Origin of the sequence: Dokdonia ponticola, from assembly GCF_042653865.1 — a bacterium.
GTDB lineage: Bacteria > Bacteroidota > Bacteroidia > Flavobacteriales > Flavobacteriaceae > Dokdonia > Dokdonia ponticola.
Map to the genome: position 1 here is coordinate 115,343 of NZ_JBHSFV010000007.1, position 57,671 is coordinate 173,013.

46 protein-coding genes and 1 tRNA gene (2 of these 47 running past the window's edge) are annotated in these 57,671 nt (G+C 37.5%); 25 read left to right on the forward strand and 22 right to left on the reverse strand.

Annotated elements, in window-relative coordinates:
* The 3 genes from ACFO3O_RS12375 to pyrH all read right to left on the reverse strand — a co-directional run.
* Positions 1 to 1,471: the 5' portion of a DUF5686 family protein gene (locus ACFO3O_RS12375; protein ID WP_379979235.1), read on the reverse strand. 647 nt of this gene lie to the left of the window's left edge; the window shows 1,471 of its 2,118 coding nt (coding positions 1–1,471); the start codon lies at positions 1,469 to 1,471; its stop codon lies beyond the left edge, outside the window.
* An 85-nt stretch (positions 1,472 to 1,556) separates the two neighbouring features.
* Positions 1,557 to 2,114 (reverse strand): ribosome recycling factor, encoded by a 558-nt coding sequence (gene frr / locus ACFO3O_RS12380; RefSeq protein ID WP_379979237.1) that lies wholly within the window; start codon positions 2,112 to 2,114, stop codon positions 1,557 to 1,559.
* A 51-nt stretch (positions 2,115 to 2,165) separates the two neighbouring features.
* Positions 2,166 to 2,873 carry a UMP kinase gene (gene pyrH, locus ACFO3O_RS12385; protein ID WP_379979239.1) on the reverse strand — a complete coding sequence of 236 codons (708 nt, stop codon included), beginning with the start codon at positions 2,871 to 2,873 and terminating at the stop codon, positions 2,166 to 2,168.
* 257 nt (positions 2,874 to 3,130) lie between these two features.
* Between pyrH and ACFO3O_RS12390 the strand changes: the two genes are divergently transcribed.
* Positions 3,131 to 3,829 (forward strand): spondin domain-containing protein, encoded by a 699-nt coding sequence (locus ACFO3O_RS12390; protein WP_379979241.1) that lies wholly within the window; start codon positions 3,131 to 3,133, stop codon positions 3,827 to 3,829.
* A 72-nt stretch (positions 3,830 to 3,901) separates the two neighbouring features.
* Here ACFO3O_RS12390 and tsf read toward each other — a convergent pair whose 3' ends face one another.
* The 4 genes from tsf to rplM form a co-directional block, all read right to left on the reverse strand.
* Entirely contained in the window at positions 3,902 to 4,867 is a 966-nt protein-coding gene (gene tsf / locus ACFO3O_RS12395) for a translation elongation factor Ts (RefSeq protein ID WP_379979243.1), read from the reverse strand.
* Between the two features lie 123 nt (positions 4,868 to 4,990).
* Positions 4,991 to 5,848, reverse strand: coding sequence for a 30S ribosomal protein S2 (rpsB, locus tag ACFO3O_RS12400; RefSeq protein WP_379979245.1), 858 nt, complete (start codon positions 5,846 to 5,848; stop codon positions 4,991 to 4,993).
* Between the two features lie 245 nt (positions 5,849 to 6,093).
* Complete coding sequence (gene rpsI / locus ACFO3O_RS12405; RefSeq protein ID WP_299678141.1) at positions 6,094 to 6,480, reverse strand: 30S ribosomal protein S9; 387 nt, start codon at positions 6,478 to 6,480, stop codon at positions 6,094 to 6,096.
* Positions 6,480 to 6,935, reverse strand: coding sequence for a 50S ribosomal protein L13 (rplM, locus tag ACFO3O_RS12410; RefSeq protein ID WP_379979247.1), 456 nt, complete (start codon positions 6,933 to 6,935; stop codon positions 6,480 to 6,482). The genes rpsI and rplM overlap by 1 nt, the downstream gene beginning before the upstream one ends.
* Before the next feature lie 318 nt (positions 6,936 to 7,253).
* Between rplM and ACFO3O_RS12415 the strand changes: the two genes are divergently transcribed.
* Positions 7,254 to 9,959: a DUF5916 domain-containing protein gene (locus ACFO3O_RS12415; protein WP_379979249.1), complete on the forward strand. Its 2,706-nt coding sequence runs from the start codon at positions 7,254 to 7,256 to the stop codon at positions 9,957 to 9,959.
* A gap of 150 nt (positions 9,960 to 10,109) precedes the next feature.
* Here ACFO3O_RS12415 and ACFO3O_RS12420 read toward each other — a convergent pair whose 3' ends face one another.
* Complete coding sequence (locus tag ACFO3O_RS12420) at positions 10,110 to 10,916, reverse strand: TerC family protein (RefSeq protein WP_379979251.1); 807 nt, start codon at positions 10,914 to 10,916, stop codon at positions 10,110 to 10,112.
* A gap of 440 nt (positions 10,917 to 11,356) precedes the next feature.
* Between ACFO3O_RS12420 and ACFO3O_RS12425 the strand changes: the two genes are divergently transcribed.
* The 3 genes from ACFO3O_RS12425 (at position 11,357) to ACFO3O_RS12435 (ending at position 14,017) form a co-directional block, all read left to right on the forward strand.
* Positions 11,357 to 12,709, forward strand: a complete 1,353-nt coding sequence (locus ACFO3O_RS12425) for a DUF4412 domain-containing protein (protein WP_379979253.1) — start codon at positions 11,357 to 11,359, stop codon at positions 12,707 to 12,709.
* Between the two features lie 76 nt (positions 12,710 to 12,785).
* The gene (locus ACFO3O_RS12430) at positions 12,786 to 13,427 is read left to right on the forward strand and encodes a hypothetical protein (RefSeq protein ID WP_379979255.1); all 642 of its coding nucleotides are present in this window, start codon (positions 12,786 to 12,788) and stop codon (positions 13,425 to 13,427) included.
* 11 nt (positions 13,428 to 13,438) lie between these two features.
* Positions 13,439 to 14,017, forward strand: a complete 579-nt coding sequence (locus ACFO3O_RS12435; RefSeq protein WP_379979257.1) for a hypothetical protein — start codon at positions 13,439 to 13,441, stop codon at positions 14,015 to 14,017.
* Between the two features lie 299 nt (positions 14,018 to 14,316).
* On the opposite strand, the gene polA is transcribed toward ACFO3O_RS12435, so the two are convergent.
* Positions 14,317 to 17,160, reverse strand: a complete 2,844-nt coding sequence (polA, locus tag ACFO3O_RS12440) for a DNA polymerase I (protein ID WP_379979259.1) — start codon at positions 17,158 to 17,160, stop codon at positions 14,317 to 14,319.
* A 270-nt stretch (positions 17,161 to 17,430) separates the two neighbouring features.
* On the opposite strand from polA, the gene ACFO3O_RS12445 reads away from it, so the two are divergent.
* Positions 17,431 to 18,360, forward strand: a complete 930-nt coding sequence (locus ACFO3O_RS12445) for an isoaspartyl peptidase/L-asparaginase family protein (protein ID WP_379979261.1) — start codon at positions 17,431 to 17,433, stop codon at positions 18,358 to 18,360.
* Between the two features lie 308 nt (positions 18,361 to 18,668).
* On the opposite strand, the gene ACFO3O_RS12450 is transcribed toward ACFO3O_RS12445, so the two are convergent.
* Positions 18,669 to 19,523: a cyanophycinase gene (locus tag ACFO3O_RS12450; RefSeq protein WP_379979263.1), complete on the reverse strand. Its 855-nt coding sequence runs from the start codon at positions 19,521 to 19,523 to the stop codon at positions 18,669 to 18,671.
* A gap of 99 nt (positions 19,524 to 19,622) precedes the next feature.
* Between ACFO3O_RS12450 and cphA the strand changes: the two genes are divergently transcribed.
* Positions 19,623 to 22,259, forward strand: coding sequence for a cyanophycin synthetase (cphA, locus tag ACFO3O_RS12455; protein ID WP_379979265.1), 2,637 nt, complete (start codon positions 19,623 to 19,625; stop codon positions 22,257 to 22,259).
* 2,160 nt (positions 22,260 to 24,419) lie between these two features.
* Here the strand turns inward: cphA and ACFO3O_RS12460 are convergent.
* The 5 genes from ACFO3O_RS12460 to ACFO3O_RS12480 form a co-directional block, all read right to left on the reverse strand.
* A complete protein-coding gene (locus ACFO3O_RS12460; protein ID WP_379979267.1) occupies positions 24,420 to 25,106 on the reverse strand; it encodes a LytR/AlgR family response regulator transcription factor in 687 nt (228 codons plus the stop codon).
* A gap of 89 nt (positions 25,107 to 25,195) precedes the next feature.
* Positions 25,196 to 27,160 (reverse strand): histidine kinase dimerization/phosphoacceptor domain -containing protein, encoded by a 1,965-nt coding sequence (locus ACFO3O_RS12465; protein WP_379979269.1) that lies wholly within the window; start codon positions 27,158 to 27,160, stop codon positions 25,196 to 25,198.
* 125 nt (positions 27,161 to 27,285) lie between these two features.
* A complete protein-coding gene (locus ACFO3O_RS12470; RefSeq protein ID WP_379979271.1) occupies positions 27,286 to 28,299 on the reverse strand; it encodes an isoaspartyl peptidase/L-asparaginase family protein in 1,014 nt (337 codons plus the stop codon).
* 116 nt (positions 28,300 to 28,415) lie between these two features.
* Positions 28,416 to 29,006 (reverse strand): hypothetical protein, encoded by a 591-nt coding sequence (locus ACFO3O_RS12475; RefSeq protein ID WP_379979273.1) that lies wholly within the window; start codon positions 29,004 to 29,006, stop codon positions 28,416 to 28,418.
* Positions 29,006 to 31,993, reverse strand: coding sequence for a GH92 family glycosyl hydrolase (locus ACFO3O_RS12480; RefSeq protein WP_379979275.1), 2,988 nt, complete (start codon positions 31,991 to 31,993; stop codon positions 29,006 to 29,008). The genes ACFO3O_RS12475 and ACFO3O_RS12480 overlap by 1 nt, the downstream gene beginning before the upstream one ends.
* Before the next feature lie 124 nt (positions 31,994 to 32,117).
* Here ACFO3O_RS12480 and ACFO3O_RS12485 point away from each other — a divergent pair, with 124 nt between their 5' ends.
* The gene (locus ACFO3O_RS12485; protein WP_379979277.1) at positions 32,118 to 32,843 is read left to right on the forward strand and encodes a copper homeostasis protein CutC; all 726 of its coding nucleotides are present in this window, start codon (positions 32,118 to 32,120) and stop codon (positions 32,841 to 32,843) included.
* A gap of 29 nt (positions 32,844 to 32,872) precedes the next feature.
* On the opposite strand, the gene lepA is transcribed toward ACFO3O_RS12485, so the two are convergent.
* Positions 32,873 to 34,669, reverse strand: a complete 1,797-nt coding sequence (lepA, locus tag ACFO3O_RS12490; protein WP_379979279.1) for a translation elongation factor 4 — start codon at positions 34,667 to 34,669, stop codon at positions 32,873 to 32,875.
* A gap of 109 nt (positions 34,670 to 34,778) precedes the next feature.
* On the opposite strand from lepA, the gene ACFO3O_RS12495 reads away from it, so the two are divergent.
* Positions 34,779 to 37,229 (forward strand): outer membrane beta-barrel protein, encoded by a 2,451-nt coding sequence (locus ACFO3O_RS12495; RefSeq protein WP_379979281.1) that lies wholly within the window; start codon positions 34,779 to 34,781, stop codon positions 37,227 to 37,229.
* 14 nt (positions 37,230 to 37,243) lie between these two features.
* Here the strand turns inward: ACFO3O_RS12495 and ACFO3O_RS12500 are convergent, their stop codons facing one another.
* Positions 37,244 to 38,353, reverse strand: coding sequence for a TolB family protein (locus ACFO3O_RS12500; protein ID WP_379979283.1), 1,110 nt, complete (start codon positions 38,351 to 38,353; stop codon positions 37,244 to 37,246).
* A 45-nt stretch (positions 38,354 to 38,398) separates the two neighbouring features.
* On the opposite strand from ACFO3O_RS12500, the gene ACFO3O_RS12505 reads away from it, so the two are divergent.
* Positions 38,399 to 39,637, forward strand: a complete 1,239-nt coding sequence (locus ACFO3O_RS12505) for a M20/M25/M40 family metallo-hydrolase (RefSeq protein ID WP_379979285.1) — start codon at positions 38,399 to 38,401, stop codon at positions 39,635 to 39,637.
* 57 nt (positions 39,638 to 39,694) lie between these two features.
* Positions 39,695 to 40,690, forward strand: a complete 996-nt coding sequence (dusB, locus tag ACFO3O_RS12510; protein ID WP_379979287.1) for a tRNA dihydrouridine synthase DusB — start codon at positions 39,695 to 39,697, stop codon at positions 40,688 to 40,690.
* Between the two features lie 82 nt (positions 40,691 to 40,772).
* On the opposite strand, the gene ACFO3O_RS12515 is transcribed toward dusB, so the two are convergent.
* Entirely contained in the window at positions 40,773 to 41,984 is a 1,212-nt protein-coding gene (locus tag ACFO3O_RS12515; RefSeq protein ID WP_379979289.1) for an ABC transporter permease, read from the reverse strand.
* A complete protein-coding gene (rbfA, locus tag ACFO3O_RS12520) occupies positions 41,985 to 42,377 on the reverse strand; it encodes a 30S ribosome-binding factor RbfA (protein ID WP_379979291.1) in 393 nt (130 codons plus the stop codon).
* Positions 42,378 to 42,478: 101 nt separating this feature from the next.
* Here rbfA and mce point away from each other — a divergent pair, with 101 nt between their 5' ends.
* The 3 genes from mce (at position 42,479) to ACFO3O_RS12535 (ending at position 43,557) form a co-directional block, all read left to right on the forward strand.
* Positions 42,479 to 42,889 carry a methylmalonyl-CoA epimerase gene (gene mce / locus ACFO3O_RS12525; protein ID WP_379979293.1) on the forward strand — a complete coding sequence of 137 codons (411 nt, stop codon included), beginning with the start codon at positions 42,479 to 42,481 and terminating at the stop codon, positions 42,887 to 42,889.
* Between the two features lie 47 nt (positions 42,890 to 42,936).
* Positions 42,937 to 43,010, forward strand: a tRNA-Ile gene (locus ACFO3O_RS12530).
* A gap of 331 nt (positions 43,011 to 43,341) precedes the next feature.
* Complete coding sequence (locus ACFO3O_RS12535) at positions 43,342 to 43,557, forward strand: hypothetical protein (protein WP_379979295.1); 216 nt, start codon at positions 43,342 to 43,344, stop codon at positions 43,555 to 43,557.
* 1 nt (position 43,558) lies between these two features.
* On the opposite strand, the gene ACFO3O_RS12540 is transcribed toward ACFO3O_RS12535, so the two are convergent.
* Positions 43,559 to 44,146: a riboflavin synthase gene (locus ACFO3O_RS12540; protein WP_379979297.1), complete on the reverse strand. Its 588-nt coding sequence runs from the start codon at positions 44,144 to 44,146 to the stop codon at positions 43,559 to 43,561.
* A 61-nt stretch (positions 44,147 to 44,207) separates the two neighbouring features.
* Here ACFO3O_RS12540 and pdxA point away from each other — a divergent pair, with 61 nt between their 5' ends.
* The 6 genes from pdxA (at position 44,208) to accC (ending at position 49,291) form a co-directional block, all read left to right on the forward strand.
* Positions 44,208 to 45,287, forward strand: coding sequence for a 4-hydroxythreonine-4-phosphate dehydrogenase PdxA (gene pdxA, locus ACFO3O_RS12545; RefSeq protein ID WP_379979299.1), 1,080 nt, complete (start codon positions 44,208 to 44,210; stop codon positions 45,285 to 45,287).
* 110 nt (positions 45,288 to 45,397) lie between these two features.
* Entirely contained in the window at positions 45,398 to 45,943 is a 546-nt protein-coding gene (locus ACFO3O_RS12550) for a YceD family protein (RefSeq protein ID WP_379979526.1), read from the forward strand.
* 9 nt (positions 45,944 to 45,952) lie between these two features.
* Positions 45,953 to 46,153 carry a 50S ribosomal protein L32 gene (gene rpmF, locus ACFO3O_RS12555; RefSeq protein ID WP_379979301.1) on the forward strand — a complete coding sequence of 67 codons (201 nt, stop codon included), beginning with the start codon at positions 45,953 to 45,955 and terminating at the stop codon, positions 46,151 to 46,153.
* A gap of 168 nt (positions 46,154 to 46,321) precedes the next feature.
* Positions 46,322 to 47,317: a beta-ketoacyl-ACP synthase III gene (locus tag ACFO3O_RS12560; RefSeq protein ID WP_379979303.1), complete on the forward strand. Its 996-nt coding sequence runs from the start codon at positions 46,322 to 46,324 to the stop codon at positions 47,315 to 47,317.
* A gap of 30 nt (positions 47,318 to 47,347) precedes the next feature.
* Positions 47,348 to 47,836 (forward strand): acetyl-CoA carboxylase biotin carboxyl carrier protein, encoded by a 489-nt coding sequence (accB, locus tag ACFO3O_RS12565; RefSeq protein ID WP_379979305.1) that lies wholly within the window; start codon positions 47,348 to 47,350, stop codon positions 47,834 to 47,836.
* A gap of 102 nt (positions 47,837 to 47,938) precedes the next feature.
* Positions 47,939 to 49,291, forward strand: a complete 1,353-nt coding sequence (accC, locus tag ACFO3O_RS12570) for an acetyl-CoA carboxylase biotin carboxylase subunit (protein WP_379979307.1) — start codon at positions 47,939 to 47,941, stop codon at positions 49,289 to 49,291.
* A 93-nt stretch (positions 49,292 to 49,384) separates the two neighbouring features.
* Here the strand turns inward: accC and ACFO3O_RS12575 are convergent, their stop codons facing one another.
* Positions 49,385 to 51,019 (reverse strand): 4Fe-4S dicluster domain-containing protein, encoded by a 1,635-nt coding sequence (locus ACFO3O_RS12575; RefSeq protein WP_379979309.1) that lies wholly within the window; start codon positions 51,017 to 51,019, stop codon positions 49,385 to 49,387.
* 93 nt (positions 51,020 to 51,112) lie between these two features.
* On the reverse strand, positions 51,113 to 52,459 hold the full coding sequence (locus tag ACFO3O_RS12580; RefSeq protein WP_379979311.1) for an NAD(P)/FAD-dependent oxidoreductase: 1,347 nt from the start codon (positions 52,457 to 52,459) through the stop codon (positions 51,113 to 51,115).
* Positions 52,460 to 52,719: 260 nt separating this feature from the next.
* Between ACFO3O_RS12580 and ACFO3O_RS12585 the strand changes: the two genes are divergently transcribed.
* From ACFO3O_RS12585 to ACFO3O_RS12605, 5 genes are all read left to right on the forward strand, one after another.
* Positions 52,720 to 53,430 (forward strand): DUF547 domain-containing protein, encoded by a 711-nt coding sequence (locus tag ACFO3O_RS12585; protein WP_379979313.1) that lies wholly within the window; start codon positions 52,720 to 52,722, stop codon positions 53,428 to 53,430.
* 94 nt (positions 53,431 to 53,524) lie between these two features.
* Positions 53,525 to 54,442 carry a hypothetical protein gene (locus ACFO3O_RS12590; protein ID WP_379979315.1) on the forward strand — a complete coding sequence of 306 codons (918 nt, stop codon included), beginning with the start codon at positions 53,525 to 53,527 and terminating at the stop codon, positions 54,440 to 54,442.
* A gap of 335 nt (positions 54,443 to 54,777) precedes the next feature.
* Entirely contained in the window at positions 54,778 to 55,782 is a 1,005-nt protein-coding gene (locus tag ACFO3O_RS12595; RefSeq protein WP_379979316.1) for a glycoside hydrolase family 113, read from the forward strand.
* Positions 55,783 to 55,997: 215 nt separating this feature from the next.
* Positions 55,998 to 57,272, forward strand: a complete 1,275-nt coding sequence (locus ACFO3O_RS12600; RefSeq protein ID WP_379979318.1) for a POTRA domain-containing protein — start codon at positions 55,998 to 56,000, stop codon at positions 57,270 to 57,272.
* A 51-nt stretch (positions 57,273 to 57,323) separates the two neighbouring features.
* Positions 57,324 to 57,671 carry the beginning of a POTRA domain-containing protein gene (locus tag ACFO3O_RS12605; RefSeq protein WP_379979320.1) on the forward strand. The gene runs 903 nt beyond the window's last position, so the window shows 348 of its 1,251 coding nt (coding positions 1–348); it begins with the start codon at positions 57,324 to 57,326; its stop codon lies off the right edge, out of view.

A 57,671-nucleotide genomic window follows, 5' to 3' on the forward strand; every position in this document is an offset into this window, starting at 1 on the left:
CTGTTGCTTCTGTAATATTATAATTGCTTATTTCCTGACCATCTTTAATATAACGATAGGCTGTTGTTTGTTCTATGCGTCTATGTGCCACTTGAAATTCAGAAAGTAATTTGGGCGCGATGCGGTATTCTAGATTAGTTCGAGTAGTTCGGTGTTTGTAAAACAGGTTGATATTTACGAGCCTTGGTTCAAACAAAGAGTAAACACGTCTATCTGTGAGGTACGCATAGTTTCCTACCTCTTCCAGATCACTATTATAGGTGAGACTTATCCATGCGTCTTTTTTTTCGTTGAGAAGTACACCGCCTCCTACACCATACTTGATGTCTTTGTCTTTAAATCCATACGCTCCATAGCCTTCTATTCGAAATCTTTTGGAAAAACTTTCATTGGTTACGCCTCCAAGTCCTAATCGGAGTCCTTCAAAGTTGTTAAATTTTACAGGATAGGTGAGATCAAAGTCAAAAAAGTTGACACTGTAATACCCAATACTAAAATTGTTAATAGTCCCTAAGCGGCGTTCGATATTTTCTGCATTGACGATTCTCTCTATCTCAGAAAAACTTCGTTTATCTTTTTTTGTTAAATCTTCTTGACGATATTTTTGCCAGAAACTGATAGGTTGCTCAGTAGCTTCTGGTTGTAAATTGATAGCGTAAGGTTGGGTTTTTATTTCTTTCGCTTTAAGCGAAAAATTACTATTGCTAGTTGTAGAAACAAGATACTTTTTTGTGATCATTTCCTCTAGGTCTTCCTCCTGTAGGGTTCCTATAGAAATACGTCCTCCAAAAAACGAGAGACGTCTCTCGCTATTTCCTTTGTCAATAAAAAGAGCTCTGTTTTCGGGAAGGTATATTTGAGCTTCTTCATTGAAAATGTAGGATTGACTCAGCTTTATTTTGATGGCATCGTCTAAGCTTACGTTGACATTTTTAATAGCCAGCCTTTCTTTGTCCAATATCATGACACCTGAAAGCCCTGGAATAGCTTTAGGTCTTTTTGGGGAGAAAGAAATATGTATTTCGTTTTCTGTTGAGGAGGGTAGGAGTGTATATATGTAATTTCTGACCCCTCTTTTTGATAAAATACCAGCATATCGCGTATTGAAAATCACAAAATCTTCATCGTAAAAAGAACGCGATTGTAAGTTTACAGCAAGTACTTCATAACGTATTTTTTGAAACCCTGCTAATTGAAAACCTATGACATCTTCGGTAAAACCCTGAAAGGTAGTATAGGTGGTTTTGCTCACCTTTTCAGAGAGGTAACTGTGGGTACTTGTGTCTAGACTATCTGTGATGATTGTTTTTTCATAACTGGTAAACGTATAATTAGAAAGAACCGCCCGTGGATCATTAGTATCTCTTAAAGAAATAGCTTTTTGTATAATTTCTTCGGCAGTTTTAGAAGACTCTCTTTGCGCAAAAGAAACGGTATGTATACACAATAAAACAAAAAGTATTCTATACATAAAACAGGATATGTGAATTCAAATGTATTAAAAAAGCGACCGATAAAGGTCGCTTTTTGTATTTGTTTAACGATCGTCTCGTTCCTTAAACGGTCATAATTTCTTTTTCTTTTGTAGCAAGTGTACTATCTACTTTTTTAATATAGGCGTCTGTAAGATTTTGGACATCTATTTCTGCATTTTTTATAGCATCTTCAGAGGCGTCTTCTAGTTTTTTAAGTTCGTTGTTTGCGTTTTTTCTATCATTACGTACACCAATTCTTGCATCTTCTGCTTCAGCACGTGCTTGTTTTACTAGATCCTTACGTCTTTCTTCAGTGAGAGGTGGTACATTAATAATAATGCTTTCACCATTATTCATAGGGTTAAAACCTAAATTTGAATTGATAATGGCACGCTCTATATCTGCAATAATTGATTTTTCCCATGGTTGTATAGATATCGTTCGTCCATCAGGAGTATTCACGTTGGCTACCTGAGACAGTGGTGTAGGACTTCCATAATAATCTACCATAACCCCTTGAATCATTGCAGGGCTCGCTTTTCCAGCGCGGATAGTCAATAATCTTTTAGAAAGATGTGTGATAGCACCATCCATAGCTTCTTTAGTACTATCTAATATAAATTGAATTTCTTCATTCATAATAAAACATATTTTAAACGCAATTTAACAAAAACTGCGCCATATACTAATTTATAAGTTGACTGTCGTTCCTATTTGTTCTCCCGTGACAACTCTTAATAGGTTGCCAGGTTTATTCATGTCAAAAACAATGATAGGAAGTTCGTTTTCTTGACTCAAAGTAAATGCGGTTGTGTCCATTACTTTTAAACCTTTCCGTAATACATCGTCAAAAGAGATGTGATCATACTTTACAGCATCACTATCTTTTTCTGGATCTGCATTATAGATTCCATCAACGCGTGTTCCTTTAAGGATAACATCTGCTTCGATTTCTATGGCTCGTAAAACAGCTGCAGAATCTGTCGTGAAATAGGGATTTCCTGTTCCTCCACCAAAAATAACAACGCGTCCTTTTTCTAGATGGCGCATAGCTCTTCTTCTTATAAAAGGCTCTGCGACTTCATTTATCTTTATAGCTGTTTGCAGTCGAGTTGGTATTCCCGCATCTTCAAGAGCGTCTTGAAGTGCTAGACCATTTATTACGGTGGCGAGCATTCCCATGTGATCACTTTGTACACGATCCATTCCTTTGCTTGCGCCTGCAACTCCTCTAAAAATGTTCCCACCTCCTATTACAATAGCAATTTGGACACCAGTGTCTAAGACTTTTTTAATGTCAGCTGCATATTCAGATAGGCGTTTTGGGTCTATACCGTACTGACGATCACCCATTAAGGATTCGCCAGATAACTTAAGTAATATTCTTTTATATTTCATAGGTTGAAAAAGATTATGCAAATATAGTGCTTATACTACTTTTTTTAAGAAATTCTTTTAAGCAACATCTATATCTTATGGCGTATAGATTTATCTTTAAAAAAAAAGAAAATACCTCATTTTATGTAAACTATTATAAACTCTTACCTTTAGGGAGTGACAAGTTTATTATATTTATGTCTTAAATAGGTATGTGCCATGAGGTATGTATTATTTTCCAAAATATTTTTTAAAATTAAAAACGTATACAATCAATTATGAACAAATTATTTAAATGGAGTTGCCTTGTTGTTTTATCTTTTTTTATCAGTTGTGGAGGTGATGATGATGGAGGACCTGATCCTGATCCAACAGGACCTGGTTTACCAGAAGCTAGTGCTTCTTATAATTTAGATTTTACAACAAACTTCACAGAAGAAAACAACCCTCAGGATTTTCCTGCAAACGCTTCTTTTGGAACCATTGTAGCAATAACACACGCACCAGAAGTATCTGTATTTGCCTTAGGGCAAGCAGCGTCAGAAGGTATGGCATTATATGCTGAATCTGGAGATGTAGAAGGTCTTTCTAGTTTTATTAGTACTTCATTAGGAGAGGATGGCGATGGTCTTTTTAGCATTGTCACATCTGGTGTATCTGGTCCTCAGGCTACAACAAACACCTCTGTTAATGTAAATCTAACGCGTACTAGAATTACTTTTCTAGCAAGGTTAAATCCTAGTCCAGATTGGTTTTTAGGTGTAAGTTCTTTTAATGTAGTAGATGGAGAGACGTTAATAGATATGGAAAGCATTGAGCTACGTCCTATTGATGCTGGTGTTGTTCTTGGAAATACTTATGAGGCAAATGATGGCGAAGAGAATGCTTCGATCAGTTTGTATGACGGGGCTCCTTTTGGAAACGGAAATCCACTTACAGAGCCATTAGCAACACTTACTATAGAGAGAGTTGATTAACTATAGCTAAGTACAAAATAAAAAATGCGCTCTAGAAACAGAGCGCATTTTTTTATAGATATTTTAATCTCTTTATGCTAAAGAAACTCTTTCAAATCCTGTAACACTAAGGTTGCCCTTGCTTGCTACATAATCAGCAACGTTTACACTTTCATCCATGATGAAACGCTGATCAAGAAGACATTTTTCAAGATCAAGTGTTGTGTTGTCAGCAATATAGCGCTCTAATTTTCCAGGAACAATTTTATCCCAGATTTGCTCAGGCTTTCCTTCTGCTTTTAATTGTGCCTTAATATCATCTTCTGCCTTGGCAAGAACCTCAGGAGTTAATTGAGACATAGAGATGTATTCAGGTACGTTTTTAAGCGTTTTTCCTAAACGAGCTAATTCGATATTATCTTTTTCTATTACTGCAATTCTAGCTTCTGTTTCAGAAGCAACATAAGCAGGATCAAAATCTTTATAAGATAATGTTGTTGCACCCATAGAAGCAACCTGCATAGAGACAGATTTTGCAACTTCGGCAGATGCATCGGTAGCGGCAGACAAACCTACTAAAGCTCCAATTTTATTACCGTGAACATAAGATCCTACAAAAGGAGCTTCTAATGTTTTGAAACCTCCGATTTCAATTTTTTCACCAATAACACCTGTTTGCTCGATAAGCTTTTCTGCAACTGTCATTCCTTCAAAACTTGCAGCGAGGAACTCCTCTTTAGAGTTGGTTCCTAAAGCGATATCTCCCATTTGATTAGCTAATGCAACAAAAGCATCATTTTTTGCAACAAAATCAGTCTCACAGTTAAGTGAAATAACAACACCTCTAGTGTTATCATCGTTGATTTTTGCTACAACAGCACCTTCACTAGAATCTCTGTCGGCTCTTTTTTCAGCAATTTTTTGTCCTTTCTTACGTAGGATGGTAATTGCTTTGTCAAAATCACCTTCGGCTTCTACTAATGCTTTTTTACAATCCATCATACCGGCTCCGGTAGATTTTCTAAGCTTGTTTACGTCTGCGGCTGTAATATTTGCCATAATTATTTTCATTTTCATTTCCGAAAAAGCGGAAATCTCATTGGTTATACATTAAAAAAAGTCGCTTAATTTAATCCGTGTAAGAAAAAAACTAAACGACTTCTGTCTTTAATAAATTTCTTGTTACTCTTCTTCTTCGCTTGCAGCAGTTTCTGCTTTAGCTGGTTCAGTTTTTTCTACTGGAGCAGCAGGAGCAGCTTTTGCTTCTGTTGGAGCTGGAGTAGCTTTTGCCTTTTTAGGTGCTTTTGCCTTAGGAGCATCTGTTCCTTCAGACTGAGCATCTTTTCCGGCTTTGCGTTCTGCAAGGCCTTCTATAATAGCATCAGATACATATCCTACAATCTTGTCGATAGATTTTGAAGCATCATCATTAGATGGGATTAGATAATCAACTTGACGTGGATCAGAGTTGGTGTCTACCATCGCAAATATTGGAATGTTTAATTTTTGTGCTTCTTTAATCGCAATGTGCTCGCGCTTAATATCTACCACAAATAATGCACCTGGAAGACGTGTCATATCTGCAATAGATCCTAAGTTTTTCTCAAGCTTCTCACGAAGACGATTCATTTGTAGTTTTTCCTTCTTAGAAAGCGTATCAAAACGTCCATCTTGCTTCATGCGGTCGATGGTTTGCATTTTTTTAACAGCTTTTCTAATCGTTACAAAGTTGGTAAGCATTCCACCAGGCCATCTTTCTGTGATGTACGGCATGTTTGCTTTTGCAGCTTTGTCTGCTACGATATCTTTTGCTTGTTTCTTGGTAGCTACAAAAAGTATTTTTCTACCAGATGCTGCTATTTTTTTAAGAGCCTCAGAAGATTCTTCAATTTTTGCAGCAGTTTTGTATAAGTTAATGATGTGAATTCCATTACGCTCCATATAGATATACGGTGCCATATTTGGATCCCATCTTCTTGTGAGGTGTCCAAAGTGTACACCTGCATCAAGCAATTCTTTTACTTCTATGTTGTTTGCCATTTTTGTAATAGTTTACGTTCCGTTGGACTTAAATTAGCAACTTCGTACTCGACGAGGTTTAGATGCTAAACTAACCTTGATTTTTTTACGCCTGTCTGCCGACAAAGGCAGACTTTCGCGAAAGCGAACCAAGCCACGACAACATTGAAAATACTGAACTTGTTTCAGTATCTTGATTATTATTAATTTCAAAATTTGAATTTGTAGAGAGACGCTGAAACCAGTCCAACAAAACTCTGCAAATATTAACGCTTAGAGAACTGGAATTTCTTACGAGCTTTCTTCTGTCCGAATTTCTTACGCTCTACCATTCTTGGATCTCTAGTCAATAAACCTTCTGGTTTAAGGATGCTGCGGTTCTCTGCATCTAGCTCACACATAGCTCTAGAAAGAGCTAAGCGAATCGCCTCTGCTTGACCTGTAATACCACCTCCGTATACGTTTACTTTAATATCAAAGTTCCCATCATTTTCTGTTAAGACCAATGGTTGGTTTACTTTGTACTGTAACGTAGCGGTAGGGAAGTATGTAGCCATGTCTTTTTTGTTTACGGTAATGTTCCCTTTTCCTTCAGAAACATATACACGCGCTACAGCGGTCTTACGACGACCGATTTTGTGAATAACTTCCATTACTTAATTTCGTTAAGATTAATTGTTCTTGGCTTTTGCGCCTCTTGTCCGTGCTCTGCGCCAGAATACACCTTTAAATTGCGAAATAAAGCACTCCCTAATTTGTTTTTAGGTAACATCCCTTTTACTGCATTCTCAATGATGCGAGTAGGATCTTTATCGAAGAGTTCTGTTGCTGTAAGACTACGCTGCCCACCAGGATACCCTGTGTGACGGATGTATGATTTGTCCGTCCATTTACTTCCTGTTAAGTTGATCTTTTCTGCGTTAATGATAACTACGTTATCTCCACAATCAACGTGAGGTGTAAAGTCAGTTTTGTACTTACCGCGTAAAAACTTAGCTACGATAGATGACATACGACCTAGCGTTTGTCCGTCAGCATCTATCAAAACCCACTCCTTGTTTACGGTAGCTTTGTTTGCAGATACTGTTTTGTAACTTAATGTGTCCACACTAATTAATTTAAATTAAACATTCCAATTTTCCCGTATAAAAACGGTCTGCAAAAGTACAATTAATTATTGATTACACAAATAGCCAACTTGCAATATTTTAAGGTGTTTTTGTAAGCCCAAAAATAGGGTATATATATAGGACACGTTTTAATTCTTTTATTTTTGTCTTTATCTTCTTAATGAAGGTGATTATCTGAGCCTTATCCTAGAATTTATTTTTTATAAATGTTAAGGTATTCTTAAAAAAACAAAATACTTGTCACATCATCAACAATCACTAGTCTTTTAGGATGTCAATCAACCAACCATCAATCAATGCAATCCATCTATCAACGCGCCGTTCTTCTTTTTTTTATTATTTCTGTGTCCGCTTTCGCGAAAGCGTACTCACAAACAGACACGACAAAAACCAGCACCGTCGTTCCTAAACGCGTTTACACAACAAACCCCTACACGGGTAATGCCCCTATCATAGATGGAATAATCAACGAAGATGCATGGAATGTTGTTGAATGGGCGGGCGATTTTGTAGAAAATGAACCTGACGAGAATACCGCGCCTGCACAACAAACCAAATTTAAAATCACGTACGATCAAAAGTTTCTATACGTGGCCTGGCGTGCCTATGATACAGAGGTAGATAAGATAGAGCGCCGTATGGGGCGTCGCGATGACTTCCCAGGGGATTGGGTAGAGATTAATATAGACAGTTATAATGATGACCGGTCAGGATTTTCATTTACCATCTCTGCTTCAGGCGTAAAAGGAGATGAGTTTATTTCAAATAATGGAAATTTTGATAGCAGTTGGAATCCTATTTGGTATGCGGCAACTCATATAGATGAAGAGGGATGGACTGCCGAAGCAAAAATTCCACTGAGTCAGCTCAAATTTGGAAAATCAGAAGAGCAAATATGGGGGTTGCAAGTAAATAGATTATTTTTTAGAAACCAAGAACGTGATGTTTGGCAACGCATTCCTCAAGATGCCAACGGTTGGGTGAGTAATTTTGGAGAATTGCGGGGTCTCAAAAACATAGAACCACAAAAACAATTAGAAATACAGCCTTTCTTAGTAGCGCAGTATGATACCTTTGAGAAAGAACCAGGCAATCCTTTTAGAGATGGAGATGATTTTAGGTTAAATGGAGGGATCGATGCCAAAATTGGTATTACAAATGATCTTACGTTGGATCTTACGGTAAATCCTGATTTTGGACAAGTAGATGCAGATCCTGGTGCTATTGCTCTGGATGGCTTTGAGATTTTCTTTCAAGAGCGTAGACCGTTTTTTGTGGAGAATGCCAATATTTTTCAATTAGGACTCAATGGAAGTCAGGATAATTTGTTTTTCTCTAGGCGTATAGGGCGTAGTCCGCAAGGATTCTCAACAGCCGATCGAAGTAAAGGTGAGTTTCAGGACATTCCTATTAACTCCACCATATTGGGAGCGGCTAAATTTAGTGGAAAAACAAAAGATGGTTGGTCTATCGGAGCATTACAAAGTATTACCGCCAATGAGTTTTCAGAAATAAAATTAGATGAACGTCCAGAAATAAGAGATGGGTTGGCAGAAGAAGGAAACTTAGGAACCAATAGGAAAGAATTGGTGGAGCCTTTGACCCTTTATAGCGTGGTGCGCTTGCAAAAAGATTTGAATAATCGTAATTCTTTCGTGGGAGGGTTACTGACATATACAGACCGAACACTAGACCAAAACTTGCCATTTCTTCACGATAAAGCGCTCACTGGAGGTATAGATGCACAGCATACGTGGCAAAATCGTAATTATTTTATAGATGGTAAATTCCTTTTTAGTAATGTCACAGGATCTGAAGCAGCTATTACAAATACACAACAATCTATACAGCATTTATTTAATAGGGTAGATGCAGATCACGTCGAAGTAGATCCTACAAGAACGTCGCTTACAGGAACGGGAGGTCGTATTGCTATTGGTAAGGATGGAGGTGGTAACTGGCGTTATGGGAACAGTCTTGCCTGGCGATCTCCAGAATTAGAATTGAATGATATTGGCTTCTTACGACAAGCCGATGAAATCAGGCAAAGTGCTTGGTTACGTAGGTTATTTTTAAAACCCACCAGCTGGTATCGTCGTGCGCAGATTAATGTAAATCAATTTACCACCTTTGATTTTCAAGGAAATTACAACCGTATTCAATACGATATGCAAGCGGAGGTCAATTGGATCAACAATTGGTTTACCGAAGTAGGCTTTGGGCATAAACCGCGTATTTTTATCAATACGTTTTTGCGAGGAGGACCTCGTTGGCGTTTTAGTGATGAGAATTTTGGATTTCTTTTTAGTGGGACAGATCAACGTAAAAAGTTTTCAGCCGTATTGGGATATGTGTATTCTCAAGCGCGAGAAAGTAATTTTCAATTAAGACGATATGTGGTACGCTTTAATTGGCAACCGTTAGATGCATTGAGTCTGAATCTGTCGACAGAATACGAGTCCAATCCTAATAAAACACAATATGTGTCTCAAGCGGCCTATGTGCCTGCTGAGTTTGGAAGACGATACATTACAGGTGAAATAGATCAACAGACCTTAAGCACAACCTTACGTGTGAACTATAATATCAATCCGAATCTGACCATACAATACTACGCACAACCCTTTATTGCAAAAGGGCGCTATACAAAGTTTAATTATGCCGCCAATAGCGAGGCAGAACTTTTAAGCGATCGTGTTACATTATATAACAACAATCAAATTGATTTTCAAAATGGATCGTATGTTATAGACGAGGATGAAGATGGTACCGCTGATTATTCTTTTGGAGATCCAGATTTCAATTTTGTGCAATTTAGATCCAACTTAGTGATGCGTTGGGAATACATTCCAGGATCAGAACTATTCTTAGTTTGGTCTCAAGGAATCGAGGGAAACAGTAGTACAGATGCGAGTCTTTTTGATGCTGCAGATCAACAAATTTTGGGGCAACAAATTAGAAATACATTCTTAGTCAAGTGGACGTATCGGTTTGTTTTATAAACCATAGGTTATTAATTACATGCTAAAAGGCTATTCTAATACATCAAAAATAGCCTTTTAGTATTACCTCATAAAAGGGTTTTATTTTTAAACCGTGCTTTTATGTTTTAACGGGCTTAGTGTGAAGTTCGCTTTCGCGAAAGCAAATTATTAATGACTATCGCCTTCTTCTTTTGCTTTCAGTAAATTTTTCTGGTATCTCCCTTGCACAATATCTACAAGCACGAGTACGATGATGACAAAGTAGAAGGTGGTTTTGTTCATGTGTGTCACGGGGTTTCCAAAAAGCTCTAATTTTCCAATTTCACCACCTTCAGAGAGTAACATGACCCCTACGATCAAAAGAATGAAAAGACCTAATACTTCGTACATTCTATTTTTTTGAAGGAAGTTAGAGACCTTATCTGCCATGACAATCATAAGGATACCTCCTGCTATAATCGCGATAGACATTAAGATGACTTGTCCTTTGAAGCTTTCCATATCACTCGTGAGTGCCATAGCGCTTAGAATAGAGTCAAAAGAGAATACGAGATTCATAATTACAATCCAGAAGATGATTTTCCCTACGGATGCTTTCTTAACTTCTGTCGCCTCGTGTTCTTTGAGGAGCATCATGTGCCAAATCTCTTTAATAGCGGTGTAGATAATAAAGACACCCCCACCCAAAACAATAAGGCTGTGCACATTAAATTCAAATTCTAAAATGCCGTTGCCATGTAAAGAGATGAAAGGATTTTGGAAATACTGTATGACGGACATGAGTATAAAAAGTAATATAATACGTAATACAATAGCCATTCCTACGCCAAGTTTACGCACATAGCTTTGCTTATCTGCAGGTGCTTTTTTGGATTCTAATGAGATGTATAAAAGATTGTCAAATCCTAATACCACTTGTAATAGTACTAGCATTAATAACGTAAATAAGCTGTCTAGGGTAAAGAGTCCTTCCATAAATAGTGATGATTAGTTTTGCGTAAATATAAATAAAATGCAGCCGTTTCTACTAGTCTTGATATATTGTAAGAGTTACATGGCTATTGCTCTTTCTCTTACACTAAAAATGGATGGGTGATTTATGTGATATTTACGATTAAGAGTATTGTTCTAATTATGTGTTTTATAAGCCAGATACAATATTTACTTTCACGAAAGTATAAACCACCTACGAACCTATATTAAGTCTAGATGCTGTATTCTATAATTGTTCTCACTTTTTTAGATTAAAACAAAGTGCTACGTTGATAAAAGTTCTGTAGTCATATCGAGCCTTATTTTCATGAAATTGAGGAAAGAACTTGGATATCGCGCAAACTGGTTTAATTTTTTTTTGAAATTTCTGTTAACAATTTAAGAGTTCTAACATTAAGGAATGTAATTAAACACATCAGATCATGAAAATCACATTAAAACTAGTTATTCTTCTTTGTTTTTTAGGTCAATTTCAAACAGCAGAAGCTCAGCTTTTAAAGCGAATAAAAAAAAGCATTGAGAATAAAATTGACCCAAAAGATACAGAAGAAGAGGAAGCAGACGAGAGGGACAAAGAAGTGATATCTTCTCTAAAAGAAAAAGATTTTGGGATGATGTTAATTACGCATTCTAAAAAATTTGGTGTGGTACAAATAGATGAGCTAAGTCAAGTTAAAGTCATTAAAACAGATGATGGCTATCAGATGAATGGGAATTGGTGGTCTCACGAAGCAGATATTTATGATGGATTTAATCTCATTATTGAAACGTCAAAAAATCTAAAGCATGATGGGGATAATCGTTCAAAAAACGAACGCCAAACATTTAGCATACCCGAAGAGGCAACACTTACATTAGGATACGATCCGCAGTTGTCTTACGGAAGGAAAACAGGAAATCAATTTAGACCAGCGGTCTCTGATGATTATCAAAATTATGATGTTTCGAAAGGGGAAGTAAGTGTGGATGTTCTCACAGATGGTGCTATCCAAATTTCCTTTACAGGGAAAGCAAGCCTCCGCGAAGTTCTACGAAAAAGTAACAAGGACGGTGATTATACAGAAACCTTTTTTGAAGCTACCGTAAAAGGCGCCGTTGATGGTAACTCCCCCAAATTTATAGATAATACCACGATAAAAAAATCAGATACGACTACTCAAAACAGTAGCGAATTTGCCATCCCAAAACCTACAATTACTACGGCAACTCCAGGGATTTACGAGTTTACATTTGAAACCGTTGTAAAAGTAACCACATCAGAAGATAACCAATCGTATGAGATCTCTTATTTGCTCAATCCTAATGCCAATTACATGGGTATTAAAGCAAACATGAGTGACTATTCTGATGAGGAAGTGGGTGGAGAATCTATTGTTGTGATGGATAACGGAAATGCTCACATTTTTGCGGAAACCTCGGGCATGAAAATGCAAATATCTTCTCAAATGATGGGGAATCAACAAATGAATAATCCATCGGATCAAATGGAAAAATACGATTACTCCAAACTCACAAAAACAGGTAATACAAAAACTATCTTAGGGGCTACTTGTTATGAATACACAATGTCTGACGCGGATACAAAAATGAATTTATGGGTGGCGCCAGATGTGAATTTACCTAATTGGTTTGTGCAAAATAAAGAAGTCTTACCAGGACACATCATGGAGTACACGATTACCTCCAAAGAAGGAAGTATGAAGAGTGAAACAATCAAGATAAATGACGATATAAGCAAAGTCATCAATCCAAAGGAGTATAAAAAGATGTTCTAATTTTTACAGTAAGCAGAAGCGTGTAACGCACCATCAAATATCTAAAAACCATTTTAATCCAAATAAAAATTTAATTATGAATCTATCAAAATATCTATGCTTACTATGGGTTGCGATCTCTTTTACAGCCTGTATTGGAGATAGAAAAGCGGTCAATGTTTCAGAAATAAATGACACAGGCTTCGTTAATCAGAACTTTAAAGGCAATCTCATTCATTATTTTAAAGAGATGAGTGCCTGCGAGAATATGTCAGCTAGCGATATTGCCTCTATGTATCAAGTATCCCAAGATATGGTAGTCTTTGAGGATATTTCAAAATCAGACCGAAGAGCGCCCAATTCAGCACCTATATGTACTTTTTTCATCAAAGATGGTGAGAGTGATTTTCAGTGGTTACGAGGCTCTATGAACATTCAATGCGAAATCGGTCAAGATGAAACCGCTTATGATGTGGCAAAAGCCGCTGGTAATGGAGTGGAGTGGCAAGAGGCTTGGGCCTTAAATAAATCGATATCAAAATCTTCAGAATGGATCAAGGATATGGGTCTAGCTGCGGTATGGAATGAGCGTAAAACCGAACTTAAAATAAAGTTTGAAGGATATACTTTAAGTATATACCCTTTAAAAAACAGGATGAATACACGCGAGGTTGCTAAAAATAGAAATTATAAAGAAGTGGCTATTGCCATAGCAAAAGCTGCAGGATATATCAATTAAAAAAAATTACAATGAGACATATAAAATACATAGTATGGATAGTCAGTATAACCTTCGTTTTTGCTGCATGCATGGGGAATAAAGACAATAATGTTGATGCAAATACAAATACAAATGAGCAACAAGCGACAGCAGATACTAAAAATTCAGATAAAGAAGCCGAAGCACAGATTATAAGCCAACGACTTTGTACTGATTTTCCTAGAGAGATGATTATGAAATACAATCCTGATGGTGTTGATATAAAAATAGCACCTGTCAGTAATGGGAATGGTGGGATTTTGCATTGTGACGTAAAGTTATTTTATGGTAAGAAGGAATATGAGTTTTGGAAAGGACAAGTTGCCGCTTGGACAGCCAAACAAAAAGATCCTTTTTGGCAATATAACCCAGAGAGAAATCCAGCACTCTATCATAAAATAGAAGGCTTTGGGGAGCAGGCTGTTTTCATAACCAATACCAACCAACTCCTGATTCTAAAGGATGGTATTGTATATGATATTGTCCCGCCAAATAGCGGTAGAACCACAAATACAGGCAAAGAGAATAAGGAGATCGCTTTAGAAATCGCTAGACACTATAAAATTTAGAATGGTATAAAACCATAGGCAGGAAATGTTACTTATTTAAAAACAACCTCTAGATTTAGAACGTTGCTCATATTAATAGTAGTGTAGATAACTTCTCTCGATGTTAGGTAGGAGTATGTAAACCTGTCCACTATTACTCCAAAAAAAACTGCGGTTTTCTTTTTCGCGAAAGCGAAAACAACTCATCCATAATAAGTCTATGCTCTATATTCTATACTCTTTTATCTTATAATTCAAATCTCGTCGCTCGTACTTCCCACCTCGTCATTCGTTGCTCGTACTTCCCACCTCGTCCTTCCTTAATGCGCTTCCAGCCAGTTGTGTCCTAATCCAACTTCTACATCCAGTGGTACTGACATTTTAAAAGCATTTTCCATTTCGGTTTTGATAAGGGTTTTCATGATGTCTACTTCGTCATTGGGAACGTCAAACACCAATTCATCATGCACTTGTAAGAGCATTTTGGTTTTATAATCGCTGTTTTCTAGTTTGTTGTAAATGTTGATCATCGCAAGTTTAATAATATCAGCGGCACTTCCTTGTATCGGAGCATTCACAGCATTACGCTCGGCAGCACCCCTTACGATGGCATTTCCTGAGTTGATATTTTTTAAATAACGACGTCTGTCTAATACCGTTTTCACATAGCCATTTTCACGCGCAAAGTCGACTTGCTCGCTCATATAGTTGCGTAATTTTGGATAGGTTTTGTAATAGGTATCAATCAATTCTTTGGCTTCTGCACGGGAGAGATCTGTCTGATTACTCAATCCAAAGGCAGAAACTCCATAAATAATCCCAAAGTTGACGGTTTTTGCATTACTACGCTGTTCGCGGGTGACTTCTTCTAGCGGCACATTAAACACTTTGGCGGCGGTAGAGGCGTGAATATCCTCTCCATTTTGGAACGCCTGAATCATATTTTCTTCCTCACTCAACGCAGCAATAATACGTAATTCTATTTGAGAATAATCGGCAGCGAGTAGGGTGTGGTTTTCATCACGTGGAATAAACGCTTTACGTACTTCACGCCCTCTTTCTGTTCGGATTGGAATGTTTTGAAGGTTTGGATTGTTGGAACTTAAACGTCCTGTAGCAGCTACTGTTTGCATATAATCGGTATGTACTCGATGATCTACCCCAACTTGTGTGGGGAGCGCATCTACATAGGTAGACTTTAATTTGGCAAGACCTCTGTAGTCCAAAATCTTCTGAATAATCTCATGATCTTTGGCAAGATACGAGAGTACATCTTCTGCGGTAGAATATTGTCCCGTCTTTGTTTTCTTAGGTTTGTCGACCAGTTTCATTTTATCAAAAAGAATCTCTCCTAGTTGTTTTGGAGAACTAATATTAAACTCTTCGCCTGCGGCTTCATAAATCTCTGAAGTCAATCTGGTGATATCTGCTTCTAATTCTTTAGATAATTGGTTAAGAAAATCGACATTAAGATTAATGCCTTCTAACTCCATAGCTGCTAGAACACGTAGCAACGGAATTTCAATGTCATCAAACAATTTGCGCGTTCCTGCCTCATCCAATTCTTTTTCAAAATGCTTCTTAAGTTGTAGCGTGATATCTGCATCTTCTACCGCATATTCCGTTTGCTGGTCTAGCGGTATCTCTCTCATAGAAAGTTGATTCTTTCCTTTCTTTCCAATAAGCTCCGTGATAGAAACGGGAGTATAGTTAAGATAGGTTTCAGACAATACATCCATATTATGGCGCATATCTGGATTGATGAGGTAATGCGCGAGCATGGTGTCAAATAATTTTCCTTTGACGGTTACATCGTACTTAGCAAGAACTTTAAGATCGTATTTTAAATTCTGACCTATTTTTTCAATTCCTTCTGCTTCAAAAAATGGGAGTAACTCTTGGATCAGTGCTTTTGCTTCCTCTCTATCTTCTGGAAATGGGATGTAAAACCCTTTGCCGACTTCCCAAGAAAAGGCAATTCCTACCAATTCTGCCGTAAGCGGATCAAGGCCGGTGGTTTCTGTGTCAAAACAAACAGAAGTTTGCTGGAGGAGGTTATTTAGGAATAGCTTTCGCGAAAGCGGACTATCTACCATTTGATAAAAATGAGGAGTATCGTTAATGGTTTTGCGTGTTGATGCAGCCTCCATACTTTCTGTGATAGCATCTCCATCTCCGCCAAATAACGAAAATTGTCCTTCCCCTGCCGAAGGTTTAGCAGGTTGTTTTTTGGTAGCTGTTGCGGTAGGTGTGGGTGTTGCTTCTTCAGAAAAGATCTTCACAAACTGATCTTTCATACGTCTAAACTCCAATTCCTCAAATTTCTTACCTACTGCTTCGGCATCGGGCTCTGAGAGTTCGTAGTCTTTGGCATCAAAAACCACATCACAATCCAGCATTATAGTCGCTAGTTGTTTTGAAAGAAGGCCAAGCTCTGCATTGGCTTCTACCTTTTCTTTCATTTTGCCTTTCAGCTTATCTATATTGGCGAGCAAACCTTCCATAGAGCCGTACTCAGCAATAAATTTTTTGGCTGTTTTGTCACCTACTCCAGGAAGGCCAGGGATGTTATCACTGGCATCTCCCATCATTCCGAGGTAATCAATCACCTGCTCCGGACGCTCCACTTCAAAGCGTTTCTGTACTTCGGGGATTCCCCAAATTTCAATCCCATTTCCCATACGGGCAGGTTTGTACATAAATATATTGTCAGAAACCAGTTGGGCATAATCCTTATCTGGGGTTACCATAAAGACTTTATACCCTTCTTTTTCGGCTTGTTTAGAAAGTGTTCCTATAAGGTCATCGGCTTCTACACCTTCCCGTTCTACGATAGGGATGTGCATGGCTTTAAGGATTTCTTTAATGTGAGGAACCGCAATTTTTATCGCTTCCGGAGTGGCATCACGATTTGCTTTGTACTCAGGAAAAGCTTCGACGCGTGCACTACTCCCTCCATTATCAAAGGCAACAGCAAGATGGTCAGGTCGTTCTCTTCGGATGACGTCAAAAAGGCTATTGGTAAAGCCCATAATGGCACTTACATCCATTCCTGAACTGGTAATTCGCGGATTTTTAATTAGCGCATAATAACCTCTAAAAATAAGGGCGTACGCATCTAGTAAAAAAAGTCTTTTTTGAGTATTCTCTTCGGTATTGGTCACGATCGTTGTTTTTACGCTCCTGCCTGCCGGCAAGGCAGGTTCGCGAAAGCTTGCTCATTGCGAACACTTTTCCATAGATATCATTGGATCAGGTTATGGCGCTGTATGAGCTTTCGCGAAAGCGGAATTTTTAGGTAACCCAAATGTAAGGAGTTGAAGTCAGAAATGGCAACACTGTTGATAAGTTGAAAAAACTTCCCTACATATTTATAGATCAAGGGACCATAATCAAAAAGCTATTTGTATTTTTCATGCCATAAATAAAGACTTATGAAACCAATTGCTCTTGCTATACATGGAGGTGCTGGAACGCTACTCAAAGGTGCGATGACTCAAGAAAAAGAGAAACGTTATAAGGAGGCACTTGCATTTGCTTTAGAACAAGGATATGCAGTTCTAGAAGGTGACGGAACGGCTGTAGAGGCAGTAGAAGTCGCTGTAAGATCACTCGAAGATTCACCATTATTTAATGCAGGGAAGGGAAGTGTTTTTACTGCCGAAGGTACGCACGAGATGGATGCTGCGATTATGGAAGGGGAAACCTTAAATGCGGGTGCGGTGTCGTTAATTACAGGAATTAAGAACCCTGTTTCTCTAGCAAGGGATGTGATGGAAAAAAGTGAACATGTATTTCTTGCAGGAGACGGTGCCATGCGATTTGCAGATGAGCAGGGATTTGCGCTAGAAGATCCGACCTATTTTCATGATGATTTGAGATACAAACAATGGCTAGAGATAAAAGACAGTGATCGTTTTCAATTGGATCACAGTGATAAAAAAGACCACAAATTTGGTACTGTTGGAGCCGTTGCACTTGATTATCATGGGAATATTGCCGCTGCAACGTCTACAGGAGGAATGACCAATAAGAAATGGGGGCGTGTAGGAGATAGCCCTATGATCGGAGCCGGAAATTATGCCAATAATAAGACTTGTGCGGTAAGTTGTACTGGGAGTGGCGAGTTTTTTATTCGTGGGGTTGTAGCCTATGATGTTTCGTGTCTAATGGAATACAAAGGCCTCACTCTACAAGAAGCTGCCGATGAGGTGATTCAAAAACGAATAGTAACCATAGGAGGTGATGGTGGTCTTATTGCCATAGATGTTCATGGTAATATTGCTATGCCTTTTAATACAGAAGGGATGTATAGAGCCAAAAAAGACTCTTTTGGGACTACTGAGATTTCTATCTATAAATAGCCGTATCCGACGAAGACGTAAGACCGCTTCGCTTTTAGATATAAGACGTAAGACTTCATCGTTAATTATTTGCGAGCTGTCTGGTCTAATAAATGTGTGTGGGTTTTAATCAAGCGTTAGTGATTTATAAAGAGTACTTTTTAAACCTCAAAAAGATAAAAGATCTAATTATATGAATGTGAATTTTAATCGGGTACTACCATTTATAAAAAATAAACTTTAAGCATCCAGCATCCAGCATCCAGCATCCAGCATCCAGCATCCAGCATCCAGCATCCAGCATCCAGCATAAAAGCCAAAGGCCAAAACTACACAAAAGAAGCTTCTAGAGGAAGTACCTTAATTTTCATTTTTTTAAAATTAAAGCGATCTCCATTAGCAAGGACGTGCGTTTTTAAATTCACCAGTGACATAGGCGTGCCTTCTTTTAGTACACTCTCATTGTTATGTTTGAGTTTTGTAGGGTCAAAAAGAATCACCATTCCAGAACCGATTACTTCAAAGGTATGCCCATTTTTAATGACTAGTCCAGTATCTTCTGCGAGGCCTATCCCAAAATGTTTCGGGAATTTTGCGACTGCTTCGGCAAGTCTCCCAAATCGACCTCTTTTAATAAAATGAGAATCAATAATCAGATTTGAGATAAAATCCATGCCTTCTCCCATGCCCACGGCTCCTTTGATAAAGGATTCTGTACTGCTTCCTCCGGTGATCATTTCTTTAGACATGCACATGGCGCCAGCGCTGGTGCCTGCAATGACCAAATGATCATTTTCATAACGATCTATAAGGATCTTATGGATGGTAGTGTGTCCAATCTTTTTTGTGATCTTAGATTGATTTCCACCACTGAACATGATGCAATCTGCTTTTTTGATCAGTGCTATGTTTTCAGCTAATTCTGAATCTTCTTTCTTTCGAATGTCCATTACATGAACATTGGTACATCCTAATTTGTCAAAGGCACTTAGATAATTTTCTCCTACTTCTACAGGAATACTAGAAGCTGTAGGAATCACAATGATTAATGCTTCAGGGCCTCCACTTTCTTTAACAACTCTAGAGAGAATACCATCTTGAACATACTCAAGGGTATATTGTTCATTTTGGGTGTTCCCTTTGTCCTCGTTTCCTCCGATGGGAATTAATGTTCCTTTAGCCATATTTTGTTTTTAGCAGTTTGCAAAAATACGGTAAATGTTCTTGAAAAAGTATATATTTATAGGATACGAATTATTTATAATCAACCTAACCTTCTATATATGAAAATAAGAGAAATTAACGCTATGCGAGGTCCAAACTATTGGTCTGTGCGACGTCATAAATTAATTGTAATGGTCTTGGATTTAGAAGAGATGGAAGAGCGACCATCCAATACCATTGATGGTTTTTTAGAGCGTTTAAAAACAATGTTTCCTACGATGTACTCACACCGTTGTTCTGTAGGGGAGCCTGGAGGTTTTTTTCAGCGTGTAGAAGAAGGAACTTGGATGGGGCATATCATAGAGCATATCGCTTTAGAGATTCAGACATTAGCAGATATGGACACGGGGTTTGGAAGAACCAGAGATTACGGTGAAAAAGGAGTGTATAATGTTGTTTTCTCATACATAGAAGAAAGTGTAGGAAGGTATGCTGCAAAAGCTGCTGTTCGTATTTGTGAAGCGCTCATTCAAGGAGAGGCTTATGATCTTGCAGATGATATACAAGAAATGCGGGAGTTGCGAGAAGCGGAAAGATTAGGACCAAGTACAGGTTCTATTGTAGAGGAGGCAGCAAGTAGAGGAATTCCTTGGATACGATTGAATAAATATTCACTGTGTCAATTAGGATATGGCGCTAATCAAAAAAGAATACAAGCCACAGTCACTAGTGAGACGAGTAGTATCGGTGTAGAACTTGCCTGTGATAAAGAAGATACTAAATATCTGCTGGAACAAGCTGAGGTAGAGGTGCCAAGAGGTGATATCATAAGCAGAGAGCGAAGTCTTGAAGATGCATGTCGATATGTAGGGTATCCGCTAGTAATAAAACCTATAGATGGAAATCATGGGAGAGGAATTACAGTAAATATTACAAATTATGACGATGCACTCGTTGCTTTTCATGCAGCAAAAGAAGTGTCTAGCAGAGTTATCGTAGAAAAATATATCACTGGTGAAGACTACAGATTACTCGTCATTAATCATAGACTTGTGGCAGCCGCAATCCGTACCCCAGCACATGTGATAGGAAACGGGAAATCTACAATTACAGAGCTTGTAGATAAAGTAAATGAAGATCCGCGTAGAGGTTTTGGGCATGAAAATGTACTCACAAAGATCACGATTAATGATCTCACCAAGACTATTATTAAAGATGCAGGATATACCGTAGATTCTGTATTGAAAGATGGGGAACGATTGGTTTTAAAAGATACTGCCAACCTAAGTACGGGTGGGACTGCCGAAGATGTAACTGATATTGTGCATCCAGCGAATGTCTCTATGGCAGAGCGAATTTCTAAAATCATTGATCTGGATATCTGCGGTATCGATGTCATGACAGATGATATTACAAAACCTTTGTCAGAAACGGGAGGGGCTGTACTTGAAGTGAATGCAGGACCTGGATTTAGAATGCACTTAGCTCCAACCACAGGATTACCTCGAAATGTAGCAGCACCAGTGATTGATAAATTATTTCCCATACAAGGCGATACAGGTAGAATACCTATTGTCGCTGTCACCGGAACCAATGGAAAAACGACAACGACACGATTAATTGCTCATATTGCAAAAATGAGTGGATATAGGGTAGGGTATACTACAAGTGACGGCGTATATATCCAAAACCGATTATTAATGAAAGGTGATTGTACAGGACCTGCAAGTGCAGAGTTTGTATTGAAAGATCCTACAGTGAATTTTGCGGTATTAGAATCAGCAAGAGGTGGCTTATTAAGAGCTGGACTTGGATTTAAAAATTGTGATATCGGAATCGTAACTAATATTGCTGCCGATCATTTAGGGCTTAAAGGAATACATACTGTTGAGCAACTAGCACGCGTAAAAGGTGTCATTCCAGAAACAGTCCTCCCTGATGGATATGCTATTTTAAATGCCGATGATGATCTTGTATACGATATGCGTCGCAATATTGATAGTAATTTGGCTTTATTCTCTATGGATGAGAATAATCCTAGAATCCAAGCACTACAACGTAAAGGAGGTATTACAGCTGTTTATGAAAATGGCTATGTAACCATTTGTAGAGGTACTTGGAAGATGCGAATTATGAAAGTTGAAGATATTCCGCTTACGTATGGAGGAAAAGCGACCTTTATGATTCAGAATGTGCTTCCCGCCATTCTTACAGCAAATATTAGAGGAATTAGCATAGAGGATATGAAAGCAGCTTTAGAGACCTTTATTCCTTCTGCTTCTCAAACCCCTGGGCGCTTAAATATATTTGAATTTGAGAACTTCACCATTCTTCTCGATTATGCGCATAATCCAGCAGGGATGCGAGCTTTACAAAAATTCACAGAGAATCTAGATCATTCATATAAGGTGGGGATCATCGCAGGTATTGGTGATCGACGCGTAGAAGATAATAATGAGATGGGTATGATCGCCGCAGAAATGTTTGATGAAGTCATTATCCGTCAAGACAAACGTCTCAGAGGGAAAACGGAAGAAGAACTAATTAAAATGCTGAACGATGGTATCATGGCAAAAGATCCCAACAAAAAGACGACTATTATTCCGTCTGAGAAAGAGGCGATTACTTTTGCCGCAAATAATGCCAAAAAAGGGTCTCTTATTATTTTGTGTAGTGATGTTATTCCAGATGCATTAGATCTGGTGGTTCGATTTAAAGATCAAGAAGCCAAAGGAGAAACTGTTTTTTCCTATTAGAGGACTATATGAATACGCTTAATTTATCAAAGCTTCCTTTAGTAAAACAAAGGAGGCTTTTTTTATACGCTTCTGCCTGCCGGGGAGGCAGGTTCGCGAAATTTTATAATCAAAACTTTATAAACAAGATAAGAAGGAATTTATAATCCGCTCGATTGAGATTTCGTTGATTCGTTTGTGTGGTGCGCTTGCGACTCCGTTTTGATTTTTTGGTGCGTATTATTATTTAAATTTAGTGCATAAAGAAAGCCAAGCAAGATGAGACAGAATGTGTAAAAACCGCTCGAGTGAGATTATGTTGATTCGTTTGTGTAGTGCGCTCGCGACCCCGTTTTGATTTGTTGGTGTGTACTATTATTTAAATTTAGTGCATAAAGAAAGCCAAGCAAGATGAGAAGAAGTGTAAAAACCGCTCGAGTGAGATTCTGTTGATTCGTTTGTGTGGTACACTCGCGACCCCGTTTGATTTGTTGGTGTGTACTATTATTTAAATTTAGTGCATAAAGAAAGCCAAGCAAGATGAGTAGAAGTGTGTAAACCGCTCGATTGAGATTCCGTTGATTCGTTTGTGTAGTGCACTCGCGACCCCGTTTGATTTTTTGGTGTGTACTATTATTTAAATTTAGTGCATAAAGAAAGCCAAGCAAGATGAGTAGAAGTGTAAAAACCGCTCGAGTGAGATTCTGTTGATTCGTTTGTGTGGTGCACTCGCGACCCCGTTTGATTTTTTGGTGTGTATTATTATTTAAATTTAGTGCATAATGAAAGCCAAGCAAGATGAGACAGAATGTGTGAAAACCGCTCGAGTGAGATTCTGTTGATTCGTTTGTGTGGTGCACTCGCGACCCCGTTTGATTTTTTGGTGTGTATTATTATTTAAATTTAGTGCATAATGAAAGCCAAGCAAGATGAGACAGAATGTGTGAAAACCGCTCGAGTGAGATTCTGTTGATTCGTTTGTGTAGTGCACTCGCGACCCCGTTTGATTTGTTGGTGTGTTATACTTCAATTGAGTCCATAAAGAAAGCCAAGCAAGATGAGTAGAAGTGTAAAAACCGCTCGAGTGAGATTCTGTTGATTCGTTTGTGTGGTGCACTCGCGACCCCGTTTGATTTGTTGGTGTGTTATACTTCAGTTGAGTCCATAAAGAAAGCCAAGCAAGATGAGACAGAATGTGTAAAAACCGCTCGAGTGAGATTCTGTTGATTCGTTTGTGTAGTGCGCTCGCGACCCCGTTTGATTTGTTGGTGTGTTATACTTCAGTTGAGTCCATAAAGAAAGCCAAGCAAGATGAGACAGAATGTGTAAAAACCGCTCGAGTGAGATTCTGTTGATTCGTTTGTGTGGTGCGCTCGCGACCCCGTTTTGATTTTTTGGTGCGTACTATTATTTAAATTTAGTGCATAAAGAAAGCCAAGCAAGATGCTTGGCTTTCACCCCAAATCATAATTGATTATTTAAAAGTCAATTACAACAGTCTTAAATATTTTTAGCTCTAAGGCGTTTGCAAATATAATAGAAAATTATAAAATACTCATTATTAGAGACTGATTATCTTTAGTTACGTGTTATTAATACTATAACGATGGTTTTTGTGTAATCGTATATGTAGAGATGAATTTTTACTTGTAAAACTTTATATACCTGAAAATAAGATATTTAACCGAAATTTTATTTGTGGTTACAAGATATTTCACACATTTTATTTTCAGAGGTAAAAATACACATTTTTCAAAAGCTCCTATTTGAAAAAGTACACTTTTAATCATTTTGGTTTTTTAGGAAGTCTCTTTTTCTTGATAAAATACGTCAAATTTGCCTGTATACGCTTTCGCGAAAGCGTATAAAACCTTCGTTCGCATATTAGTATTGTCTTTCATTAATGCTTTAAAATAAGTCTAATTTGTTTTACGGTAGATTTATTTTGTTAACAAAAAAGATTTTTGAGGAGATGGTATACGGCTAGATTCTACAATAATAAATGATGCAGGAATTTGTTTTAGTGAGATTTCTTAGTGAGAGTTTATTGTAAATCCTGACATCATTTATATTGCATTCCAAACATACTCGTAGTTGTCTTTTGATCAAAAAATATTTAGTGAAATGCTTTTTTTATTTAGTGAAATTGTACGAGTAGTAATTACAATTGCGCATCTAAAATTAAGACTCTAGAAGTTTTAGTAATACAGGTCGATTGGCCGCACTCAATGGGATAGGTTCTTTATTTAAAATTACTTTGTCTTGTGTAATGCTTACAATGTGATGTTTGTTGACAATATAAGATCGATGTGTTTTAATAAAATGGGCGCTATTTAATTTTCCTACAGTATGTTTTAATGTGTGAGGTACTAATAGTGTTTTTGTAGTGGTCACGATATAACAATAATTGTCAAATGCTTTCAGGTATTGTATGGTGGCCTGATCTATTTTATGGATGTATCCTTCGGCTTTGATCAGTACATATTCTTTGGCTGTCAACGATAAATTGTGCCACGCGAGTTCTATATTACTTCGTAATCCATTTTCTGTAAATGGTTTTACGATATATCCCAACGGTTTTGTTTTTTTAACTCGGGTAATGGTTTCTGGATCTGTTTGTGAGGTAAGGTATAGATAAGGAATATCTTCTTTGTCAAGTTCTGTAGCGAGATCAACACCATCTTTATTTCCTTCTAATTGTATGTCAAGTAATATCAAGTCTGGTCTTAACTCATGAATTTGATGAAGCGCTGTAGTGTAGTTTTCACTATCTCCAATGATTTTATATCCTTGTTTTTTTAAGGCAGTTTCTATGGTTGCTGAAATAATAGGATCATCTTCTACGATATAAATTCTTGGCTTTTTCAAAATACGCTTTCCTTACTTTCTTATAAAACTAACTCAAAGTATGTAAGATATACCATTTTTTTAGTGAGTAGTTGTTTTTCTTTAGTAAATCATAATACCTGAAACCTAGAAATTTCTAGTATTGCAGAGGTTCCTTGAGGTTCTGCCTTAGAATAGGTAAGTGTTGCTTTTAGTTTTTTAGAAAGCGCTTTGATGAGTTTGATTCCAAATGAACTTTCTTTTATGGTCTCGCACATGCCTTTGCCATTGTCAGATACTTTTAAAACCAAGTTTTCTCCTTGTTCTTCAAAAATAATGTTCATTTTACTTTGAATGTCTACATCATCAAAAGCATGTTTAAGTACATTGGTAATCAATTCATTAAGGATAAGTCCTATGGGGGTTATAGTCTCAATATCTAAGATCATAGGTGCCACTTCTAATGAATAGTTAATAGGTAGTTTTGTAAACTGATGGCTTTCAAAAATATCTTGCGTAAGATCTTCAATGTATTCTTTGGTGTTAATCCCTACTAATTGGTCTTTATTGTATAACTTTTGGTGAATGAGTACCATAGAGCGTACTCTATTTTGGGCTTCTTTAATGGCAAGTTGCGCTTCTTTATCTTGGATGTTTTCTGACTGTAGATACAAGAGCGAGGATACTATTTGAAAACTATTTTTTACACGATGATGTGTTTCTTTGAGTAATGCATTTTTCTCATCAACCGTAGCCTCTAGTAGTATTTTTTGTTTAGCGAGAAGTTTATTTTTACGTTTATTCTTGTATAGAAAAAATCCAATTAAAATAGTAGAAATGGCACCGATGATTCCTATTACTAAATAGAGTTGCTTTTCTTTATATGCTTTTTCTGATTCAAGCTTAAGAACTTTGAGTTCAGCGTCTTTGAGTTCTTGTGTTTTATTAAACTCATACGTCAGTTCTAATTCTGTTTGTTTTTTGACATTCTTTTTATTGAAAATTTTATCTCTTGCTGCAATATGCTCTTTGTAATTTAGTAAAGCCAGTTCATTATTTCCTAATGCTGAAAACGCAGTGTGTAAACAATCACAAGCATTAGAAATATATTCTATGATCTGCTCTTTTTCGGCTAATGTTTTTGAAATCTCACAATCTTTTGCTGCCTTTTGAAATTCTTTTTTTTCTAAATGTAATTTACCTCTACGGTAGATAGCTTCAGATAGTCGGGCAACATTATTTGTTTTTTCATAGAAGGATACGGCTGGATCCAAGTATTTTTGAGCTTGCTCATAATCGTTAAGATAGGTGTAGGCCGTGCCAAGATTTAGATCTGATACACTTAGCATCCTTGGAGGTGCATTGCCTTTAATTTTTAATTCTTTTCCTTTGATGAAGGCGTTTAATGCTTCTGGGTATTGTTCTTTTTTAAGTAGTAAATCTCCTTTATTTCCAATAAAAACACCAGCAGGAATAAATAAGCTGTCTTTAATAGCTAGTTGATAACCTTCGTTGTAATAAGATAGTGCTTTATCATAATTTTCATTTTCATTATAATAGTTTGCTAGAGAATTTGTAATAGATAAAATCATCCTTTTATAGCGTTGTTGATCCATGGTATTCAACTCAGTAACGTTAGCTTTATCTAAAAGGGCTTTAGATTCTAATGTTGCTGCAATAGATTTAGGCATATTGCCTTTTAGTTTATAAACACCTCCTTCTGTCGATGCTAAAAAAGCCCTAAGAAGCGGTTGCTCTTTGTCCTCAATCAAGGGTTTTGTTTTTTCTATGTATATAAAAGATGAGTCTAATTTTGAATTATAATAATAGTAGTTTGCGTAGTAATAGTAGGTGTTTGCAAGGAGTTTATTTGATGCTGCATCTAACGCTATCTCTTCAGATTTTCTTATATATGGGAAGGTTTGCGGTGAATACCTAAGTATTGATACTTGTGTACTTAAAAAATTAACCTTCTCATCTGGTGATTCAAAAGTTTCGAGTGTAATGAATACAGAATCTATAGCTTGCTCATTTTGATTCTGAGCAACGTTTTTATAACAGAAGAAAATAAGGAATAAGTAAAAGTACGTTTTCATTTAGTGAGATATCTCTAAATGTACACCTTTTCTTAAAAAAAACAAGTATATTTTCCTATCCTGTTTGTATGTCTTTTTGAGGAGACTTGTTAAAAAATAAATAAATAAATAGGTGATCAAATGTGTTATTTTTCTTTTTTAGTATAATAATCAGATACGATTGTTTCAGATGTTCCTTCTTGATATTTCATCATAGTAAATCCTTCGTGTATCGCATAAGATCCTGTTTCTCCTGCTTTATTCATGGCTATATAAGCTACTTGAAAATCTTTATAGCGCGCTCCTTTTTTAACGATTCGCTGTATCGCTTCTTCACAAGCTTTTTGGGGAGACATACCATTACGCATTAATTCGACGACAAGAAAACTCCCTACGGTTTTTAAAACTTCTTCTCCCATGCCTGTGGCTACTGCGGCACCTACTTCATCATCTACAAATAACCCCGAACCTATAATTGGGGAGTCACCTACACGACCTTTCATTTTATAACCCAATCCAGAAGTGGTACAAACCCCTGCAATTTTACCAGAGGTGTCCATGGCAAGCATGCCTATGGTATCATGATTTTCAACATTGATTTCTGGTTGGTAATCACTTGTTTTTAACCATTCTTTCCATGCTTTTTCAGAGGCTGGTGTCAGTAATTTTTGTTTTTTGAATCCTTGCGTATAGGCAAACTCTTCAGCACCTTTACTCGCCATGATGACGTGGGGCGTTTCTTCCATGACTTTACGTGCCAGAGCCGCGACATGAACAATATTTTCTACCGCAAGCACCGCCCCATAATCTCCTTCTGGGGACATGACGCAAGCATCTAGTGTGACATTCCCTTCTCTGTCTGGCGTCGCTCCTATGCCTACTGTGGTATTTTTTTCATTAGCTTCCTCTATCGCTACGCCTTCTATGATCGCATCTAGTGCAGGTTTGCCTTGTGCTAGTAATTCACCAGACGTTGAGTTTGCGCGCTCTGTATTCCAAGTGCTGATAGAGATATAGGAAGGTCTTACTAAAGCCTCTGCAGAGGTATCTGTGGCTTCTAGTTGCTGTGTAGCCTCTTCTTTGCAACTTATGGCAGCAACACCTGTGGCGATTCCTGCTCCCGTGAGTGCTGTGTTTTGTATAAATTTTCTTCTGTTCATTTAATGTGTGTTTTTTTGCTTTCGCGAAAGCTAACCTAGTATAAGTTTCACTTACATAAAAGCGCATATCTTCTTTATATCATTGGTGTTTCATGCATTGTGATCATAAAGTGATCTCAAGATACTACTTTATTCCTTTTTATTTTTTTAGATATCCACTGAAATAAAAATACATACCCTATAAAAAGTCCTAATTTCAATAATAGATGAAGTGGCCAATACGGAATGGTATCCAAAATGTCCAAGAGATGAAAATCTGATGAACTTTCTGATCCATAATCTCTGTGAAGTGACGTTGTGAAAATCACATATTGTTCTAGGGTAATTAAGAAAAAAGGAATTGATAGTAGTCTTATCAATATGTTTTTGCGAACAAGCTTAAAGCGAAAAGGTTGTGTTATAAACAACCAAGAGAATATCATCGCCCAGTATGCCCATGCATAAGACCCTGTTGCTCTATTTGTGATAGCATACTCATTATTTTCATCCCCCATGAATATGAAAATATATGAATAAGATATAAGAAGAATAATGGTGTATAGGATTCCACAGAATATGATAAGACGACACGCCATCTCATCAATTTTCAAAAAGTTTTCTTTAAGCTTTGGAATCTGACGTCCTATTAAAAAAGGGATAGTAAGCAAGCCGAAAGAAGTAAAAATATCAGTTCTCAAAAAGTCTAATACGATATTAATTACTTCCATTATTTTATAGCAATTTCATCTACAAATATCCAGCTTCTGCCTTGGTACGGATGACCTTTATGCCATTCAGGGACGGGGCCAAGGGTTTTAGCAATAAGTTTTACATAGCGGATGCCCAAACGTTTTTCTTCCCCTTTTACAGTTTTGATCGTGACTTTGTCAGTAAAAGAGGGGACTTCTATTGTTTCTTTCTTATATACCTCAAATGTTTTGCCGTCGCTCGAAACGAGTACTTGTACTTCTGTGGGAAAGAAAATCCAACTTCCTTGGTCTTCTAGGAAATTGGTTTCTATAGAAGAGATGTCTTGAGCACTTCCTAAATCTACCGTAGCAATCACATCCTGATCGTGGAATCCCTGCCATGTACCCGTCCTGAAATTAGCGGTACCCCGAATGCCATCTATGAGCGCATCATTCCCTCCTGCGTTATACGCATTAGCATATTCGGCTTCTAGTTGGATGGTGAGGTTTTCGTCTATTTTGTAAAAATTAGTTTGAATCGTGATACTTCTTTGACCTTCTCTCTCCGAATAGGTGTGGATAGTTTCTGCATCAGTGATGGTAATGGGTGCTGTGTATTTTTGAAAGTTGTTTCCTGTAGTACTGTAAAAAATAGTTGCTGCTGGGTCTACTGTTTCCAATACAATCTCTGTCTGTTTCTTAAAGGCAATATCGCCCTTGGTAATAAAAGGGGCAGATACGATCAGTTGATCTTTGATTTCGGTAGAAGGAATATGTGCATCGTCTGTAGCCCAGGAAGAAGGTTGATCGGTCATTTCAAAAACAAGAGAACCTCCCTTGGTAATATCTTCGTGTGTAATGTAGGAAAACGGGTAGGGTTCACCGTTTAATTTCGCGGAAGCGATATAGCTATTTTCATCAGACAGGTTCAAAGCTTGTATGGTAAATGTATTTCCATTTTCAAGGTGGATGGTCGCTTTGTCAAATAAAGGCGCTCCAATGATGTAGGTATTACTTCCTGGAGTTACCGCATAAAAGCCCATACTACTTAACACGTACCATGCACTCATCTGACCGCAGTCTTCATTGCCGGAAATTCCATCAGGTTCATTGGTGTATAGGGTGGTTAAAATCTCCCGGACCTTCTCTTGTGTTTTATGAGGTTTATTAATAAAATTATAGAGATATGCCATGTGATGACTGGGTTCATTACCGTGTGCGTATTGCCCAATAAGGCCCGTAATATCTGCCTGATCACGTCCAGAAGTCTGTGATTCGGCAGTAAACAATTCGTCTAGTTGTGCCTCCAAAACTTCTTTTCCGCCCATAAGTTTTGTGAGTCCCGTAATATCCTGGGGTGCATAAAAGCTGTATTGCCACGCATTTGCCTCCGTATAATTAAAATTCACTTCAAACGGGTCAAAAGGCGAAAACCACGTATTACGAACTCTTCCGCGCATGAATTTACTACTCGGGTCGTAGGTGTTTTTGTAGTATTGGGCTCTTTGTATAAACGTGTTATACGTTTTCATATCGCCTTTGGCTTTTGCCATTTGGGCGATGGTCCAATCATCATAAGCATATTCTAGGGTTTTGGATACCGACTCTGACTCTTCTTCGACTGGAATAAAGCCAACTTCTTTGTACGCCTCCAATCCCAAATGATCTCTTGTCGCGCTGTGCAACATGGCTTCAAAAGCTTTATCGGTATCGTAATCGCGGATACCTTTCATATACGCATCTGCAATGACAGGCACCGCGTGATACCCGATCATACATCCTGTATAATTGGCCGAAAGATCCCACATGGGTAAGATGCCACCTTCGTCATATTTTGCCAAAAATGTATTGATGAAATCATTGGTACGTTCTTCTTCAATAATCGTGTATAGCGGGTGTGCCGCTCTATACGTATCCCACAAGGAGAATACGGTGTAATACTCAAAATTGGTGGTTTGATGAATTTCTTGATCCATACCTCGGTATCTGCCATCGACATCTTGATAGCTATTTGGCGCTAGCATGGTATGATATAAAGCCGTGTAAAAGTTGGTTTTATTGGTGCTGCTTGTGTCTTCAATTACAATTTTAGAGAGTTGTGCTTCCCAAGTATCTTGTGCTTCTTGCTTGAGTTGCTCAAAAGTTTTGTTACCGATCTCGGTGTCTAGATTTTTTTTGGCACCTGCTTCATCAACGGCAGAGATTCCTACGGAGACATAAATAGGCTCGTTGTTGGGGTTGTCAAATTTTAAGGCAACTTTGGTATTAGGGCCTTTGATAGGTTTTTCATCAGAATGAGCTCCGCCACCTTCTTTGAAATGACTGTAAAAAAGAGTGCCATCACCTTTAATAGGTTGACTAAATTTTATATAGTAAAATAGCTTCTGCTCTTTAGCCCATGATTCGGAGAATCGGTGACCGCTTATTTCTGTATCCGAAAGGATATTGATGCTTCCGTCTAGTAAGATGTCTCGGTGCTCTATGTCTAGTAGGATGAATTGGTTTTCCGCTCCTGCCTCGCCGGCAGGCAGGTTTGCGAAAGCATACTTATGCATCCCTGCTCTTTGCGTTACTGTCAGGGCAACATCTATGTTGGTACTGTCTAAATGTACTTCGTAATACCCAGGACTTGCCTTCTCATTATCATGTGAAAAAGGAGCTCGGTACCCAGGTTTTCCATCAGCGCCATTATGAAAATTGACCGATGTGGTAGGCATCAATAAAATATCTCCATAATCTAAAATTCCGGTACCACTTAAATGCGTATGGCTGAAGCCGTATATGTAGGTGTCGTCATAATGGTAGCCTGAGCAACCATCCCAACCTTCTAGTCGCGTGTCGGGACTTAACTGCATCATTCCAAAAGGCATCGTTGCTCCCGGATACGTATGCCCGTGACCGCCTGTACCTATAAAGGTGTTGACATGATTTACAAGCGGATAATCCCCTGAAGCTAATGTCGTGACGTCTTTCTTGCAACTAAAACAGATAGCTAGGATTAAAAATAGTAGGATTCTAAAACGCATGTTTCTCAAATTTAAAGTACGTAAGATACTGAAAAGATTCCCTTTTAAAAATGGGTTTTAATGCCCATATAAATCTGTTGATTTGAATGTATACATTCCTCTTTATTTTCTGTATTTTCGGGTTATGTTATTAGAAATTTGTGCAAATTCGTATCAATCTGCTATTGCGGCTCAAAAGGCAGGAGCACAGCGTATTGAGTTGTGTAGTGAGCTTGCTTTAGGCGGAATTACACCCAGTCATGGTCTTATCGAAAAGGTAGTTTCTGACCTTGAAATTCCTGTGTATGTATTAATACGTCCTCGAAGTGGTGATTTTACCTACTATGATGATGAGTTTGACGTGATGTTACGAGACATTGCTTTTTGCCGTAAAGTAAAAGTGGGAGGAGTGGTTTCTGGGGTGTTACAATCGGACCTTACCATAGATGAAGAGCGAACGCAAACCCTTGTGGATGCTGCTGGAGGCATGTCATTTACCTTTCACCGCGCGTTTGACTGGACGCCCAATGCAATGGATGCCCTTAGAGTTTTGCAGAGAGTAGGCGTAGACCGTATTCTTACGTCAGGGCAATCTGAAAATGCACTTTCAGGTTTGTTTGTTCTTAAAATGTTACTAGAAAAATCCAAAAACAAACCTGTTATTTTACCAGGCGGCGGTATTCGACCGAGTAATATTGGACAGTTTATAGACGCTGGATTTAAAGAAATCCACGCATCAGCGAGTAATACGATTGAGAGTTTAGAAGGCGCTTTCCCCATGCATAATTTACAGGCAGTACAACAGGATTTACAAACCTATTCTGACCCTGAAAAAATCAAGCAATTGCTAGATGCGATGTATAATTCTTAACTACTTAAAAATATGAGTTAAGAATTGTATTAATCGTTCAGTTTTAGAACGGCCATAAACGCTTCTTGAGGAATCTCAACATTTCCAACTGCACGCATCCGTTTCTTTCCTTTCTTTTGCTTTTCTAGGAGTTTACGCTTTCGCGAAATATCACCTCCGTAACATTTAGCCGTTACGTCTTTACGAAGGGCTTTTACGGTTTCACGTGAGATAATTTTTGCTCCAATGGCTGCTTGGATAGGAATGTCAAATTGTTGACGCGGGATTAACTGGCGTAACTTCTCACACATTTTCTTTCCGATATCGTACGCATTGTCTTGGTGTAATAGTGCCGAAAGGGCGTCTACTTCTTGTCCGTTAAGGAGGACGTCTACTTTTACTAGTTTAGAAGCACGCATTCCGATAGGTGAGTAGTCAAAAGAGGCATATCCTTTAGATACCGTTTTTAAACGATCATAAAAGTCAAAAACAATCTCAGCCAGTGGCATGTCAAAACTAAGTTCTACACGTTCTGGGGTCAAGTAAGTTTGATTGGTAATGGTCCCTCGTTTTTCGATACAAAGTGACATTACGGGTCCTACAAAATCTGACTTTGTAATGATAGACGCTTTGATATAAGGCTCTTCTACGCGATTAAGCTTAGACGGATCAGGAAGGTCGGATGGATTATTCACGAGAATAATATCATCTGGATATTTGTGGGTGAAAGCGTGATACGATACGTTAGGCACCGTAGTAATCACTGTCATGTCAAATTCGCGTTCTAGGCGTTCTTGGATAATCTCAAGATGCAACATTCCCAAGAATCCGCAACGGAAACCAAAACCTAAAGCGGCAGAGCTTTCTGGTTCAAAAACGAGCGATGCGTCATTGAGTTGTAATTTTTCCATCGAAGAGCGAAGTTCTTCGTAATCTTCTGTATCGACAGGATAAATACCTGCAAATACCATTGGTTTTACGTCCTCAAAACCTTCAATAGCTCTTTGTGTTGGGTTTTTGGCATCTGTAATGGTATCTCCTACTTTTACTTCACGCGCATCTTTGATTCCTGTGATGAGGTATCCTACGTCTCCTGTTTTTATTTCTTGTTTGGGTGCTTGGGTTAATTTGAGCGTGCCTACTTCATCAGCTCCATAGGTTTTGCCAGTTGCCACAAATTTTACTTGCTGGTTTTTCTTAATGCTTCCGTTTAAAACTCTAAAATAGGTTTCTACACCTCTAAAAGGATTATATACTGAATCAAAAATAAGAGCCTGCAAAGGTTCGTCTGGATTGCCTTGAGGGGCAGGTATTCGTTCTATGACAGCAGCTAAGATTTCTTTGATGCCAATCCCTGTTTTCGCGGAAGCGGGAATCACATCCTCTGGATCACATCCTAAAAGATCTACAATATCATCTGTAACTTCTTCAGGGTTTGCGCTTGGTAAGTCTACTTTATTAAGTACAGGAATAATCTCAAGATCATTCTCTAAGGCTAGATATAGATTAGAAATAGTTTGTGCCTGGATGCTTTGCGCAGCATCTACGACGAGTAAAGCACCTTCACAAGCGGCGATACTTCGAGAAACCTCGTAAGAAAAATCTACATGCCCCGGAGTATCTATTAAATTTAAGATATAATTTTCTCCTTTATAGATATATTCCATTTGGATAGCGTGTGATTTGATGGTAATCCCGCGTTCACGTTCCAAATCCATACTGTCTAGCAATTGCGCTTGTGCTTCACGTTTAGTGACCGTAGAGGTTTCGTCAAGAAGACGATCTGCTAAGGTACTTTTACCGTGATCAATATGCGCAATGATGCAAAAATTTCTAATATTCTTCATAATCTAATCCATGTCAATGAGTGCAAATATAGGCGTTATGTTGCCGATTATGCAGGTTGAAAAATAGAATTTATGTATTTCGTCGAAAAAAAGAATAAAGGTACCCTATATGGATACTTTTAGAGTATTTTTATCCGCCAAAATGAAGTATTTTACCTCTTTTTTTTTAGTGTTTCTATTGACACTATGCTCAGGATTTTTAGTAGCCCAAGAAGCTACACTATCGGGTATTGTTAAAAATAATGCTGGAGAAGGAGTTCCTTTTGTAAATGTGGTATTGTATACTACAAGTGATGAGATCGTAAAAGGAGCGGTTACTGATGATGCTGGAACCTTTATTTTTACAGAGATCAAAGAAGGATCATATCTTGTTAAAGCTAGTTTTGTGGGATATGAAAACTACACTTCTGCAGTCTTTAATTTGTCAGAAGACAAACAACTCCCAGTCATTATTCTTAAAGAGAATACAGAAAGCCTTGAAGAGGTAACGGTAATCAGTAAAAAACCGACCATTGTTCGAGAAGTTGATAGATTGGTTTTTAATGTAGAAAATACCATTGCCGCTACTGGTAGTGCGTGGGATATACTGAGAAGAACTCCAGGAGTAGTTGTCAAACAAGATGCGCTTGCCGTTAGGAATAATGCGGTAAATGTGTATATAAATGATCGAAAATTAGAACTCAGTTTTGAAGAATTACAAAGCTTACTTGAGAGCTTGGGTGGTGACACTATAAAATCAATTGAAGTAATCACAAATCCATCGGCAAAATATGACGCAGAAGGAGGAGCGATTATCAACATAGTGTCTTCAAAAGCACTGTATTTAGGATATAAAGGATCTGTAACGGCACGTGGGACGTATGGTATATTTTCAAAGCATTATTTTGGGACGAGTCATTATTTTAAAGGGAACAAGTTGAATGTCTTTTTTAATTATGGATACTCTCCTCTTAAGAAGACAAAACAGGACAATAGCTTTGTGAATTATCAAAATGAAACCACACCCGTTTCAAGATGGCTTCAAGATTTTGAGCGTAAAACATGGACTAAAGCGCATAATGCAAATCTGATTCTAGATTACCAATTAAATGATAAGCAAAAACTTAGTTTTTCAGCAATAGGGTTGTATTCTCCAGACGAATTTGATTTTGCTAGATCAGTAACAGCGGTTTCTTCATTTGTAGATGACTCGTTTGATATTGGAACGACAAGCCGTATTGATGGTGAACAAAAAAACCTTGCTTTTGATTTGACCTATGGGTACGCTCTTGAAAATGGAAGCTTACAAGCAAATGCACATTATACCAGCTATACTAGAGAGCGTACTCAGCGTTTGTTATCTGTGTATACAGATGATCAAAATGCTATTTTTAGAAATGTTCGTTTTACAAGTAACGCTTTACAGGATATAGAAATTTATACAGGTCAAATAGATTACACAACTCAATTAGGGGATGTAGCGTTAGAAACTGGGGGTAAAATATCGGTGATTGACTCAAGGTCTGCAATCCAATTTCCTTCTATTCAAAATGATGCTCCCAATGGATTGGATCAGGCGCAAGATGATGATTTTCTGTATGACGAAAATGTTTTTGCGGGATACGCTTCATTGAGTAAAGATATCAATAAATGGAGTTTGAAAGGTGGATTGCGTGTGGAGCAAACCAATTCTACAGGGAATTCTATCGTGTTGGATGAAGTAGTTGAGTTAGATTATTTAGAATGGTTTCCTTCAGCATATGCTCAGTATACCTTATCAGATAATCATAGCTTTAGTTTGGATTATAGCCGTAGGCTGTATAGACCCCGCTATCAGGATCTGAATCCTTTTGTGTATTTCTTAAATGAAAATAATTTTACGAGAGGAAACTCGGGATTGATACCTGCTTTTGGAAACGAATTCAATTTTAATTATTCCTTGTCTGGAAAATACTTTTTTGACGTGTATTATCGTGATAATGGAGAGAACATCCTACGATTGAGTTTTCAGGACAATGAATCTCAAGTGGTAAGAGCCGAAAATCAAAATGCACTAGCAAGTAAGTCTTGGGGTCTTGATTTTACACACGGACGCTCCTTTACAAAATGGTGGTACTTTTATACATACATGAGCCTTTTCCATGAAGAAGAAACATTTCTTGCAGTAGAAAGTGGTAGTATACCATTCACTGTTCAAATAGATGGTTTTTACGGCTCATTTTCTAATTTTATAACCCTAAGTAAAGACAAAACCTTTACAGGAGAGGTGTCTTTGGATTATATCTCAGGCTTTATTTTTGGGAGTTATATACAAGAATCTACCACAGATCTTAGAATAGGTCTTAAGAAAACATTTTGGGATAAACGAGCGACCCTATCTGTTGTTGTAAATGATGTCTTGGGTGAAGCCAATGCCTTGGTGACGTCTCAATACCTCAATCAAAACAACGGATTTTTATCTGTACCAGAGACCCAAAACCTCCAGGTAGGATTTACGTATAACTTCGGTAATTTTAGACTAGAGGACAACAACAGAGCTCTTGACAAAAAAGAAAGAGATCGTTTGGAAATCAAAGACTAAAAATTAATTTAGTGCTAGTCTACCCATTCTGCAATAAAAAGATTGGTGTCTCTACCACCTCCATTATTTCTGTTAGAAGAAAAAGCTAGTTTTTTACCATCATTAGAAAACACAGGAAAGGCATCAAAAGTTTCACCATGGGTGATACGTTCTAGATTTTTACCATCTAAGTCTATCATATATAAGTTAAATGGAAAACCACGCTCCGCTTCAAAATTGGAAGAAAATAAAATCTTTTCGCCACTTGGGTGAAAGAAAGGGCTCCAATTAGCATTTCCTAAGCGTGTCAACTGACGCATATCAGAACCATCTGCATTACAGATGTACAATTCCATTTCGGTAGGTTCTACGAGACCTTGTGCAAGTAAGTCTTTGTATTTTTTTATTTCTTCTTCCGTTTTAGGGCGCGAGGATCTAAATATAAGTTTTGTGCCGTCTGGTGAGAAAAAAGCACCTCCGTCATAACCTAGTTCGTCTGTGATTTGTTGCACATCAGAACCGTCAATATTCATAGTATACAATTCTAAATCCCCACTACGCGTAGAAGTAAATACGATTTTATCTCCTTTTGGAGAAACTGTAGCTTCTGCATCATACCCAGGCTCATCAGTAAGTTGTCCTATGATATTGCCTTCAAGATCAGATACAAAAATGTCAAACGTATCGTACACAGGCCACACATAGTTTCCATTTTTACGTAACGGAACTTCAGGACATTCTTTGTCTGCCAAATGAGTAGATCCATATACAAAGGATTTGTTATCTGGAAGAAAATAAGCACAGGTAGTGCGCCCTAATCCTGTAGAGATCATAGGGGGCTGACTATCTTTAAACGTCTCTCCAAGATTCATTAAAAACATTTGGTCACACGCTACTCCCCATTCTTTATAATTTGACTGAAAAACAAGTTGCTTGTCATCAAAACTCCAATATGCCTCGGCATTATCTCCTCCAAAAGTTACTTGTTGGATATTCTTAAAGTGAACCTCTTCTGGGTAGATTAACGTGTTATCTTGAGTTTTTACAATGACTTCTGTTTCTTTTGTTTCGGTAGTTGCTGATGATGTGTTTTCTTTGCAAGCCATACAAGCAAAAATAATGGCAACTATATAAAAGTGTTTCATACGAGTATAAATCATTAATTTTGCACAAAAATACAGTATTCTTCTATGAAAAATCTCATTTTAAGTTTCGCTTTCCTTTCTTTGGTCTCTTGTAAAAAAGAAATCCCTACGCCAGTTACTCTAGAAAAAGATGTTACTTTTCTCGCATCAGATAGTTTGCAAGGGCGAGAAACAGGTACAGAAGGCGAGCTAATAGCAGCTCACTACATCAAGGATCGTTTTGAATCGATGGGATTATCTCCCAAAGGAAATGCGGGTACTTTTTTTCAAACATTTTCATTTGCACCTAAAAATGATCCACATGGTGAGGTAAGCTTTCGCGAAAGTGGAAACGACTCCCTTATTACAGGAACCAATGTGATAGGTTATTTGGATAACAAAGCATCCAATACCATTGTGATTGGCGCACACTATGATCATTTAGGAATGGGTGGTGAAGGATCGTTATATCGAGAAGGAGCTGCTATTCACAATGGCGCTGATGACAATGCGAGTGGTGTGGCGGTAATGTTGCAGTTAGCTGAAAAACTTCAAAACGAAAAATACAAAGGCAATAATTACCTCTTTATTGGTTTTTCTGGTGAGGAAATGGGGTTATTAGGCTCTAATTATTTTACAAAGAATGCGACTATTCCTCTTTCTAAAATCAACTATATGATTAATATGGATATGGTGGGAAGACTTAATGAAGAAAAAGCGCTTGCGGTGCATGGAATAGGAACTTCTCCGATCTGGGGACAAACGGTATTCGCTGCCAATACGTCTTTTCAACTCGCTGAGCACGAAAGTGGCGTAGGTCCTTCAGATCATACTTCCTTTTACTTAAACGATATCCCAGTGTTGCATTTATTTACAGGGCAACACGACGATTACCACAAGCCAGGTGATGATAGTGAGAAACTCAATTATGAAGGTATGCGTATGATTGAGGACTATATTCTAGCGATTGTAGCAGAGTTAGATAATAACGGAAAACTGACATTTACCAAAACCAAAGATGAGAGTGCTGCGGTACCGAGTTTTAAAGTAGGTTTGGGCGTTGTTCCTGATTATTTATTCTCTGGAAAAGGGATGCGTATCGATGGGGTGAGTGAAGGAAGGGCTGCTCAAAATGCAGGCTTGGAAAAAGGCGATGTGGTCATCAAAATGGGCGATAGCACGGTGGTCGATATGATGAGTTATATGCGTGTGCTTTCTACGTTTGACGTAGGAGATACGACTACGGTGGTGATTGATAGAAAAGGAGAGGAGCTTATTAAAGAGATTGTGTTTGTAAAGGATTAGACGCTTTCGCGAAAGCGTACCATTATGAAAAAGAAATTTTAAAGTTTACAAGAAAAAATGACAAAAATTGGAGATATAGACGTAGGGGATTTTCCGTTGTTACTAGCACCTATGGAAGATGTGAGTGATCCGCCTTTTCGCGCATTATGTAAAGAGCAAGGGGCAGATGTGGTATATACGGAGTTTATCTCTTCAGAGGGATTGATACGTGACGCGGCAAAAAGCGTTATGAAATTAGACATTTATGAGAAAGAACGTCCCGTAGGGATTCAGATTTTTGGAGCGGTGATGGAGTCGATGCTTAAAAGTGTAGAAATTGTCGAAGCAAGCGGCCCTGATATCATCGATATTAATTTTGGATGTCCCGTGAAAAAAGTGGTTTCCAAAGGTGCAGGTGCAGGGATTCTTAAGGATATTGATTTGATGGTCAAGCTTACGGAAGCCATGGTCAAGCATACCAAACTTCCTGTCACGGTAAAAACACGCCTGGGGTGGGATCATGATAGTATCAAGATTGTTGAGGTGGCAGAACGATTACAAGATGTAGGGTGTGCGGCAATTTCTATACACGGACGGACGCGTGCACAAATGTATAAAGGGGATGCGAACTGGCATCCTATTGCAGAGGTCAAGAATAACCCTAGAATGCATATCCCTGTCTTTGGGAATGGCGATGTGAACACCCCAGAACGCGCTGTTGAGATGCGAGATAAATTTGGTCTAGATGGAGCAATGATAGGAAGAGCAAGTATTGGCTATCCTTGGTTTTTTAAGGAAGTAAAACACTACATGGCAACGGGAGAAAAATGCAAACCTCCTACGATGGAAGAGCGTATTGAAGCTGCAAGGCGTCATTTGCAAATGTCTATCGATTGGAAAGGCGAAGTGTTAGGTGTTTTTGAAACCAGGCGTCATTACACGAATTATTTTAGAGGAATTCCTCACTTTAAAGAATACCGCATGAAACTCGTCACAAGTGATCATAGTGAAGATGTATTTGCTGCTATGGATCTTATTGAAAAAGAGTTTGCAGGGTACGAGTTTACTCAATAATTGAGATTTAATGCTCCAGGGCTTGTCACGAAATTAAATGGATTTTTCTTTGAAATATCTCGTGGGCTTCTCCCAAGTTGGTTTACTGCTTAGATAAGAAGTTGTTAGTTATTCTGCTAGAAGCGAGTTTTGCTGCAAAAACCCCTAGAACAAGAATCGTTGCATATACGATCACCACATTTAAAAATTCAAAACGTATTGGATAAGGCAAGGATGCTGTGATGTTCACAATACCAAACTGTTGTTGTATAAAAACAATAATACTCCCAAGTAAGACACCTATGCCGCCTCCTATCACAATCATAAGTGCACCCTGGTAGAAAAAGCTTTTGCGGATATCGCTGAGGGAGGCTCCGAGATCAGAAAATGTTTTGATATGATTTTTTTTATCAATGATACTCATGATCATACTTCCTACAAAGCTAAATAGGGCAATAATAAGGACGAGGGTGCATATAAAATAGAGGGCTAAGTTTTCTGTATTCAGCATTTTGTAAAGCGCATCGTTCAGTTCTGCTCTGTTTTTAATGCGTATGCTATCTGGAAAAACAGCCAGTAATGCTGTTCTTACTTTTGACTCGTCTGCGTCGGGGGTAAGCTTGATTTCTATAGTGCTTATTTTGTCTACTGGATATTCTAATAAGTCACCCACAAAGTCAATATTTGCAAAAAGATGGTCGTTGTCAATAGATTCACCCGCTTGGAAAATACCACTTGCTACCGCACTAGATCTGTTGAAAGCATTTGATAAATCAGAGGCGGTAATTTGTCCTGTGCCAGGTCTTGGAACCATAATGCGTAACAAGTTTCCATAGTCACTCATTGCTATGGATAGTCTGCGTCTTATACCGTAGCCTATCGCTACTTCAGGTTCTCCCAAGCTAGGCCAAAAGCCAGCAAACAAGGTAGTGTCTATAGTGCTTACTTTTAAATAATTTTCGTCAACACCTTTTATAAACCCAAGATGTGTTTTGCCATCATATTCTAGATATACGCGTTCTTCAATGACCTTGGAAAAGTTTTCTATTCCTGCTATAGAAGCTATTTTTTTTTCTTGCTCTGGCGTGATCGTGATTGTTTTTCCTGTACTTGGAGAAACTTTAAGATCTGGATCTATGATGGAAGTTACAGAAATATTATATTCTTTAAGTCCAGCAAAAGCAGACAGTACAATCACAAGTACTGCAGTGGCTATGATCACACTTACGATAGAAATGATGGTAATGATATTAATAGCGTTTGTGCCACTTTTTGAAAAGAGGTAACGCTTTGCAATATATAAAGGAAACCGCATCTACGATTTTTTTCTTTTCTCTAATAAAGAAGGGTCTTGAATAGGATTATCAACGCCTTTAAGAGATCTGTCGATCCCTTCCATGTATTCTAGTGAGTCATCAATATAAAATTGTAACTCTGGCATACGTCTTAGTTGATGACGGGTACGTTGTGAGATCTCATGTCTGATTTTGGTTTTGACTAAATTGAGCTCTCTGAGCATATTGGCTGCTTCAGCATTTGGAAAAACACTGATGTATACTTTGGCTATGGAAAGATCTGTGGGAACTTTTACTTTTGAAACAGAAACAATAATTCCTCGATGACCACTATCTCGCAATGCATTTTGTAATACATCGGCAAGATCTTTTTGTAAAACGCCCGCTACTTTCTTCTGTCTGTTAGATTCCATAAGGCAAAAATACACTTTTTATAGATTGTGTTACTTTTGTAGAGCATGTTTTAATAAGATATACGCTTTCGCGAAAGCGTACTCATAAAGAAATAAACGAAATGGATAAGATAGAACACATAGGAATCGCTGTAAAAGATCTTGATGTCTCTAATAAAATATATGAAAAGCTATTAGGTAAGTCTCATTATAAGATCGAAGAAGTATTGTCTGAGGGAGTGAAAACTTCTTTTTTTGAAGTAGGACCTAATAAAATTGAACTTCTTGAAGCCACACGAGAGGATAGTCCCATCGCAAAATTTATAGAAAAAAAAGGGGAGGGGATTCATCATATTGCTTTTGCTGTAAAAGATATAGAATTGGAGATGGCTCGACTTAAAAAAGAAGGGTTTATATTGCTTAATGAGAAGCCTAAGCAAGGGGCTGATAATAAACTTGTAGCGTTTATTCATCCCAAGACGGCTGGGGGTGTTTTGGTAGAATTATGTCAAGAAAACAATAATAAGCACTAAAATTCTTTGCGCTATTGAGTATTTGTTTTAGATTTGCACCCGTTTTCGGTCCCATAGCTCAGTTGGTTAGAGCATCTGACTCATAATCAGAGGGTCCTTGGTTCGAGCCCAAGTGGGACCACTTTTTTTAATGTAATAGAAAACCTTTTTAATAATTATATCGTATATAATAAAAAAGTTTTTTAAATGCATTTTTTTATAACCATCATACGTGTAAAACAATAGTTTAAATTACTTTTACACCTATGATGTTTTTTTGTGAATATAAATTGGAGATTATGTTTGAGTAAAAAAAACAAGTATTTTCTTGTTTTTACCGATAAAATGCTTAATATTGCCGATCAAAAGCATAAAACCCAATATACTATTAGTATATTTATAACGTTACAATTAAGTATCTTTTAAATTATATACTTTTGTAGTCTATGAGCCCCAAACTCAAAAACTTACTTATGACAATATCATTTATGATTGTCAGTCTTGCTTCATTAGCACAGAGTGCTGGTAAAGATGGTCCAACGCCTCCACCTCCAAGTCCAGAGGGTAGGATGCCACCGTCTCTGCCAGGTCTTGTGGTTCCTATCGATGAAAATATCCAGGTATTATTAGTTTTAGGATTGATTGTGGGAATAGCGTATTTTTTTAAAAATCGTTTTTCTAAAGCGTAATCTAATACCCCTCTGTAAGTCTTTTTACATATTTTCCTATAACATCAAACTCTAGATTGACCACAGTGTCTTTATCTATATTTTTAAACACAGTATGTTCGTAGGTGTAAGGAATAATAGCGACGCTAAACCCATTTCTTGTAGAATCTACAACAGTTAGACTTACTCCGTTTACTGTAATCGAGCCTTTTTCTATCGTTACGTTGGCTAGTTTTGGGTCATAAGAAAAATCAAATCTCCAACTTCCGTTCTCCTCTTTTCTATTTGTACAAATCCCTGTTTGGTCTACATGTCCTTGTACAATATGTCCGTCCAGTCTTGCGCCTAGAACCATAGCGCGCTCTAGATTTATTTCGTCGTGTACTTTAAGTGTATGTAAATTGGTTTTTTCTAATGTTTCTTTTATCGCAGTAACCGTGTATTGATTGTTGTTAATTGAAATAACGGTTAAGCATACGCCATTATGGGCGACGCTTTGGTCAATTTTAAGTTCTGGGGTGAGTTGACTCTCGACTGTTAAGTGAACATTTTCCTGTTCTTTTTCGATAGTAATAATTTTACCTAAATCTTCGATAATGCCTGTAAACATGAATGACTATAATTTGGTTACTTTTGTGATGTAAAAATACAAAACCCATAGCTGTTATATTATGAAGAAAGATCAAAAAATTAAAGTTGGTATATCTGTAGGGGATCTTAATGGTATAGGAGTAGAAATCGTTTTCAAAACGTTTGCAGAAAGCATGATGTTAGATTTTTGTACGCCTGTGCTATTTGCATCTGTCAAAACACTTTCTTTTGTCAAAAAAATATTGGAGAGTCAGATTAATTTGCATGGCATAGATGAGATATCTAAAGCAGTTGAAGGAAAAATAAATGTATATAATGTATGGAGGGAGCCTGTTAAAATAGCATTTGGCGAAGTGACAGAAGACGCAGGTGCGTATGCATTAAAGTCGTTTGTTGCGGCAACAAAGGCTCTTAAAGAGGGGGAGATAGATGTGTTGGTAACAGCACCCATAAACAAGGCAAATATTCAAACAGAAGATTTTAAATTCCCAGGACATACCGATTACTTAGCTAAAGAATTGAAAGGTGATGCTATGATGCTAATGGTTACAGAAAATCTCAAGGTGGGCCTTTTAACAGATCATGTGGCGGTAAAGGATATCTCGACCCGTATTACTCCTGAAGTGATTACTCAAAAAGTAGATACATTATACAAAACATTGCAACGGGATTTTGGAATTCATATCCCTAAAATAGCCCTGTTAGGAATTAATCCTCATGTCGGAGATAACGGAGTTATAGGAGATGAGGATGATACAGTACTTATTCCTACGCTAGAGAAGATAAGAAACACAGGAAAGATTGTGTATGGGCCTTATGCGGCAGACAGTTTTTTTGGTTCTGGTAATTATAAAAACTTTGATGCCATCCTTGCGGCATATCATGATCAGGGCTTAATTCCTTTTAAAACCCTTTCTTTTGGTAAAGGAGTGAACTACACGGCTGGCTTAGATAAAATTCGCACCTCTCCAGATCATGGAACAGCTTATGAAATAGCAGGTCAGAATAAAGCAGATCATGGTTCTTTTAGAGAAGCTGTTTTTACAGCAATAGATATCTATAAAAAAAGAAAAGATTATGAAGAGTTAACAAAAGATGTGTTGAAGGTTTCCCCAAGAAAATCAGTACACAAGGGGCGTCATGGATCTAAGGAGTCTTAAGTGTAAAACCTAGATGACATAAAAATAAAACGACTATAAATAAAAATATAGTAAGAGGTTTTTAAATTAATAAAATTATGTATCTTTGCACGCTCCTAACGGATGAAGTGATGAAAGATTTGAAACTATTTACCATACAGTATGTAGGTTTAAAAGAAGGAGAGCATAAGTTTGAATATCAAATAGACAAGTCGTTCTTTGATTATTTTGAATTTGATGACTTTAACAGCGTGGCTGTAGATGTAAGTCTTGACTTTGTAAAGAAGTCAACGCTTATGCAGTTGCATTTTAAAGTAAATGGTAGTGTCAATGTAAATTGTGACCTTACTAATGAGCCTTATGATGAACCTATTGAAGGAGAAATTGAGCTTGTAGTAAAGTTTGGTCATGAGTATAATGATGAAAATGAAGAAATTCTTATTTTACCTTATGGTGAATATGAATTGTGCGTTGCTCAGTATATTTATGAACTTATTATTTTATCAGTCCCAAACAAAAGGGTTCACCCAGGCGTTGAAGACGGAACATTAAAATCAGAAATACTAGTGAAGCTTGAAGAATTGAGCTTAGGTAGTAAAAAAGAACAAGAAAATAACGATCAGTCAAATACAGATCCCCGATGGGATTCATTAAAAAAACTATTAACAGATAAATAAGAGTACGTAATGGCACATCCTAAAAGAAAAATCTCAAAAACGAGAAGAGATAAAAGAAGAACACATTACAAAGCTGCTGTACCACAAATAGCTGTAGACCCTACAACAGGAGAAGCACACCTTTACCACAGAGCACACTGGCACGAAGGAAAACTATATTACAGAGGCCAAGTAGTTATTGATAAAAGTGGAGACGAAATAGAAGCATAATAGCCTCCTATCTCTATACAACACAAAACTCTCACAATGTGAGAGTTTTTTTTATAATTGTTTTCGGTAAAAAAAGTTAATTTTTACCTTGTTTTGGTCAAATTTTAGTATTTTTCCCTCCATTTTGTGTCATTCTTGATATAAATTGAATAAACCTAACTGAAGCAAATGAATAAAATCTCAGCGGCAATTACAGCTGTAGGGGCATATGTTCCAGACTATGTACTCACCAATAAGATTTTGGAGACCATGGTAGACACCAACGACGAGTGGATTACGAGTCGAACCGGTATCAAAGAACGTCGTATACTCAAAGAAGAAGGCAAAGGCACCTCTTTTTTAGCTATTCAAGCCGCAAACGATTTGCTCAAAAAAGCAAAGCTCGATCCTCTAGAGATCGATTTAGTGATCGTTGCAACAGCAACGCCCGATATGCCAGTAGCATCTACAGCGGTATATACAGCCACTCAAATAGGCGCAACCAATGCGTTTGCATACGATCTCACAGCAGCATGCTCGAGTTTCTTGTATGGTATGTCTACAGCATCTAGTTATATAGAATCTGGACGTTACAAAAAAGTATTACTCATAGGTGCAGATAAAATGTCTTCTATCATAGATTATACAGATAGAGCTACGTGTATTATATTTGGTGACGGTGCTGGTGCAGTACTTTTTGAGCCCAATCAAGAAGGACTTGGATTACAAGACGAAATTTTAAGATCAGATGGTGTAGGACGTGAGTTCTTAAAGATAGATGCAGGAGGTTCTATACTTCCAGCTTCTCATGAAACCATAAATAATAAACAACATACCGTTTTTCAAGACGGCAAAACAGTATTTAAATATGCTGTTTCTAATATGGCAGATGTAAGTGATAAAATCATGACCCGTAATAACCTAACCGGGGATGATGTAGATTATCTTATTGCTCATCAAGCCAATAAAAGAATAATTGATGCCACCGCAAAACGCATGAAACTTGATGAGGATAAAGTTCTTATCAATATTCATCGCTACGGTAACACAACATCAGCAACTTTACCATTGTTGATGAGTGATTATGAAAACCAACTCAAAAAAGGAGATACTATTATTTTTGCTGCTTTTGGTGGTGGATTTACCTGGGGCTCCATTTATTTGAAATGGGCCTACAACTCCTAAAACAAAAACTAAAAGACTAACAAACGCATTATGGATTTAAAAGAAATTCAAAACCTAATCAGATTTGTTGCAAAATCTGGCGCTAGTGAAGTAAAACTTGAAATGGATGATGTAAAAATCACCATTAAAACAGGCAGTGACGAAGATAGAGTAGCGACAATGGTTCAGCACATGCCTGCCATGGCACCCGTACAAGCTCAAGTGCAACCTGTCGTACAACAGCCAGAAACAGCAGCGCCAGCAACACCAGCAGCGCCAGCAGAAGACGAAAATTCAAAATACATTACCATAAAATCACCTATCATAGGAACATTTTATCGTAAACCATCTCCAGATAAACCCACCTTTGTAGAGGTAGGGGATTCTATTTCTGAAGGAGATGTTCTTTGTGTGATCGAAGCTATGAAACTCTTTAATGAGATAGAAAGTGAAGTCTCTGGAACAATTGTAAAAGTTCTTGTAGATGATTCATCACCAGTAGAGTTTGATCAGCCCTTATTTTTAGTAGATCCATCATAATCCCTTACGGGTATTTTTAATGTATTAGGAGGAGTACGCTTTCGCGAAAGCGGATAATGAATCATTCATAAAAGAATTTTTCCTAAAAATAAATTGAACACTATGTTTAAGAAAATACTTATTGCAAATAGAGGCGAGATCGCTTTGCGTGTTATAAGAACATGTAAGGAGATGGGTATAAAAACCGTAGCTGTATACTCAAAAGCAGACGAAGAAAGCCTTCATGTAAAATTTGCAGACGAAGCTGTGTGTATAGGACCTCCGCCAAGTAGCGAGTCCTATCTTAAAATGGCAAATATCATTGCCGCAGCTGAAATTACAAATGCAGACGCCATTCATCCAGGATATGGATTCCTTTCTGAAAATGCTAAGTTTTCAAAAATCTGTGAAGAACACGATATTAAATTTATCGGAGCAAGCCCAGAGATGATTAATAAAATGGGAGACAAGGCAACAGCAAAAGCGACTATGAAAGCTGCTGGTGTTCCTTGTGTTCCAGGATCTGAAGGAATTATAGAAGACTTTGAAGAGTGTAAAAAACTGGCACTTGAAGTAGGTTATCCAGTAATGCTTAAAGCAACTGCTGGAGGTGGAGGAAAAGGAATGCGTGCCGTTTGGAAAGAGGAAGACTTACTCAAAGCTTGGGAAGGTGCTCGTCAAGAATCAAAAGCAGCTTTTGGAAATGACGGGATGTATATGGAGAAGCTTATTGAAGAGCCACGCCATATAGAAATCCAAATTGTAGGAGACAGCAACGGAAAAGCGTGTCATCTTTCTGAAAGAGATTGCTCAGTACAACGTCGTCACCAAAAACTTACCGAAGAGACACCGTCTCCGTTTATGACAGATAAACTTCGTGAAGACATGGGGAATGCTGCCGTACGCGCCGCTGAATATATCAAATATGAAGGAGCAGGGACTGTTGAGTTTTTGGTAGATAAACACCGTAATTTCTACTTCATGGAAATGAATACGCGTATTCAAGTAGAGCACCCCATCACTGAACAGGTAGTTGATTACGATCTTATTCGTGAGCAAATTCTTGTCGCTGCAGGTGTGCCAATTTCTGGGAAAAATTATTATCCGCAATTACACGCTATAGAGTGTCGTATCAATGCAGAAGATCCGTATAATGATTTTAGACCTTCTCCAGGGCGTATCACTAACTTACATGCTCCAGGAGGGCATGGGGTTCGTATTGATACCCATGTTTATAGTGGCTATATGATACCACCTAATTATGACTCTATGATTGCTAAGCTGATTACAACGGCGCAAACAAGAGAAGAGGCCATCAATAAAATGAAACGTGCATTAGATGAGTTTATCATTGAAGGAATAAAAACAACCATTCCTTTCCACAGACAATTAATGGATCATCCTGACTACATCGCAGGAAACTATACAACGAAGTTCATGGAAGACTTCGAGATGAAACCAGAAGAGAAAAACTAATTTATATAAAAAAGCCAACCGCGAGGTTGGCTTTTTTTATGTGCTTTCGCAAACCTGCCTTGCCAGCAGGCAAGAGCTTATAAAGGGATTTAATTAACTTATTTTCTTATTATTTACATAATCCATCAGATCTACATCATTTCCTAATAACACATCTGTAGGATTGATGCGTCCATCTAAAGGTCCGTTTTCCAATTTAAGCACCCCACGAGGACACACTGCCGAACATACACCACATCCTACACAACTAGAACGGATAATATTTTCTCCTTTCTGAGCATACGCTCTTACATCAATTCCCATCTCACAGTAGGTAGAGCAGTTGCCACAGGAGATACATTGGCCTCCATTGGTTGTAATTCTAAATCTTGATTTGAAACGTTGTACAAAACCTAAATACGCTGCGAGAGGACATCCAAAACGACACCACACTCTGTTTCCGAAAATAGGATAGAATCCAGTACCTATAACACCTGCAAACCAAGCCCCAATAAGAACACTATAGGTGTCTTTAATCCAATTTGAAGGAATCCCTATAAAAGAAGAAGCTCCTGTAAAATAACAATAAAGGGTCACAAGCGTCATCACTAAAGAGAACACTAAAACGGAGTGAATTAACCATCTTTCTAGTTTCCAAGAAATCATTTTTTTGCTAGAATGTTGTCTGTAAGGATCCCCAAGAGTTTCAGCAAGACCACCACAACCACATACCCAGCTACAGTACCATCTTTTTCCAAAAAAGTAAACCATTACAGGAACAATGATCACTGTAAGTACAATACCCCATACGAGTATGAATAATCCGACCCCACCACTATTGATAAGTGAGTCTAAATTCCAGTCAAAGAAGAAGTCATAATCTAATGGAAATGCATTTTTAAAATCATAGGCAGGCATATTAAGGCTGGTCATAATTTCAGGGATTAAAAATGCAATCACAATCTGAAAGAAAAGTACCGATGTGGTTCTTACAATCTGATATTTATTGTGACGATATTTAATATACATGCGTACTGCCATGACGACCATAATCACACAATAAAGGAATCCATAAACAAACCATTGACTAGCCTCTCCGCCACTAAGCGATTTGCTAATGGGGTCTAAAATAAACGTCCAGTTCACCACATAATCTGCCATAAAATATAACAGAATGTAAAAGGTTACTAAGTATATGAGTACTAACCAAGCTATCCAACCACGATTAGTTGCAGGATTATGATACACGCCATTATTTTTTATACCTGGAGGGCCTAATAATTTTAATTGAGGAAGAATAAACAGCAGCGCTCCTAAAATCCCTAGACCAAATGTGAGAAACCACATCAACCCTCTATTCTCGACGATAAATCCTTTTCCAGATTTCTTCGCTAGAGAGAAACTCATCGCTCGGAAATCTTTCTCGTTAATCCTATATTGATATTGCTCGCCTTTCTTGGTCCAGTCCTTTTCAGCATCGTATTTTGCTATAAGGGCATCATAATGGGCGTTGTTTTTTTCTAAGGCTCCTCTCACTTTACTGGAAAAGGTAAAAATATCCATCTGCTCTCCTGTAATGACAGCGTCTTGTAATTCTTTTTCTAGCAATTCATTTTTGATGCCTTTGCTTTCTAGAAACGTAGTTAAATCTGACTGTTTGAGTTCAAAACTTCCTAGAAAAATGGATCCTGAAAATAGGGTTAGTCCCATAAGGAATATAGCTAGACCTATATATGTTAATGCTTTCATAGTTGGTGTTTTCTTAAAGTACGCTTTAGCGAAACTTGCCTTTCGACAGATAGAAGCGTATAAAACTTATTTATATAATAATTGATAATGAGTTTAGACTTTACTGAATATACGAGCCCAACTTTTTGATTTTACACGGATCTCTTTGTTGTATTCTTTATTGTAGTGAGCCACAATGTCTTTTTCAAAGAGGGTGTAAAATTCTGGATCAAAGTTAGCGTCCTTTAAATGCTCCAGCACATAATCTGTAGAACGCTCTTCTGTCAACCATCTGTCAAAAATCTCGTGTCGCATTCTAATACCAAAGGTGTTGATTCCTATAAATTTTCCAGACTCACTATCTGTATTAATGGTGATACATTTGGTGTCATCTTCGTGTTTCCAATGGAAATGAGTTTCGTTTTCTCTAGGTTTTGAATATACCCAGCCATACGTTTGGTACTCAATATCAATAAATTTTGCGCTATTAAACCAGTGACCAGGGTTATATGCTAACGGATTTCCACAAATAGTTTGCGCTACTGTTTCTCCCATCATACGCCCTGTATACCAAACGGCTTCTATAGGACGTCTGCCATTAATCCCTTCATGTTGCTCTGCACAATCGCCTATTGCATAAATATCAGGAATATTCGTTTCCAACATAGGATTTACCTTGATTCCTCTTCCGAGTTCGATACCGCTGTTTTTTAAGAAATCAATATTGGGAGACACTCCAGCCGTAAGTCCGACGACGGTGCAAGGGAGTTCTTCTCCTGTTTCTGCAATCACGACTGCGCGCACATGTCCATTTTCATCAGGTAAGATTTCCTTGAGATTTGTTCCTAATCGTAAATCGATATGATTGCTTTTGATGTGGCGATTAAGCATCGCACTCTCTCCTTCGGGTAAAACGCCACTCCAAAAACTATTCTCACGCACTAAAAATGTCACAGGGATATCACGAGAATGCAGCATTTCTGCTAGTTCTATCCCAATAAGACCTCCTCCTACAATCACAGCGCGTTTACACGCTTCGTTGTCAGGAGCATTTTTTTCAAGCATATCAAGATCTTGTTTTGAGTACATGCCTTGCACGCCTTTTAAATCCTGACCTGGCCAACCAAATTTATTAGGTTTTGACCCCACAGCAAGCACTAATTTGTCATAAGACATACTACTCCCGTCGGCAAATTGTAATTGCTTATTGGCATGATCTACAGTTTGTACAAAAGCACGTTTGAGATCAATCCTGTTTTTTTTCCAGAAATAATCCTCATAGGGTTTTGTATGCTCATATTTCATGTGCCCCATGTAGATATACATAAGTGCCGTACGAGAAAAAAAATGATCGGTTTCTGCAGAAATGATAGTAATTTTTTTGTCAGATAATTTTCGGATGTGTCGAGCAGTGGTTACACCCGAAATTCCGTTACCTATAATAACGATATGTTCTTCCATATAGTTGTTGGTTGTTTTTTTGCTTTCGCGAAAGCTGAAAAAGAAGCATTCACGATAGATTCCTGTATAAGGTCGTTTTAAAGATACAGAACTTAATAATATGACGTATTTAGAATAATTTTAAATAGGAGTCGTATCTGTAAGGTTTGCGCTGTTTTTACGTCGTGAATTTTTTTTAAGGGGAAAGTAAATTTGACAAGTAATTCTGTAAGACAAAAGAATTGCTAGCGACAGAAGCCAACATGAAAAATAATTATCAAATGAAACAAATAGCCGCTCTTATTGCCCTCTTATTTGTCGCTATGAGCTACGGACAAAATGTCGATATTTTTGTAAATAAAGCAAATTCTTTTTTTAGTACACACATTAAAAATGGACGTGTAGATTATAAAGCTATTAAGAATAATCCAACAACATTAAACGAACTTATATCACTAGCAAAAGAAGTTCGTGTGTCAAAAAACAATCCAACATCGTATCAAGCATTTTGGATTAACGCCTACAATATCAGTGTGATAAAAGGAATCGTAGAAAACTATCCAGTAAAACAGCCCTTAGCTATTAAAGGCTTCTTTGATAAGACTACGTATGAGCTAGGAGGCGTCAAAACAACCTTAAATGATCTCGAAAACAATCTTCTTAGAAAAGTCTTTCCTCAAGAAGCACGTTTTCACTTTGTGCTTGTCTGTGCAGGTTTAGGATGCCCTCCCATAATTAATGAAGCCTATACACCTACAAAACTAGAAACACAACTCCAAAGACAAACAACCATCGCACTCAATAACCCTAACTTTATTAAGCTAAAAGGGAATAAAGTGCAACTTTCACAAATTTTTGAATGGTATAAAGGAGATTTTACACAACAAGGAAGCGAAATTGAGTACATCAATACCTTCAGAAAAGAAGCCATTCCAACGAATGCAAAAGTGTCTTATTATCCGTATGATTGGACATTAAATGAAGTAAAATAACAACGATACATATATTACATTTTTAAAGTCTTCCTGCCTGATGTATTGCTATGAATACATCGGGTTAAGGAAGCACAAATTCCAAAAAAAAACTATGAAAACTATTTTTACACTTGCATTCGTGATAGCATGCACCTTAGGAGCTTTTGCTCAAGATGATACCAACAACGATCAAAGCGGATCTGTTATACAAAACTTAACACCTTCAAAATTGATAGGAAAAGGACAGGTAGACGTCAAATGGTTCAATAATTTATTTACGCAAACTCGAAATGCAGATGTCAATGGTGATGTCTCAGCGGTACCACGAGGAAACTTTTTTACTTCTACCTTAGACTTCTTTTATGGAGTATCTGATAATCGCCGAGTGAGTATAGGGGCTATTCTTGAGTTTCGATCTAATACTGTAGGAGGGCGTGGTGCTTTTGATGTTTTTAGTTTTGACGGGGAGCGCGGATCTGCTCGTAGCGGTTTAACAAGTATAGCGCCTAGTATCAAATATGTGCCTTTCTCAAGTTTGAGCAGCTTTTCTATCCAGAGTAGTATTGTGATCCCACTAATTAATAGCGAATTTGAAAATGGGGTGTTTTTAGATGAAGATGCATTTGTTCTTCAAAATAGATTCTTTTATGATCTTCCATTGGGAACTTCAAAAGAATGGCAATTGTTTTTTGATGTAAATACCGAGTATAATTTTGGTGGGGATTTAGTTTTTACAGATGATGGTAGGTCTAATGGTAGTTTTGCTAGCAATAGTTTAAGAGTAACACCAGGAGCTTTTTTGAGTTATTTTCCAAGTTCTAAGTTTACAGCACAGGTATTTGCACAACATTTCCAATTAATATCATTTAATGAAGATGGCTTTGAGCAAGACTTAACAGCAGTAGGTGCAGGGGCAAAATATCAACTCACAGAATCATTGAATTTTGAAGTATTGTGGAGTTATTTTGCTAGAGGGAATGATACAGGTTTAGGAGAATCTTATAACTTCGGACTTCGTTATGTTCTTTAAAAAATAAGTACATCGCCTAGTTAGTTTTTCCTCACTTTCTAGGCTATCGTATCTGAAAGGTCTCGCAAAGTTTGAAACCGGTTATATAGACTTTGCGGGCCTTATTAGTGAAACGCTGTTCTGCAAAGTCTTAAAGACGTATACAAAATGGTTAGTTATACTCCTGCCCGTCCGGCAGGCGGGAATCCCGCTTTTCAGTGGGATCTATGGTTTAATGCCCTTTATTTTTAACTGTAAAACCCAAATCCTATTAGGATTTTGCTTTTTTATAGTAAGTTGATGTGAATTTAGTATCATTGTATTTATATATGATTGTAAATTGATTTCAAAAAGCCATGTGTCCTCATCTTCGTTTTCTTGTTTTATTTGTTTTTGTCGTAAAGGCAAGCTTTGTGAATGCTCAAAAAATTAATGGGATTAGTTTTGTGGCTTCACGAGATAAAGTCACTCAAGAAAACGTGTCACCTGTAGTTCAACTGGGAGCTAATTATGCCGCAGTGATGCCGTTTGGTTTTATTAGGTCTGTAGACAGCCCTACTGTTGTGTATAATACAGATAGACAGTGGTACGGAGAACGTTTAGAAGGTGCAAAAAGCTATATCGAGCTCTTGCAAGCTAATGATATTAAGATCCTGTTGAAACCTCAATTATGGATTTGGCGAGGGGAATATACGGGATACCTTACCATGGAAACAGAAGAAAATTGGAAAATACTAGAAGCTTCCTATACTGCATTCATTCTGGAGTATGCAAAATTAGCGCAAGAAACAAATACTGATATTTTTTCTATCGGAACAGAACTTGAACAATTTGTAGTGAATCGCCCTGGGTATTGGAAATCCCTTATCAAAAAAATTAAAACGATATACAAAGGAAAACTTACATACGCATCCAATTGGGATGAATATAAACGTGTTCCTTTTTGGGATCAACTAGACTATGTTGGGGTTGATGCCTATTTTCCATTATCCGAAATGCAAACTCCAACCATAGAAAGTGTCATCGATGGATGGCGATGGTGGAAAGGGGAACTTGCTACATTTTCAAAAACACACAACAAAAAGATTTTATTTACAGAGTGGGGGTATCGTAGTGTGGATTTTTCGGCAAAAGAACCTTGGACAACAGATCGTACCATCACAAACGTAAACCTCGAAGCACAAGCAAATACGACGAAAGCAACTTTTGAAGCATTGTGGAATGAAGATTGGTTTGCGGGAGGATTTATATGGAAATGGTTTATTAATCATTCTGAATCTGGTGGAAGTGATAACAACAGATTTACACCTCAAAATAAACCTGCAGAAGCTATTATTAAAACTTACTACACTAAGAAGTAACAGGTAATTGTCATCACCAATACACTGGTTTTTTATTAGATTTTTTCTTTATATGCTTTCGCGAAAGCGGAATACTTCCCTTTTAAAATGTAAAAATAGCTTGTTTGAAATGATCATTTTTAGCGTGGTTAAGACTTCTTTATATTTATGATGCCCTTCTGTAATTATCTACAATAGATCTCGTCTAAAAATCCTGTACTTCAAAAAAAAACACTATGAGAAAAACCATCGTATGGTTGGTTTTAATGATCACTTCTTTTGCAATTTCTCAAGAAGCTATTATTACAAAAATTGAAATAAACGGACTCAAACGAACCAAAGAGTCCTTCCTGCGAAGATTAATAAAAGTCAAGCCGGGAAGTGTGTATGACGCTATAAAAGTGGCCACCGATATAGATCGTCTTAATAGACTTGCTGGAATTGCAAATGCAACATCAGCAATTGTTAAAAATTCTGAAACAGACTATACACTTACCTATACAATTGTAGAAAATTTTACAATTATTCCTGGCATTCGGGTGTCGCAAGCTAATAATGATGATGATGTTGCCTTTAGACTTTCTGCATTTGAATTTAACCTTTTTGGGCGCGGACAGATTGCAGGAGGTTTTTACTCTAGGGATGTCTTTGACTCTTACGGTGTTTTTTGGGAAGCACCTTTTTTATTTACTAATAAATTAGGAATCGGAATTAACTATCAAGATAATATCACATTTGAACCTATTTTTAAGGATAGCAAGGATATTTCGGAAGATTTTAGATTTCAGAATAGAGCTTTTCAAGCGAGTTTGATTTATGAATTTGATTTTCATAACAGAGCAGAAATAGGATTTACGATAGGGAGTCAGGATTATGAGGTGCAACCAGATCAAATAGATTTAGGGCTTCCAGATCAGTTAGAGGCGAATAGTGTAGGTGTTATAAGTGAGTATGAGTATAATAATTTAGACATAGAGTATCAGTATATTTCTGGATTTAGAAACCAAGCAAATGCACAGTATATATTTAATTCGGGGAGTGAAGAATTTTTAGAAGATGCTTTTGTAGGAACCAATGACTTAGAATATTTTTATAGAATCGGAAAACGAGGAAACCTAGCCAATAGATTACGTTTGTCCTTTACTTCAAATAGAGATTCTCCTTTTGCGCCTTTTGCTTTAGATAATCAAATTAATATTAGAGGTGTAGGCAATACAGTAGATCGTGGGACCGCTTCTGTAGTTTTTAATACAGAATACAGGCATACACTTTTAGAGAAAGGATGGTTTGTGATTCAAAGTAATGCTTTTATAGATGCAGGTTCTTGGCGTACCCCAGGGAATGATATCAATCAGCTTTTTGATGGGAGTACTATCAGGGTTAACCCAGGATTGGGAGTTCGTTTTATACATAAGCGTATTTTTAATGCTGTCATTAGATTGGATTATGGGTTTGGATTAGGAGAAAATGAAACTAGTGGACTCGTATTTGGGATTGGTCAATTTTTTTAAAATAAACAAGCGTATATATTCTGGATATAACGGATCATGCTTAAAAACTCAATGTTAGTACTCTTTGTTTTGTGCTTATCTTATCATGGATATGCTCAGGAGTACTATATAGCCGATGTAAAAGTGCAAGGGAATAAACGTCTCAAGAGTTCTTTTGTAAGGTTGATAAGTGATGCAAAACAAGGCAAGGTTTTAGATTCTACGGTTTTAGAACAGGATATTATCAGATTAAAACGTCTTCCAGCGGTCTCCCATGCGTATTATCAGGTTTTTCATTCTCATGATAATTATTATAATGTTTTTTATAATATAGAAGAGAATTTTACGATTAACCCACAGCTTAATGTTTATACCACTAATGATGATGAGTTTGCATATAGAGTAGGACTTTATGAGTTT

What these genes read in the sequence shown, in the direction of transcription:
- ACFO3O_RS12540 (WP_379979297.1), bottom strand. Translation starts at nt 44,146, where the DNA reads ATGTTTACAGGCATTATCGAAGATTTAGGTAAAATTATTACTATCGAA.
- accB (WP_379979305.1), top strand. Translation starts at nt 47,348, where the DNA reads ATGGATTTAAAAGAAATTCAAAACCTAATCAGATTTGTTGCAAAATCT.
- ACFO3O_RS12475 (WP_379979273.1), bottom strand. Translation starts at nt 29,006, where the DNA reads ATGGAAGTAATTAATATCGTATTAGACTTTTTGAGAACTGATATTTTT.
- ACFO3O_RS12535 (WP_379979295.1), top strand. Translation starts at nt 43,342, where the DNA reads ATGACAATATCATTTATGATTGTCAGTCTTGCTTCATTAGCACAGAGT.
- accC (WP_379979307.1), top strand. Translation starts at nt 47,939, where the DNA reads ATGTTTAAGAAAATACTTATTGCAAATAGAGGCGAGATCGCTTTGCGT.
- rpmF (WP_379979301.1), top strand. Translation starts at nt 45,953, where the DNA reads ATGGCACATCCTAAAAGAAAAATCTCAAAAACGAGAAGAGATAAAAGA.
- lepA (WP_379979279.1), bottom strand. Translation starts at nt 34,669, where the DNA reads ATGAAGAATATTAGAAATTTTTGCATCATTGCGCATATTGATCACGGT.
- mce (WP_379979293.1), top strand. Translation starts at nt 42,479, where the DNA reads ATGGATAAGATAGAACACATAGGAATCGCTGTAAAAGATCTTGATGTC.
- ACFO3O_RS12425 (WP_379979253.1), top strand. Translation starts at nt 11,357, where the DNA reads ATGAAAATCACATTAAAACTAGTTATTCTTCTTTGTTTTTTAGGTCAA.
- ACFO3O_RS12495 (WP_379979281.1), top strand. Translation starts at nt 34,779, where the DNA reads ATGGATACTTTTAGAGTATTTTTATCCGCCAAAATGAAGTATTTTACC.
- frr (WP_379979237.1), bottom strand. Translation starts at nt 2,114, where the DNA reads ATGAATGAAGAAATTCAATTTATATTAGATAGTACTAAAGAAGCTATG.
- ACFO3O_RS12450 (WP_379979263.1), bottom strand. Translation starts at nt 19,523, where the DNA reads ATGGCTAAAGGAACATTAATTCCCATCGGAGGAAACGAGGACAAAGGG.
- ACFO3O_RS12415 (WP_379979249.1), top strand. Translation starts at nt 7,254, where the DNA reads ATGCAATCCATCTATCAACGCGCCGTTCTTCTTTTTTTTATTATTTCT.
- ACFO3O_RS12485 (WP_379979277.1), top strand. Translation starts at nt 32,118, where the DNA reads ATGTTATTAGAAATTTGTGCAAATTCGTATCAATCTGCTATTGCGGCT.
- dusB (WP_379979287.1), top strand. Translation starts at nt 39,695, where the DNA reads ATGACAAAAATTGGAGATATAGACGTAGGGGATTTTCCGTTGTTACTA.
- cphA (WP_379979265.1), top strand. Translation starts at nt 19,623, where the DNA reads ATGAAAATAAGAGAAATTAACGCTATGCGAGGTCCAAACTATTGGTCT.
- rpsB (WP_379979245.1), bottom strand. Translation starts at nt 5,848, where the DNA reads ATGGCAAACAACATAGAAGTAAAAGAATTGCTTGATGCAGGTGTACAC.
- ACFO3O_RS12505 (WP_379979285.1), top strand. Translation starts at nt 38,399, where the DNA reads ATGAAAAATCTCATTTTAAGTTTCGCTTTCCTTTCTTTGGTCTCTTGT.
- ACFO3O_RS12420 (WP_379979251.1), bottom strand. Translation starts at nt 10,916, where the DNA reads ATGGAAGGACTCTTTACCCTAGACAGCTTATTTACGTTATTAATGCTA.
- ACFO3O_RS12480 (WP_379979275.1), bottom strand. Translation starts at nt 31,993, where the DNA reads ATGCGTTTTAGAATCCTACTATTTTTAATCCTAGCTATCTGTTTTAGT.
- ACFO3O_RS12595 (WP_379979316.1), top strand. Translation starts at nt 54,778, where the DNA reads ATGTGTCCTCATCTTCGTTTTCTTGTTTTATTTGTTTTTGTCGTAAAG.
- ACFO3O_RS12390 (WP_379979241.1), top strand. Translation starts at nt 3,131, where the DNA reads ATGAACAAATTATTTAAATGGAGTTGCCTTGTTGTTTTATCTTTTTTT.
- rbfA (WP_379979291.1), bottom strand. Translation starts at nt 42,377, where the DNA reads ATGGAATCTAACAGACAGAAGAAAGTAGCGGGCGTTTTACAAAAAGAT.
- rpsI (WP_299678141.1), bottom strand. Translation starts at nt 6,480, where the DNA reads ATGGAAGTTATTCACAAAATCGGTCGTCGTAAGACCGCTGTAGCGCGT.
- tsf (WP_379979243.1), bottom strand. Translation starts at nt 4,867, where the DNA reads ATGGCAAATATTACAGCCGCAGACGTAAACAAGCTTAGAAAATCTACC.
- ACFO3O_RS12500 (WP_379979283.1), bottom strand. Translation starts at nt 38,353, where the DNA reads ATGAAACACTTTTATATAGTTGCCATTATTTTTGCTTGTATGGCTTGC.
- ACFO3O_RS12580 (WP_379979311.1), bottom strand. Translation starts at nt 52,459, where the DNA reads ATGGAAGAACATATCGTTATTATAGGTAACGGAATTTCGGGTGTAACC.
- ACFO3O_RS12470 (WP_379979271.1), bottom strand. Translation starts at nt 28,299, where the DNA reads ATGAACAGAAGAAAATTTATACAAAACACAGCACTCACGGGAGCAGGA.
- ACFO3O_RS12560 (WP_379979303.1), top strand. Translation starts at nt 46,322, where the DNA reads ATGAATAAAATCTCAGCGGCAATTACAGCTGTAGGGGCATATGTTCCA.
- ACFO3O_RS12590 (WP_379979315.1), top strand. Translation starts at nt 53,525, where the DNA reads ATGAAAACTATTTTTACACTTGCATTCGTGATAGCATGCACCTTAGGA.
- ACFO3O_RS12550 (WP_379979526.1), top strand. Translation starts at nt 45,398, where the DNA reads ATGAAAGATTTGAAACTATTTACCATACAGTATGTAGGTTTAAAAGAA.
- ACFO3O_RS12435 (WP_379979257.1), top strand. Translation starts at nt 13,439, where the DNA reads ATGAGACATATAAAATACATAGTATGGATAGTCAGTATAACCTTCGTT.
- pdxA (WP_379979299.1), top strand. Translation starts at nt 44,208, where the DNA reads ATGAAGAAAGATCAAAAAATTAAAGTTGGTATATCTGTAGGGGATCTT.
- ACFO3O_RS12465 (WP_379979269.1), bottom strand. Translation starts at nt 27,160, where the DNA reads ATGAAAACGTACTTTTACTTATTCCTTATTTTCTTCTGTTATAAAAAC.
- ACFO3O_RS12515 (WP_379979289.1), bottom strand. Translation starts at nt 41,984, where the DNA reads ATGCGGTTTCCTTTATATATTGCAAAGCGTTACCTCTTTTCAAAAAGT.
- ACFO3O_RS12575 (WP_379979309.1), bottom strand. Translation starts at nt 51,019, where the DNA reads ATGAAAGCATTAACATATATAGGTCTAGCTATATTCCTTATGGGACTA.
- ACFO3O_RS12430 (WP_379979255.1), top strand. Translation starts at nt 12,786, where the DNA reads ATGAATCTATCAAAATATCTATGCTTACTATGGGTTGCGATCTCTTTT.
- pyrH (WP_379979239.1), bottom strand. Translation starts at nt 2,873, where the DNA reads ATGAAATATAAAAGAATATTACTTAAGTTATCTGGCGAATCCTTAATG.
- ACFO3O_RS12585 (WP_379979313.1), top strand. Translation starts at nt 52,720, where the DNA reads ATGAAACAAATAGCCGCTCTTATTGCCCTCTTATTTGTCGCTATGAGC.
- ACFO3O_RS12600 (WP_379979318.1), top strand. Translation starts at nt 55,998, where the DNA reads ATGAGAAAAACCATCGTATGGTTGGTTTTAATGATCACTTCTTTTGCA.
- ACFO3O_RS12445 (WP_379979261.1), top strand. Translation starts at nt 17,431, where the DNA reads ATGAAACCAATTGCTCTTGCTATACATGGAGGTGCTGGAACGCTACTC.